Annotated in this window: 26 protein-coding genes, 1 tRNA gene and 3 pseudogenes; 19 read left to right on the top strand and 11 right to left on the bottom strand. The window is 38.8% G+C overall.

Annotated elements, in window-relative coordinates:
• Window positions 1-696: 696 nt before the first annotated feature.
• The 4 genes from cbiZ to PLL47_RS06750 all read right to left on the bottom strand — a co-directional run bounded on the left by cbiZ (window position 697) and on the right by PLL47_RS06750 (window position 4,887).
• A complete protein-coding gene (gene cbiZ, locus PLL47_RS06735) occupies window positions 697-1,299 on the bottom strand; it encodes an adenosylcobinamide amidohydrolase (RefSeq protein WP_324445428.1) in 603 nt (200 codons plus the stop codon).
• A 141-nt stretch (window positions 1,300-1,440) separates the two neighbouring features.
• Window positions 1,441-2,499 (bottom strand): COG1361 S-layer family protein, encoded by a 1,059-nt coding sequence (locus tag PLL47_RS06740; protein WP_324445429.1) that lies wholly within the window; start codon window positions 2,497-2,499, stop codon window positions 1,441-1,443.
• The gene (locus tag PLL47_RS06745; RefSeq protein WP_324445430.1) at window positions 2,492-3,631 is read right to left on the bottom strand and encodes a COG1361 S-layer family protein; all 1,140 of its coding nucleotides are present in this window, start codon (window positions 3,629-3,631) and stop codon (window positions 2,492-2,494) included. The genes PLL47_RS06740 and PLL47_RS06745 overlap by 8 nt, the downstream gene beginning before the upstream one ends.
• Complete coding sequence (locus tag PLL47_RS06750; RefSeq protein ID WP_324445431.1) at window positions 3,628-4,887, bottom strand: hydrophobe/amphiphile efflux-3 (HAE3) family transporter; 1,260 nt, start codon at window positions 4,885-4,887, stop codon at window positions 3,628-3,630. Before PLL47_RS06750 ends, PLL47_RS06745 begins: the two co-directional genes overlap by 4 nt.
• Here PLL47_RS06750 and PLL47_RS06755 point away from each other — a divergent pair.
• Both PLL47_RS06755 and PLL47_RS06760 read left to right on the top strand, forming a co-directional pair.
• Window positions 4,877-5,125, top strand: a pseudogene (locus tag PLL47_RS06755) (IS66 family transposase); the annotation flags it as partial. The gene PLL47_RS06750 and the pseudogene PLL47_RS06755 overlap by 11 nt on opposite strands.
• Before the next feature lie 390 nt (window positions 5,126-5,515).
• The gene (locus PLL47_RS06760) at window positions 5,516-5,665 is read left to right on the top strand and encodes a hypothetical protein (RefSeq protein WP_324445432.1); all 150 of its coding nucleotides are present in this window, start codon (window positions 5,516-5,518) and stop codon (window positions 5,663-5,665) included.
• Between the two features lie 321 nt (window positions 5,666-5,986).
• Here PLL47_RS06760 and PLL47_RS06765 read toward each other — a convergent pair whose 3' ends face one another.
• Window positions 5,987-7,435, bottom strand: a complete 1,449-nt coding sequence (locus tag PLL47_RS06765) for a saccharopine dehydrogenase NADP-binding domain-containing protein (RefSeq protein WP_324445433.1) — start codon at window positions 7,433-7,435, stop codon at window positions 5,987-5,989.
• Window positions 7,436-8,034: 599 nt separating this feature from the next.
• Here PLL47_RS06765 and PLL47_RS06770 point away from each other — a divergent pair.
• Together PLL47_RS06770 and brxC are read left to right on the top strand one after the other, a co-directional pair.
• The gene (locus PLL47_RS06770; protein ID WP_324445434.1) at window positions 8,035-8,607 is read left to right on the top strand and encodes a DUF1788 domain-containing protein; all 573 of its coding nucleotides are present in this window, start codon (window positions 8,035-8,037) and stop codon (window positions 8,605-8,607) included.
• Window positions 8,608-8,724: 117 nt separating this feature from the next.
• A complete protein-coding gene (brxC, locus tag PLL47_RS06775) occupies window positions 8,725-12,363 on the top strand; it encodes a BREX system P-loop protein BrxC (RefSeq protein WP_324445435.1) in 3,639 nt (1,212 codons plus the stop codon).
• Between the two features lie 59 nt (window positions 12,364-12,422).
• On the opposite strand, the gene PLL47_RS06780 is transcribed toward brxC, so the two are convergent.
• Entirely contained in the window at window positions 12,423-14,762 is a 2,340-nt protein-coding gene (locus PLL47_RS06780; RefSeq protein ID WP_324445436.1) for a tetratricopeptide repeat protein, read from the bottom strand.
• Between the two features lie 234 nt (window positions 14,763-14,996).
• Between PLL47_RS06780 and pglX (PLL47_RS06785) the strand changes: the two genes are divergently transcribed.
• From pglX (PLL47_RS06785) to PLL47_RS06820, 8 genes and pseudogenes are all read left to right on the top strand, one after another.
• Complete coding sequence (gene pglX, locus PLL47_RS06785) at window positions 14,997-16,859, top strand: BREX-1 system adenine-specific DNA-methyltransferase PglX (protein WP_324445437.1); 1,863 nt, start codon at window positions 14,997-14,999, stop codon at window positions 16,857-16,859.
• Window positions 16,856-18,043, top strand: coding sequence for a PDDEXK nuclease domain-containing protein (locus PLL47_RS06790; protein WP_324445438.1), 1,188 nt, complete (start codon window positions 16,856-16,858; stop codon window positions 18,041-18,043). The genes pglX (PLL47_RS06785) and PLL47_RS06790 overlap by 4 nt, the downstream gene beginning before the upstream one ends.
• Window positions 17,943-19,751, top strand: a complete 1,809-nt coding sequence (gene pglX / locus PLL47_RS06795; RefSeq protein WP_324445439.1) for a BREX-1 system adenine-specific DNA-methyltransferase PglX — start codon at window positions 17,943-17,945, stop codon at window positions 19,749-19,751. The genes PLL47_RS06790 and pglX (PLL47_RS06795) overlap by 101 nt, the downstream gene beginning before the upstream one ends.
• Window positions 19,748-21,124 (top strand): RNA-binding domain-containing protein, encoded by a 1,377-nt coding sequence (locus tag PLL47_RS06800; RefSeq protein WP_324445440.1) that lies wholly within the window; start codon window positions 19,748-19,750, stop codon window positions 21,122-21,124. The genes pglX (PLL47_RS06795) and PLL47_RS06800 overlap by 4 nt, the downstream gene beginning before the upstream one ends.
• Before the next feature lie 222 nt (window positions 21,125-21,346).
• Complete coding sequence (gene pglZ / locus PLL47_RS06805; RefSeq protein WP_324445441.1) at window positions 21,347-24,046, top strand: BREX-1 system phosphatase PglZ type A; 2,700 nt, start codon at window positions 21,347-21,349, stop codon at window positions 24,044-24,046.
• Window positions 24,047-24,119: 73 nt separating this feature from the next.
• Window positions 24,120-26,168: a protease Lon-related BREX system protein BrxL gene (gene brxL / locus PLL47_RS06810; protein ID WP_324445442.1), complete on the top strand. Its 2,049-nt coding sequence runs from the start codon at window positions 24,120-24,122 to the stop codon at window positions 26,166-26,168.
• Between the two features lie 479 nt (window positions 26,169-26,647).
• Window positions 26,648-27,361, top strand: a pseudogene (locus PLL47_RS06815) (IS1 family transposase); the annotation flags it as partial.
• A 239-nt stretch (window positions 27,362-27,600) separates the two neighbouring features.
• A complete protein-coding gene (locus tag PLL47_RS06820; RefSeq protein ID WP_324445443.1) occupies window positions 27,601-28,854 on the top strand; it encodes an acyltransferase family protein in 1,254 nt (417 codons plus the stop codon).
• A gap of 494 nt (window positions 28,855-29,348) precedes the next feature.
• Here PLL47_RS06820 and PLL47_RS06825 read toward each other — a convergent pair.
• Together PLL47_RS06825 and PLL47_RS06830 are read right to left on the bottom strand one after the other, a co-directional pair.
• A tRNA-Ser gene (locus PLL47_RS06825) sits at window positions 29,349-29,433 on the bottom strand.
• A 149-nt stretch (window positions 29,434-29,582) separates the two neighbouring features.
• The gene (locus tag PLL47_RS06830) at window positions 29,583-30,314 is read right to left on the bottom strand and encodes a peptidylprolyl isomerase (RefSeq protein ID WP_324445444.1); all 732 of its coding nucleotides are present in this window, start codon (window positions 30,312-30,314) and stop codon (window positions 29,583-29,585) included.
• A 695-nt stretch (window positions 30,315-31,009) separates the two neighbouring features.
• On the opposite strand from PLL47_RS06830, the gene nikR reads away from it, so the two are divergent.
• The 4 genes from nikR to PLL47_RS06850 all read left to right on the top strand — a co-directional run bounded on the left by nikR (window position 31,010) and on the right by PLL47_RS06850 (window position 34,381).
• Window positions 31,010-31,432 (top strand): nickel-responsive transcriptional regulator NikR, encoded by a 423-nt coding sequence (gene nikR, locus PLL47_RS06835; protein WP_324445445.1) that lies wholly within the window; start codon window positions 31,010-31,012, stop codon window positions 31,430-31,432.
• Window positions 31,433-31,713: 281 nt separating this feature from the next.
• Complete coding sequence (locus tag PLL47_RS06840; protein ID WP_324445446.1) at window positions 31,714-32,199, top strand: GNAT family N-acetyltransferase; 486 nt, start codon at window positions 31,714-31,716, stop codon at window positions 32,197-32,199.
• Window positions 32,200-32,472: 273 nt separating this feature from the next.
• Window positions 32,473-33,024, top strand: coding sequence for a GNAT family N-acetyltransferase (locus PLL47_RS06845; protein ID WP_324445447.1), 552 nt, complete (start codon window positions 32,473-32,475; stop codon window positions 33,022-33,024).
• A 142-nt stretch (window positions 33,025-33,166) separates the two neighbouring features.
• Window positions 33,167-34,381 (top strand): calcium/sodium antiporter, encoded by a 1,215-nt coding sequence (locus tag PLL47_RS06850; protein ID WP_324445448.1) that lies wholly within the window; start codon window positions 33,167-33,169, stop codon window positions 34,379-34,381.
• Window positions 34,382-34,910: 529 nt separating this feature from the next.
• Here the strand turns inward: PLL47_RS06850 and PLL47_RS06855 are convergent.
• Entirely contained in the window at window positions 34,911-36,059 is a 1,149-nt protein-coding gene (locus tag PLL47_RS06855; protein ID WP_324445449.1) for a hypothetical protein, read from the bottom strand.
• A gap of 1,668 nt (window positions 36,060-37,727) precedes the next feature.
• Here PLL47_RS06855 and PLL47_RS06860 point away from each other — a divergent pair.
• The 3 genes and pseudogenes from PLL47_RS06860 to PLL47_RS06870 form a co-directional block, all read left to right on the top strand.
• Window positions 37,728-38,393: pseudogene (locus PLL47_RS06860) on the top strand (sensor histidine kinase); the annotation flags it as partial.
• Between the two features lie 423 nt (window positions 38,394-38,816).
• Entirely contained in the window at window positions 38,817-39,065 is a 249-nt protein-coding gene (locus PLL47_RS06865; RefSeq protein WP_324445450.1) for a hypothetical protein, read from the top strand.
• Window positions 39,066-39,145: 80 nt separating this feature from the next.
• Window positions 39,146-39,331 carry a hypothetical protein gene (locus PLL47_RS06870; protein WP_324445451.1) on the top strand — a complete coding sequence of 62 codons (186 nt, stop codon included), beginning with the start codon at window positions 39,146-39,148 and terminating at the stop codon, window positions 39,329-39,331.
• A 225-nt stretch (window positions 39,332-39,556) separates the two neighbouring features.
• Here the strand turns inward: PLL47_RS06870 and PLL47_RS06875 are convergent, their stop codons facing one another.
• Together PLL47_RS06875 and PLL47_RS06880 are read right to left on the bottom strand one after the other, a co-directional pair.
• Entirely contained in the window at window positions 39,557-40,258 is a 702-nt protein-coding gene (locus PLL47_RS06875) for a hypothetical protein (RefSeq protein ID WP_324445452.1), read from the bottom strand.
• Window positions 40,259-40,518: 260 nt separating this feature from the next.
• Window positions 40,519-41,289 carry a hypothetical protein gene (locus PLL47_RS06880; protein ID WP_324445453.1) on the bottom strand — a complete coding sequence of 257 codons (771 nt, stop codon included), beginning with the start codon at window positions 41,287-41,289 and terminating at the stop codon, window positions 40,519-40,521.
• Between the last annotated feature and the right edge of the window lie 1,719 nt (window positions 41,290-43,008).

A 43,008-nucleotide genomic window follows, 5' to 3' on the forward strand; every position in this document is an offset into this window, starting at 1 on the left:
TTCTGATGTTCTTCAAGAATCGTTAGTTCTAAGTTCTATTTTCTATGCTTTTTTTAATTTAGTCCTCTTGAGCGCAGCGAAAAGGACCTCGTGCTTCCGACGCGAAACTCGGAAAGGACCTCGTGCTTCCGACGCGAAACTCGGAAAGGACTGCGTACTCCCGAGGCGAAACTCGGGAAGCGAAACACTGGATCCTTCTTTCGGCAGGTCGACATTTCTTTTTTAACAATTTTTGATGATGATGATTTTGAAATAATACTAATAATTGTATGTAACTTTTGGGTTTACATATGATCAATTAATAATATCTCATGCTGAACTTCAATGAAAAAATGGTTCAGTGTTTATATTGTGGTGATAGTTGAGCTACACATTAACCAGCTTTAGATCTTATCTCCAGCTAAGTGATACCATAAAGCAGTATCAAGAAAAATGTTCTGATTTTAAATGTCGACTTGTTGAATGTAGCTTAGATGTCAAAAATCGTAATACTGGGGGGTTTTCAGGACTCGGCCAAATTTATAATGGCGAAATTAAGAAGGGATTTCTGTTCATTTTCGTCCAGCTAATAAACGTTCTTTTATTCTTTGTCCTTATCGGATTTATTACCTATCCAATAACCTGGGTCTATGGAATCTATGAAGCTTTCGATAAACTTCCTATATAATTGCAGCAGCACAGGGGAATTACTTCCTTTTATTCTCCTCTCAGATCAAGTCCTGCCTTAACCCCTTTTATAACAGCTTCAGTAACCTTTTTTCCAAACTCTGTACTTGAACCTGCATAGGGAATTTCCTGCTCGTTCTCATTTTCCAAACCAGGCTCTGAATCCGTTTCATATGCAACAATAACTGCGTCCGTATTCGTTCCTAAAAACGTATACCCTTTTTCAAGAAGAGCAAGCCCTTTAGCTTCGGTTGCTGTAATTATCGCACCAAGAAGGGCTGTTTCTGATAGTCTTGTCTTTGAGACCAGAATTATGTTTATGGTACCTATTTTTGCCCTGAATTCTGAGCCGTTGCTCACGCCAGCAGTTATGAAAACTGTCAGGTAGTCGTCTTCGATGACCTGGAGGAATTCCATATTCACGGCTGTCAGAAGGCCGAAATTAGCTGCTTCAAGTCCAAGTTTCAGGGCTTCTTTCCTTATGAACTTCTGAGGACTGGGGGGATTAAAGGTTCTTGGCACCTGTTTATTGAAAAGGTATTTTACCCGTGCACGGCCGCCGTTTAAGCCCGTGCTTACGGCTTCGAAATCGCCTTTTATGACGAGGGTGCTGTCTTTTACATAGTATTGCATACAAAGGCTCCGTTTTTACAGAGAATGTGTAATTCAATATAGATGGCGGTCTGTGAGATAACACTTTCCAGATGAAAGCAACACTATTTTCTTTATAGAATAGCACTCATAAAGAGACTACTTTCAGATTATCTTTTAACTTCAATTCCGTTTATTCTGTCTTATCAAGATAAACCATGCTGCAAGAGCCATTAATGCAATGCCTGTTACAAGCTGGTATCCGGGAAGCTTCTTTTCAGAAGGCAGGACTTCTGTGTTGATCTTAATGCTGTCAGAGATCTGGTCGTGCCCGTCAGAATCTTCGTAAAGGATTTCGCTGTTCAAAGAATAGGGTTTTGGAGTTGCAGTTTCGTCAACATCCATATCAAAAACAGCGACAGCTTCTTCTCCCGTATTCAGGGTACCGAGATAAGCCTGGTCATCGGTGGTGCTGAAAGGATCAGATGCACTGAGTCTAACGGTTGCATCTTTTGCAGGTTCTTCTCCGGTATTTTTATATGTGACGCGAAGTATTCCGCCTTCATCAGGGTAAAGGTTACCTGTTACGTTTGCAACTTCAAAGAAAGGTTCCTTTTTGACTTCTACATATATGGTTTGAGTCTGAGTCTTGTTTTCATACCAGATACCGACTTCCTTATTTGTCACAAGGCCTGTAGAAGTATCATATTCGTCTCCACCTACCTGAACATTGTTCTGGTACCTGTATGCAAGTTCAAGAGTCAGCGGATACGTACCTGCGGAAGCGTTTTTATTAATCTCTACAATGAACTTTGTCGGACCTGAGCTCTGTTTACCCTGTTTGAGAGTACCTGCTTCCTGAGAGCCTGATTTGACCTTTACATCAGGATTATCGGATTTAAGGGTTGCAAGGATGCCTACTGCCGTTGTAGCCTGTGCCTCGTACTCCATTTCTGATTTCTGAAGCATCAAATCCACTTCGTCCCCAAAATCTACATCATTTTCAGACTCGAAACCTGTGATTTCGCCCTTATTCATTATTTCTATATTAAGGGTTACAGTATCCCCTCTGGAATACTCACTGTCCCCAATGAGCGTTGCATTAAGGTCAGGCCCTCCGTACACTGTATAGTAGTTGTCATCCAGATCAAAATTTTCGGGCATGGCTGCTTCTACAGGCATTACTGCAAGTAACATCATAAAGAAGATTGCAATTGCAAATATGCTTCTCTTTTTAATCATTCTCATCACCTGAAGCATTTTCACTTTTTCTTTTCCTTTTACGAAGTAACTTTATAATCTGATAGACAAGAATAAGAGCGAGTAATATCCCAGTTATCAAAATTGTGCTTATTTTTGATTCAGCCGGCTCAACTGGCACTTCTACTTTCATATTATCGGAAAGTTCGTTTTCTCCTTCGTTATCAATATACCTTATCTCACTGTCAATACTGTAATTTTTTATCAGAGCCTCAGAATCTGCCAAAATTTCAAGTGATGCCACTCCACTTTCTCCCGGATATATTGTTCCGAGCCTGACAATCGTATTTCTGATGCTCAAAGGTCTCATGGTCACAAACCTGACCTCGGCATCCTCAGCTGCAACCTCACCTGTGTTCGTGTAAGTGACATTTATGGTATTTGCTGAACCCTGTGTTAAACTGCCTGAAATATTGCTTATCTCAAACATCGGCTCTTCTTTTATCGATATGTGAATGGGGAGGGTAATATTTTGTATAGAGTATTCCCGTATGTATTCTGCGTCAGTAATTCCGAGATTTATCACATCTGAAGTTTCTGTCAGGGTATTATTCTGGTATTCGTAAGTCACTGGAAGCTTCAGTTCATACACTCCACCTGGAGCAGTGCTATCAATACTTATAGTGAAGTTGAGAGTTCTTGTATTTCCAGTTTCAAGTTTATCCACTGTCTGGAGACCTGTTGTGGGTTCTATATCAATGTAGTCAGATTCTGATGTCAGGTTTGCTTTGATGCCTTTTGCAGTCGTACAATTCTTTTCTGCCTCCATCTCGGCAAAGGCAATTGATTCCTCTCTGGAGTCAGGGATATTTTTCTGGTTTGCATACAGTCGCTTAAAACCCTCAATTGTGCCTTTGTTTGCAATTTTTATTTGAATAACTGCTTCTTCTCCCCTTTCGAATTCTGTGTCTCCAGTGATAGAAGCCTTAATTATGGGTTCTCCATAGCTTTCATAGTAGTCCACTGCGTATCCTCTGCCTGGAATCAGGAATTCTTCCTCATCATCGTTTCCTGAAGCTGGAGATAAGGTTATCAAGAGAACTAAAAGAAAAACTGCAGTTGCAGTGAATGTATTTACTATTCTCCGGAATGTGTTTTGTTGGTTTTTCTTCACTGGGCATCGGCCTCCCAGGCGTTATCTATTTTTGTCTGTGGAAACTGTATCCCTTTCCTCTTTTCCTTCCATGTGTCCATCAGTACAATAAAGGGGGGAAATACCAGGAAGGTTGCAACCAATACTAATAAAATATCAATAACTGTAACTTTCCCAAAATCGCTTATTATGGGGAAAGGAGATATTATCAGAGCTCCAAACCCACCAATAGATGTCGATCCAGAGGCGAGGAGTGCGGCCCCGATACTCTTACTGGTTCTGCGTATGGCTTCAAGGGGTTCGGCTCCGTGACCCTTTTCTTCAAAATATCTTTCCGTCATAAGAACTGAATACTCACAACCTACTCCAATGATTAATGCTCCCATAGTTGCAGTCATAGGGGTGTAATCAATTCCCAGAAACTTCATTACCAGCCCTGCCCAGCCGGTCACTATGAACATTGGAACTATGGCGACCAGAGCTTTTAGCCAGTCTCTGTAAACCACCAGAAGTCCGATAAGTACCAGGAAAAGCCCAAGATAGGTCATTAGAATTCTTCCGCCTGTAAGCGCGCTCAGAACTTCAATATAGAGCACTGAGTTTCCGGTAATCGTAACGGCGATGCCTGGGGGAGCCCGCATCCACTGTATATCCTTCTGTACGATACTGGTTAATTCTTCAATCCCTTCAGTCTTTATATCGGAAACGGCATTTCCAATGTTAAAATCCAGAAGAAGCATATTTTTGCCGTACATATACCGGTCTTTCTGGGACTCCGGAATTTCATCGTATATTGCCTCGATTTCTTCATGAGTTTCCGGAATCGTACCTCCGTTATACTCCTTTACAAGAGGCACAATGCTTGAAGCGCTGTAAATGTATCGTCTTTGAGTTTCATGTTCGCTGAATCTGTCGACCCAGTTCAGAACTTCAGGGTCAGCGTTATCCTCAACTTTTATTATGAGGTTAAGTTTATCTGTCCCCCCAATAATGTCCTTCATATGGTCCAGGTCCAGAAGAGCTGGCATTGTCTGGGGAACAAAGGTGTATATATCGGTCTCGACACCTACAGACGTATCGGTATACATACCTCCTATACAAAGCAGAGTTGCAGTCCCGAGTAACAGTACACGGTTATTTATTGAAAAGTCATTGATCTTTTCAAGAAGCTGTTCCACCAAACCGGGTTTTGGTTTATCGGAAGAAACATGATCTGCATTTTTTTCTGTCGATTTCGATTCTTTTTTTCCTTTCTTCGGCTGAGTTATGGAACACAAAAAAGAGATTCTGAGATTCCTGACTGATTTGAAAGTTCCGTTTGAGAATAATCAGGCAGAAAGAGATATCAGGATGATGAAACTACAGCAGAAAATATCGGGAACTTTCAGAACCATACGAGGAGCGGAAGCTTTCTGCAGAATTAGAGCTTATATTTCTACAGGAAAAAAGAATAATTTGCCTGTTTTAGAGGGAATTCGTGCGGTGCTTATAGGAGCGCCGTTAACTATACTCTGAACAGTTACAAAGAAATTATAAAAAAGAGACAATGCAAAGTTTAGTTTAGATATTCAAACTGGCCTCCTTCCTGACAGTTTTTCTACTTCTCATGGCTTTCAGGCATGTTCAGTGAAGACTCTTGCTCCCTCCGGTTCTACTTCTGGCATGGGCAGGAAATTCTGTTCTCTTTCATTTGGAATGATACTAAGAAGTAAAATAACAAAGAACAGGAAGAGAAATTGAGAAAAAGCTTTAACATGTTCTGGCTGAAAAACAAGAACAGTTTAATCGGTTGTTGAAAACGATGAGGCTTTTACAACCAGTAAAGAATTAAACGAGAAGAAATAACGATAAAACGCAATAAAATAATAGTCGAAACTTAGATATATCAATCTATCATTATTATATATGGCAATTTGCATGTCTGAACTGGGGGCAGTTCTGGGAAGAATTGACCCGATCATTCTCAACCTTTTGATTCTTTTGTTTTTTGTAATGCTGGGGCTGATGGTGGTTGAGTTGATTCTCAAAAGTTTGATGATTTTTAGCCCTTTTTGAAAGTTCTCGGCTTTTCATTTATTCTTCTTATTTTTCTCTTATTTTTCTCTCCTATTCTGCTTTTTCCTTTTTTCTGACCCAGCTTTACCTTCCATACTATACAGCTCTTTGATGTGCTAAATGAAAAAATGGGCACTTAAAATGCCATGCCTATTTTGAAAAGAAGGCAATTTTGTGTGTTCTTTACGGATCTGAAAGCGTCAATCACATTTATGATTTCAGTATTGTTCCTGCTGATTGGTATTTAAAAAAGAGGAACTGTGGAAAGACTCTCCTCCAGGACAGATACCAGTCTGCCCTGAAGAGGTAGTTTCCCCGGGATTAACCTACGAAGAGAAAATTCTCGAATTGCCATGGATCTGGATTGTGTTTCACAGCCGGATTTTCTTTGAAAAATATTTTGCGATTTTTAAGTGGTGTCCAGTCCGATGGCGTGGATATTAATTTCCCAAGATACGGTCTGGCAATATCCAGGACAAAATCATGAGGCAGGTCCTCAGGTGTTTTAATACCTTCCCGCGGGTTTTCAAGCATCCAGAGTATAGCAGCAACAATGCCTGCGGCTACCTGAAGAGTAGTAGCATTCTGGCCGGGAGCAAGGGATCTGGCCTCATCAATGCTCAATGCACTCCCGGTCCACCAGGAATTATAAGAGTGACCCATCAAGAGCGCCCCCATTATATCCTCTCCAGATACGATTTCATTTGTCATAATCCTGAGTCTGGGCTGAAGCTCATAATTCCTGCCTCGCAATTCGCAAAGAGAGGACAGTGTATCCTGGCAGGGCATATAAGCATAATGTACTGTAGGCCGATAGACTGCCTTGCCGTCTTCCCAAACAGTTAACATTTTTGAAAGGCCGTATGTTTCTCCGTGACGGATCGCCATGCCTACAATTTCTTCATCCGGTATCCACGACCTGACCCAGGTGTTAATGCCCATCCGGGGCAGGAAAATCGTATTTTTCGGTCCGTAAGGAGGTATATGCGCCAGGGGAGGCAGTTTGCTCTCATGCGTTCCCCAGGCTATTTCAACAGGAGCCGTTCCTTCTTCCCTCAAACCTTCAATGCTCCACGTTCCCACAAATTCATTGACCTCCTTTGGACGGCTGGCAATTTGAGTATCCCGCTCGCTGCAGTGGATCACTTTGACTCCCAGTTTCTTGGCAAGGCGGGCAAAATCCCTGTTTTTTGCAAGGAAGGCAATTTCCTGTTCATCTTCTGGAGAGACTTTTTTATCAGCACAGGTGCGGGCGGCAATATCCAGCAGGCCCTGCTTTACAAAGTGGGTAATCAGGCCAGGATTTGCACCGTGGTCAACAACAGCAGTCGGTGCATCTTTCCAGTCACGGGAAAGTTCATGCAATCTCATTTGCCGTAAATAAAGCGATTTTTCCAATAAACTTCTGGTCAAAAATCCTTCTTCAGGATCCCACACTTCAACTGAAGTGTTAACGTACAATACATCGTGGTCGTGGCACCACTGAATGATTTCATTGGCATCGATATTCCATGAAAGGTCAATTATCATGCCTTCGTTTTCCATGTATTGTGACAAAACCTGATTCAAATTTTCCCGGGTAATTTTTTCACAGACAAATCTTAATCCCTGGTTAGTATATTTTTTAAGGGCTTTTGATTTGTCTTCAAAGTCAATCAAGGTGATGTTTTCTAGCGGAACATCGAGTTTGTCCAGTAAAAGGGGTAGGGTGCACTGAGAAACTGATCCATAACCTATAATAAGGATTTTATTGGAAAATCTTTTTTTCATGGTTTCGTAAACGCAAGACTTTGATATAACTTTTCGCATATACTTTTCGCAATAATTTAACTTGATTCTTCCAGGTCTGAGTGCAAGTATATGAGAATAAAGAAAATCATCTTTCATATTCTCTAAAGAATCTGAATAATTTTCCTCAGATCAAAACACATTTCGCTAAAGTTCTGAATCAAAAAAGATATGATCCAGGTGATGGGAATGAATCATCAAGAAAAGGAATGGTAACAGGCCGACAAATGGGAGTTTTAGTAGGGGTTTTTGTGATAAACAATTTGATTTAAGGAGGTAATTTTTTTCATGTCTGAAATGGAACTGTCGACCTGCGGGAATTACATAAGAGGTATAGTATAAAAAACTATTGATAATTATTGTTCAGTATATATCTTACTGATTGCCCTGATAGGTTGACATCTTGATTACTCCTGCATTTATCCATAATCAAAGTTAGCAGTTTACATATATAGAATTTTTTTGAGAAAAAGTTTTGTGAGAACATTTATAATTATTCGGTGTAGTTCCAGGTCATTCAGCTGTCAGTTTGTTTTTTGAAAATAATAACCGATTTATAGATAGTGCTGTATTCTAAAATTATGAAACTTGAAGAGCGTCTGGAACTCTTTAAAGAAAAGATAAAAACAAAGGATTTTCTGGAATGTAAGGGGCTGGGAAATGAGATCCCATACTGGATATTTGATTATGAGCCTGAAAAAGAGCTTCTCGTCAGAGATACAATTGAAAAGATGGTTACAAGCTTTGAGACCAAATATTCTCTTAAAATAATTGAGATTAACCTGTACTATCTGTGTCTCAAAATACTGAGTCAGAAGCTTACGGATGAAAAAGTTATCCATTTTGAAAAGAAAAAGGGTTCGGATGCCTTGCTGGAGAAGATAAGACTGATTCTTAACCAGGATGTCACAAAAAAAGAAATTTCCGAGATACTTCATGGAAACTATGATATTATTTTCCTGACAGGAGTGGGAAATGCATGGCCAATGGTCAGAGCTCATTCCGTCCTTAACAACCTTCATTCCGTTACAGGCAAAAAGCCTCTCGTGATGTTTTATCCTGGAAAATTCAGCGGGCTTGATCTGAGCTTATTTGGAGAATTCAAAAGCAAGAACTACTACAGAGCTTTCCGCTTGATGCCAGAGGCAATGTAATTTAAAAAATTCTCTCGGATTACTCTATGGGGAGTTTCAGGTTTTCAGATAACAACCTGAATCTAAATTTAACTCACAAAAAACTCAATTCATTAATATTTATTCAGAGTGCTAAATATGACAGCCACAGAAATAAAAATCGAAGATTTATTCGAAAAAGATATCCGAAGGGATATTAACGGAGTAATAAAGGTTGATCAGGAAGATGAAAGGAGCGTCTATACTGAACTTGATGAGTATGTGGTAACAGGCGAGTCTCTAAAGCATTTTGATACATTTTTCAGGAATTATGCTGCAGCACTTGAAGAACCCACAGACAGAATAGGAGTCTGGATCTCAGGGTTCTTCGGTTCAGGAAAATCACATTTCCTCAAAATTTTGTCATATTTACTGGCGAATAGAGAAGTCCAGGGAAAGACAGCACTCGAGTTTTTCAGGGAGAAAATTACGGACCCTGCTATTTTTGCCAATATAGAGAAAGCCGTTACCACGGGAACTAAAGATATTATTCTCTTCAATATTGATTCCAAAGCAAACACCGCAAATAAGGGAGACGAACAGATTGTAAACATCTTCATGAGGGCTTTCAATGATATGAGAGGGTATCTGGGGGATGTTTTCTGGATCGCAGACCTTGAAGAAGATCTTGAAGAGAAAGGGCTTTATGAAGCATTTAAAACCAAATTCGAGCTCATAAACGGAGATCCATGGGAAGAGAGAAGAGTTACCTATGGTTTTGAGCAGGACGATATCATAGAAGCCCTTGAAAACTGCGGCCACATGAGTAAGGAAGCTGCTACCAGGCTGTTTGAAAACGATGGGGCAGGATATACTTTTAGCGTTGAGAAATTTGCAAAGAAACTCGATAAGTACTGCAAATCAAAGGGGAAAGACCATCAGGTAATTTTCCTGGTGGACGAGGTGGGGCAATATATAGGAGAAAACAGCGAGCTGATGCTCAACCTCCAGACCATTGTGGAAGAGCTCGGGACCAAACTCCGGGGAAAAGCCTGGGTTGCAGTCACTTCACAGGCTGATATTGACACTGTTACAAAGGAACACGTGAAAGGTTACGACTTTTCCAAAATTCAGGGACGTTTTAACACCAGGCTTGGACTTACCAGCGCTAACGTGGACGAGGTTATCAAGAAAAGGATACTGCATAAGAAAGAGGAATACAGGGACGTTCTCGCTTCTTACTATGCTGAAAAACAGACAATACTCAGGAATCTGCTCGCTTTTTCAAATCGGGCTGAAATAAAGGTCTACAGAAACGAAGATGACTTTGTAAATGTGTATCCCTTTGTCCCTTACCAGTTCAACCTTGTGCAGAAGGTCTTTGACAGGATTAGAGAAACCGGGTTTACAGGCAAACACCTGGCAAAAGGAGAAAGGTCGATGCTCAGCGCCTTTAAGGAGTCGACTGAGAACTACTGCGAGAATAATGTAGGGATGCTGATTCCTTTCCATGCCTTCTATGAGACTATTGAAGGCTTCCTTGACCCAATTATCGCAAGAACAATCTCCCAGGCCCGAAAAAATGATTATCTTAATGACAAAGACTGCGAACTTCTGGAAATCCTGTTTATGATCAGGAGTATTCCGGAAATTGAGCCTAACCTCGACAACCTTATAGTGCTCTCCATTTCCTCAGTTGATGAAAATAAGCTCAAACTGAAAGAAAGAATCATTGAATCCCTGCGAAAACTCGAAGACCAGACTCTGATAAACAAGTCTGAAGACAAGTACTATTTCCTGACAAATGAGGAGCAGGAGATTAACAAGGACATCAAAAGAGTAGAAATCGAGGAGTATCAGGTCCTTGAAGAAATCCATACGATGCTCTATGATCAGAAACAGGGGATCTGCCCGGCTTCTCATAAGGACTACAGGTTTAACAAAGCGATTGATGACAGGGTAAAGACCGTCACGGGTGCAGACCTCACAATCAAGTTCCTGACACCTCTTTCAGACCAGTATAACAGTAAAAAAGGCAACCAGCAGTCCCTGAGCGGCGAGAATTTAAGCAATATCGATTCAACAGACACTCTGCTTTTCATACTTCCGGAAGACGAATTAATCGACCAGATAAGATCCTATCTGAAAATAGAGAAGTATCTCAAGCAAAACTCCTCAAACCGGAACAATGTGGAAATCCAGAATATTCTTTCCACAAAACAGCAGAGTGCTAACAGTGCAAGAGCAAAAGCACTGGAACTGGTCCAGAAAGGAGTTTCGGATTCAAGGGTTTTTGTTGACAACAAGGAAGTAATCCCTGATAAGTCCAGCCCGAAAGAGCGCATAAAGGAAGGGCTCGACCTTCTTATACAGAACGTCTACAACAAAGCCGGATATGTTACAAAGGACTATGAAAGCGATAGCGAAGTGCTCAGAGTCCTGCGCTCGGATGATCTTGAGAGGTTCGGAGTTGAAGGCAGCGACATAAACAGGCTGGCTTTAAAGGAGATGCTTGACTACATCCAGCTGAAGTCCGGGAGAAGCGGAAGGGTACTGTTAAGTGACTTAAAGGAACGCTTCACGAAAAAGCCCTACGGCTGGAAAGATATGACGATTTCAGGGCTTGTGGCAATTCTTTACCTCAGAGAAGAAATCAAACTCCGCTACCAGTCCGAGTACCTGTTTAACGATGCGAGTGCTACGGCAAAGCACCTGACAAGAAAGGATGAAGCTGACAAAGTGGTCATAGAAATCAGGGAGAAGACCGGAGAAGAGGACCTCAAAGCCGTAAAGAAGATCCTTAACGACCTTTTTGAAAAACTGAGCCTGCCAGAAAAAGAAGGGGAACTCTACGAAATTGCAGAGAAAATATTCAGGGAAGAGCTTTCAGCCCTGCAGGTAATCGAGGGAAGATATGAAGAAGAAGGAAGCTTCCCAGGAAGAGCCCGGATTGAAGCCTACAGGAAATTCCTGAAAGAACTGACAGAAAACTCTGATCCTTCAGCCTTTTTCAGAGCCGTAGCCTCCCGAAAAAACGAATTTGAAGAGCTGCATGCTGATGCAGAGCCTGTGAAGAACTTCTTTAACGGCTCCCAGGTTGAGATATTCAGAAGACTTGCCCACAAGTACAGGGATTATTCCAGAAATATCCAGTTTCTCAGTAAAGAAACAAAAGCAGATATTGAGGAAGTAAATAAAATTTTGAACCTGGAAGAACCCTATACCCAGATAAGTAAGCTTCCCATACTGGAAAGGAGGATAGAAGCTTCAATTCAGGAGGCCCTTGCTGCCCGGAAAAAAGAGATCAGAGAAAACCTTGATACGGTTACGAAAGAGCTTGAGAGGGAACTTTCAGACGAGATCTTTTCCGATGATTTCAAGGAAACAGTGCTCAGGCTCTTCAATGTGATAGAAAGGACGATAGAAGACGCTGAGGACTGCGCTCTTGTCCAGAGCCAGGTTCAGATTATAAATTCCCAGAGGGTAGACGCTTACAGGCAGATAGACCTGAAAAGGCAGACCATTCATGAAGAGCAACAAAAGAACGCCTACAAGAAAAGCTTTGAGGATAGGGAAAACTCAGGAACTCCAGAAATAAAACCTGTAGACGGTGGAAAGGAAGTAGAAACAAAAATTGTTCCTCCGGCAGCCCCTCAGAGAACTACTGAAGTTATCAGCAATATAGCATTTTTTAGATGCGAAAAAATGATGGAAACCGAAGAAGATGTTGAGGAATATATTACACATCTTCGAGAAAAATTGATGGAGATTCTCAAGGAAAAGAACATAAGGGTGTGAATTACACCCTTTTTTAATTTTATTGAACCTTTTTTATTGAAACATGCGTTCACTGAATCTCAGAGAGCTTTTTTGTCTTCATCCGCTATTGTGGATTCATCAAACCTAAATTTTTTCATTATCTTTTCCTTTATCTCGTCTGCTTTTGCAGCATATTTTTCTGCTTCTTTTTTCATGCCCATGCTTGTGAGTAACTTTGAATATTCTGTAAATGCTACTGCCATATCTCCCATGTGTAAGACATTTTCAGGTTTTTCATCAAGCAGTTTTGCTTTAAGGGGTATACTTTTTTCAAAGGCTTCTTTTGATTTATCGTACTCGTCTGCCAGATGATACGCAATGCCCAGCTGGGTATATAATATACCGATCATTGACTGGTAATCAGGGTTATAGGGATCGGATCCAAGGTGCTTATTCAGGACATAGATGACTGATTTGTAGATCTGGATAGCTGCGCCATAATTTCCCATGGATTTATGCAAAATCCCGCAAAGTGTCCTAATTTCACAGACGGCTTTCCAGTTTTCAGGTTTTTCGGGGTCTTTTTTGTACAGCTCTTCATGGTAATCGCGGAGAAGGGCCAGGTATTCTTTTGCAAGACCATAATTCTTTTCATGGATGAGTATAGTTGCTTGCTTCTGGAGGTCCAGAGCAAGAAAGCCTTTATTGAGATCTTCTTCGTTTTCATCCTGCAGGACCTGCCTGAAGACGTCGGCTGATTTTGAATACTGCTGTTTTGCAAGTTCATGTTTTTCTGCTTTTTCATAAAGCAGCCCCATGTGTTTGAAGGAAAGGGCAAGTTCTTTTTTGTAATCCAGGTTTTCGGGGTTTTCGCTGGCAAGCTGGCGGCTCAATTCCGTGATGCGCTCACGGTACAGGACTGCATTTTCATATTGTTTTTGTCCTGAAGCCAGGGATTCAAGGTCTTCGAGGGTCTGGATGAGATCTTCTTTGTAAACTGGAACGTCCGGGAACGTTTGTACCACATCTTCAAGGATGCTGAGAGCTTTTTTGTAGTATTTCAGAGCGGTTTCTGGCTCAGTGTCCGCATACTGTTTCCCTATGTAACCGAGGGTATTTGCAATTCCTACTTCGTGGTCAATATCTTCGGGATAGGATTCAGACAGCTTTTCATAGGCTTCAAGGCCCTGTTTATAGTACTGTTTTGCAGTTTCCGTTTCTCCTCCCTCTGCATAGAGGTGCCCGAGCTGGTCGAGGGTGGCGGCTATATTTGCTGCACTTAGCTCGTCTTCGGGGTCTCTTTCTTGAATATTCCTGTAGATTTTGATTTCCTGCATATGGCACTCTTTTGCACGTTCTATGTCCCCTATGTCTTCAAACAGTTTTCCAAGCTCGTTAAAGTTGTTGGAAATCTCATACTGATAGTGCAGGTTTTCCGGCTTTTTTCCGGCCAATTCTTTGAGTATCCCGAGGTTTTTTTCAGCGTATTGAGCTGCTTTTTCGGAGTTCCCTTCTTCATAAAAGGCCCTGCCGAGCATCCGGTAAACTTCTCCCTGCTGCAGGACGTAAGTAGTATTTCCCGGAATTGCCCGCTGTTTTTCTGCCAGGTAGTCAATGGCCCGGAGGTAGCTTTCTTCGGCTTTTTCGATTTTCCCAAGTTTTGCGTACAGGTCTGCGGAGGTTTCGTACAAGAAAAGAAGATGAGCGGAGACGAGCATGTGTCCCGGTTCTTTTTTGAGGATTCTTTTATAGATTTCTTCGATCTGCCCAAAGACCCTGTTTGCGTCCTCGAAGTTCCTGGATAATAAACAAGAATTTTTAAATTGTTCGGTCAGCAGTTGCAGTTTCTTAAACAATTCCAGGTTTCTGGGGACCAGTTCAAATAATCTCCCGTAATTTTGCACGATTTTTTCGACAAGCACGGGCTCATCTTCAAGCCTCTGCGCATCCAGGTGATAGGTCATGATATTTTCCAGGACTTTCAGGTAATTTTCTATGTACTCAGGGTTGTCCGGGACCCGGGCAATGAGCTCGTCATAAGCGGCAAAAATTTTGTCGAAATATTTTTTATTTCTGTAAAAATACTCCTCTATTTTAGAAACACTGTCTATCTCGAAGAGAGCTTTTATGGTAAAACCAAACGAATTGTAGACATAGTACTGATGGACAGGGTTTTCCGGAGCATCCAGAAAGAGAGGCACGGCAAATTCCATTAGCTTCTGGAATTCCTCGAGGGCTTCTTCATTCCTTTGTTCGGCAAGAAAAGCTCTCCCTCTCAACATGAGTATCGAGCACCGGTAGTCCGGCCTATTTGTTTTTTCAGAAAGTTTTTCGGCTTTTGCAAGGCTCTCAAACGCCTTTTTTGTTTTCCCCGTGTTAATCTGCACCAGAGAGGTTTCAAGAATCCGATTTATTGTATCCGCAAGCTGCCTGGACATACACGTAGATTACAATTCAGGTAATAAAAGATATCGTCCAGCCCGACGACTTCCAAAAAAATAAGCATAAAGCCCGTTTCCATCAAAAAAAGAACTTTGATTCGAATTTCCGGCACATCAATTAAAATGAAGAGCCCGAAAAGGTCAAAACTCAAAAAACTTATAAACCCATCAAATATTATAAGTCATATAAATTTCTCAACCAGTTGAAAAATGAAATCGGGTTCTGGAAATATGGACAAAGCAAAAGTTATCGAATTCTCAAACAAGGTTAGGGACAAGTTAAACGCAGAAGTAAGAAGCCAGGCAGCCTATTACGGAATTTTACCTGAAGAAATCCATGCCGTGGAAGAACATGCCGATTCAGTTATCATTAACGGCAAAGTCTTTAATTCAAGAATCAAAAACCAGCGCTCTCAGCTTGTAAAACAGATCAGGGAAAAGGGCTACGAACAGGTTATGGAAGAAGTAACCTATACATGGTTCAACCGCCTTGTAGCCCTCAAGTTCATGGAGATGAACGGCTGCCTTCCAGACCAGATAAAAGTTTTCACTTCAACTGACCCGAACAAACCCGAACCCGACCTTCTCACAAATGCTCTGAAACTTGACTTCCTGAACCTTAACCAAGATTTTGTGCTTGACCTTAAAGCCGAAAACAAAGACGAAGAGCTTTACAAATATCTGATTCTCAAGCTATGCAATTACCTGAACAAAATAATGCCTTTCCTCTTCGAGAAAATCGAAGACTATACCGAACTCCTTTTCCCTGAAAAGCTCCTGCATACCGGTTCTGTCCTGCATGACCTGAATTCAATTATTCCGGAAGAAGACTGGCAGGAAGTTGAAATCATAGGCTGGATCTATCAGGACTATATTGCCCCGAAGAAGGACAAAGTCTTTGCCGACCTGAAGAAGAATATCAAGATCAGCAAGGAAAATATCCCTGCTGTTACCCAGCTTTTCACCCCTCACTGGATTGTCCGTTATCTTGTGGAAAACTCCCTGGGCCGCCTGTGGATGCTCAACCGCCCGGAATCCAGTCTTGTTGACCGGATGGAGTATTATATAAAGCCGGAACAGCAGGAAACCGATTTTCTGAAAATCAATTCTCCTGAAGAGATCAGGATATGCGATCCTGCCTGTGGTTCTGGGCACATGCTTGTCTATGCTTTTGACCTGCTGTATGCGATTTACGAAGAAGAAGGCTACACTCCTTCCGAGATTCCTGAATTGATCCTGAAGAACAACCTTTTCGGGATCGAGATCGATAAGCGTGCAGGCGAACTTGCAGGTTTTGCGCTTACAATGAAGGCGAGAGGCAAAGACCGCCGCTTTTTCAATAAACAGGTTCAGCCCAATATCTGTATGCTGGAAAACGTTTCTTTTGAGCAGGGAGAACTCGATGCTTACCTAGATGCAGTCGGAAGTGAGCTTTTCACTAACGCTCATAGAGCTACTCTGTCCCAGTTTTCCGAGGCTGATAATTTCGGTTCTCTTATAAGGCCGGCTGCAAAGGATGTATCAGGTCTCTTAAGCCTGCTGGAATCGAAAAACCTTTCCGGCAACCTCTCCCAGCTTTCAACTCATCAGAATGTTATGAAGGCTCTGAAGCAGGCGGATTACCTCAGCCCAAAATACCATGTGGTTATTGCCAACCCGCCGTATATGGGGGGTAAAGGCATGAATAATAGGCTGAGAACATTCTCTCAGGATAATTATCCAGACAGCAAGTCTGACCTCTTTGCCATGTTTATGGAGAGAAATCTGAGTCTTGCTGTGCAAAAAGGCATGGTTTCGATGATTACCATGCAGAGCTGGATGTTCCTTTCGTCCTTTGAAAAACTCCGTGAAAGCATCCTGAACAACGCTACCATTTTAACTATGGCTCATTTTGGAGCACGGGCTTTTGACAGCATAGGAGGGGAGGTAGTTTCAACAACGGCATTTGTTATCGAAAATGCTCATCACAGCGAGTATAAGGGAGCTTATATCAGGCTTGTTGACGGAAGTTGTGAAGCTGAAAAAGATGTACGGCTGCGTGAAGCAATAAGGCAGTCCAGAATCAGGAGCGTCGGCTGCAGGGAGGGAAAATGAAAACAGAGAAGAATAAGGGTACAAAAGGTAAAGCGGCAGGAGTCCAGCCTCAAGACCGCACTCTGTTTGACCGGGTGGCTTCAATTCTCGACCAGGCAAGAGCGAATGCTGTCAGGTCAATCAATAACCAGATGATAATAGCCTACTGGCTGATAGGACGTGAAATCGTTCAGGAACTGCAGAGAGGGGACGAGCGGGCAGAATATGGAAGAAAAGTGCTTGACGATCTCTCTACCATGCTTACTGCGAGGTACGGAAAAGGCTTTTCCGTTACAAACCTGCGTTATTTCAGGTTATTTTATCAGACATATGCTGACAGGGTACCTGAGATTCATCACATGGCGTGTGATGAATTGGACAGCTCAGATGGGAATAAGCAAATTCATCACACGACGTGTGATGAATTGGAAGTCATGAGCCATTCCATTGAAAACAGTGAATGTACCCGGGGATTTTCACCATTCCTGAGCTGGTCGCACTACCGGACATTGACTAAAGTCGAAAACAAGAGTGAACGCCTTTTTTACGAACTTGAAGCCGAGAAAGAAGGCTGGAGCGTTGTAGACCTGCAGCGGCAGATCAATACATTCCTCTTCGCTCGCCTGCTTAAAAGCAGGGACAGGGCGGGCCTTATGGAGTTAACCCGAAAAGGCAACAGCCCGAAGACTCCGGTAGACACGATTAAAGATCCGTACATCCTTGACTTCCTGGCTTTGCCCGACTCCCCTGTCCTTCACGAATCAAGTATAGAAAAAGCCATTATCAGCAACCTTCAGTCCTTCCTTCTCGAATTAGGCAAAGGTTTTGCCTTCATAGGCCGCCAGAAACGCCTTCAGTTCGAAGACGATTTCTTTTACATCGACCTGGTATTTTACAACTGCATTTTGAAATGCTACCTCCTTATTGACCTGAAAATAGGCGAACTAACCCATCAGGACATCGGTCAGATGGACAGCTACGTCCGCATGTTCGACGACAAATACATTACAGAAGGCGACAACCCCACTATCGGCTTAATCCTCTGTTCCAGAAAAAACGAGACCATCGTAAAGTATTCAGTCCTCAACAACAGCAAGCAGCTCTTTGCCTCAAAATACATGCTCTACCTGCCCACAGAAGAAGAACTCAAACGCGAAATCGAACATCACCGCCAGCTACTCGAAGAGAGGGCAAATTATGACTAACGAAAATACATCAAACAACCCCGTGCCTAATTTTTACCTCGCCTCCGCCGCCGACTTCAAGAAGATTCCGGGAAGTCCGATTGCGTATTGGGCACATAGTTCAATACATGATATCTTTGCGAATTCTCATAAACTTGAAGAGTTTGCTGAACCACGACATGGTATGTCTACTGGAAATAACGATGAAATGCTACGATTGTGGTATGAAGTGAGCATAAAAGAAATTGGTTTTAATTACGATGACCATTCTGACTTTTTAAAGAGTTCATGTAAATGGACACCATATAATAAGGGAGGAAGCAAGCGTAAATGGTATGGAAACAACGATTATATCCTTCGATATGATGCGTATGGAGTTGGTAAGCTAAAAACATTTTCAGGGTTTAGGATAGATAGCAAACAATATTTCTTCCAGCCTGGTATAACATGGAGTTCTTTAACAAGTAGCCATTTTCATGCAAGAGCTTTTGAAAAAGGATTTGTGTTTGATGCGAAAGGTCAATCTTGTTTCCTTAATGAAGAATATAGAGATGAAAGATACAATTTATTGGGTTATCTTAATTCATCTCTTTCAAACTACTTATTAGGACTTTTATCACCTACTTTGGACTATAATTCTGGAATTATTCGAAAGCTTCCAATAAAATCTAAAATCCTAAATTATCCAGAAATAAGAAATCTTGTGTTCAATATGGTTCAATTGTCTATTGAAGAATGGGACTCCCGAGAAACCAGCTGGGACTTCATAACCAGTGAACTTTTAAAACACAAGACTTCAAACAAAATAGAAGATGCATACAATAAATATTGTAACTATTGGAAGAATAAATTCTTTGAACTTCACGAAAATGAAGAAAAACTAAACAAAATTTTCATCGATATATATAATCTTGAAAATGAGCTTAGTCCAAAGGTATCACTTGAAGAAATTACCCTACTTAGTGATGAAACCGAAATTAAAAACAAAGAAATATTCTTCAAAAAGGATGTCATCATAAAGCAATTAATTTCTTACGCTGTCGGCTGCATGTTCGGAAGATATTCGCCTGAAAAAGAAGGGCTGATCCTTGCAAATCAGGGAGAAAAGCTGGCTGATTTTAAAGAAAAAGTTCCTGAAGCTTCTTTCCTGCCGGACGAAGACAATATCATCCCGATTCTTGATGATGAGTATTACACTGATGACATTGTCGGCAGGTTCAAGGAGTTCTTGAAGTTCACTTTTGGAGCGGAGACTCTTTCAGAAAATCTGGACTTTATTGCAGGGGCGCTTTCAAAGAAGAATGAAGCTCCTGAAAAGGTTATCCGGAATTATTTCCTGAGGGATTTCTACAGCGATCATGTGAAAATGTATAAGAAGAGACCGATTTACTGGCTCTTTACTTCAGGGAAAGATAAGGTGTTCAATGCGCTCGTTTACATGCACAGGTACGATAAAACTACTCTGGCGAAGATGAGAATTGATTATCTGCTGGACTTTGAATCGAAGCTGGATGCTCAGAGGTCGCTTCTGGAAAAAGAAATTGCTGAGAATTCCAAGAATAGTGGAAAAGCCGAGTCAGAACTTGCTAAACTTAATAAAAAGATCAATGAGCTCGTTAAGTATGATGAACTTTTAAAGAATAAAGCGGATCAGATGATTGAGATTGATCTGGATGATGGGGTTGTGGTGAATTATAAGAAGTTTGAGGGGCTGGTGGGGAAGATATGAACCTTCAAACCCTTATCAAATCCGGCGAATCCGAAACTCTTGAATTCAAAGAAAAATTCGATGACAGAACCGTAGAATCAGCCGTAGCTTTTGCCAATGCAAAAGGTGGAATGATCCTTATAGGGGTTTCTGATAAAGGAAACATCACCGGAGTAGATATTGGAAAAGAGACTTTGGCTAAATGGGCAAACCAGATCTCAGACAAAACCGAACCACAGCTTATCCCTGAAATCGAGGTGATCGAATTTGAGGGAAAGAAGGTTGTAGTGGTAAATGTCCCTGAATACCCTATAAAACCCGTATCTGTCCGGGGAAGGTGTTTCAAACGGGTAAATAACAGCAACCGGAGTATGAATTCGCAGGAAATTGCAGAAATGCACCTGCAATCTACCGGAATGAGCTGGGATAGGTTTCCAGCGGCTGGAAAGTCTCTTGAAGATCTTGACCTTGAAAAGGTCAGGAGATATATCCGAAAGGCAAAAGCTTCTGGAAGAAAAGGATTTGGAGAAGAGGAAGACCCTATCCAGGTGCTCGAAAAAATGGAACTTGTAACAGATGGGAAGCCTACCTGGGCTGCAGGACTCCTGTTCTGCAAGGATGGAAGACGTTTTCTTTCCCAGGCTGTAATCCACTGTGGACGGTTCAAGGACCAGACTCTCGTGATTGATGACCGGCTGATTGAAGGTACGCTCTTTGAACAGGTCGAAGAAGCCATGGGTTTTGTCAGGAAGAATACCAGCGTTAAATTCGTAATGACTGGAAAGCCAGAGAGAGAAGAGGTATGGGACTACCCGTTAGAAGCTATCAGGGAAGCAGTTGTAAATGCGGTTTGCCACAGGGACTATACGGCTCTGGCTCATATTGAGATCCGGATCTATGAGAATGAACTGATTGTATGGAGCCCCGGAGGTCTGCCTCTCGGCCTTACAATGGAAGACCTTTTCAAGTCTCATGCCTCGAAACTGAGGAACAAAGGAATAGCAGAAGTATTCTTTGATACCAGAATAATCGAGCAGTGGGGCAGCGGAATAGAGAAGATGCAAAATTACTGCAGAGAAGCAGGGCTTCCTGAGCCGGTTTTTGAAGAGTATCAGGGTTTCAGAGTAACCTTCAAGAAAGAAGTTCTCAATGAAGAGTATCTCAGAGGACTCGGGCTAAACGAGAGACAAATCAAGGCTGTGCTCTACGTAAAAGAGAAAGGAAAGATTACAAATAAAGAATATCAGGAAATATCAAACACAATTAAGAGAACGGCTTCTCGGGACCTTGCAGAATTAGTTTCCTTAAAAATACTTGAACAAATCGGCACTACAGGAAAAGGAACAGAATATGTTTTATCGGGAGCCTTAAGTGAAAAAGGGGATATCATCTAAAGGGGACAAAGGGGACATAAAGGGGACATAAAGGGGACAAACACGCCATAATTAAGCAATAATCACGTCAAACAAGCCATAATCAAAGACATAAAAAACCACTATCAAGCCAGCTAAATCATAAACAAAGCCGTACAAAGCCTCAGAAATGCTGCATTAAAGCCGCAAAAAAGTTAATTTCCTCAATAATTCAAAGCAAATAATCATAGGATCTGGATTTTCATGGTCAACGTAGAAAAAACCAGTAACAGTATACTCAAAAAATTTTCCCCTTCAGAACTGAAAGACTATGAGAAAAGAAAAATAGTATTCTGGTACGACAGAGATAAAACTGCCTGGGATCAGGAGAAGAATGCTCCCGGAGAAGAGCTTGAAGAAATAATACAGATCCTGAAAGAAAACAATATCAAATTCCATATCCTTGACAACAACTATTTTGAGACCAAAAAACTCCTTGAAATTGAAGATCCTGAGTCAAATTATTTAATCTACTGCCCGGATAAAGAGAGAGCACACGAATCTAACTGGCTTTTTGATATTCAGCTCTATTCGTCCAGATTCGAAAACAGCCGGATTTCGGACATCAAGAGCGAGTTTGAGATTGACGGACATGAACTGGACGACTTCTTCACTAAATATGAGAAATTCTTTGGCAACCAGAAAGAAAGAGTTCAGCCTTTAAAGAAGCTCCACCAGAAAGACTGGCGCGAAAAAGAGTTTATTCTGGGAATGCTGGCTGTTTTTTCAAAAACGCAGGCTCCTGAATTCAAACAGATTGTAAGGGATATCATGCTCAAATCCCTGGATGAGTCTGAAAACCCGGCGTGGGAGAATATCTCAAAGTTCGGGCTGGAGGAAAACTTCTGGGAACTTGCAGAAGAAAACTTTGGATTTTCGGCAAAAAATCCTACTCTGAAAAAGCTTTTCCTTAGCTTCCTGATCACACACATGAAGCGGTATTCAGGGATTTCCCTTTCAGGCTACGACCAGTATTTGAACAGAAAAGAAAACGAGTGCCAGATCTTCCTCAAGCACTGGATGGACAGCTCACGGGATTCCAAAATATTTGAGAAATTTACAAGAGACATCCTTGAAGAAAATGGTCAGGACCTGGAAAAGAACCTGCAGACAGCGCTTGATAAAAGAGATGTAAAGACTTATCTTGAAGCCGAAGCTGTTGAGACATTTGATAAAGCATTAATTGTTCACATACTCAAATCCCTGAACAGTCCTGTAGATCCAACAGAAGAAGACTTCAAAAACTATCTTTCCTGGATCGATAGCCGCCGGACAAAGCACTGGTTTTCCGAATATGAGAATATCTACAACGCGCTGGAACATGCAATTAAGCTCTTCCAGTTTGCTCGGGAACACTATGATAATCCAAAAGCAGCTGATGCGCTTGAAAATACACGCAGTTTATATGAGTTATTCAAAGCTTATGCTGAAACTTACTACCAGATCGATTACCTCTATAGAAAATTCTACTTTTACTATGATAAAGAGCAGGAAAAGGATATCCTGAAAAAGAATCTCAGGCCTCAGGTTGAAGACCTTTATGCCAACAAGCTTCTCGGAAAACTGTTGTTAAAATGGAGCAGCCTTATCGAATTAGATCTCAAGGGGCAGTGGAAAATTGAGCTTGCAGAAAGCCAGAATGACTTCTACAAACAGCATGTAAACAGGATCTTGCAAAAAGATGACAGAAGCAAAGTTGCAGTTATTATTTCTGATGCACTGCGTTATGAAGCTGCTGTCGAGCTCTTTGAAAACCTGAACAAAGACACATGGGGACTCATTGATCTTGATTTCATGGCAGGCGTTTTACCTTCATATACTAAGCTGGGAATGGCAAGTTTGCTGCCACATAATACTCTGGAATATAAAGGGAGAGAAATTTTTGTAGACGGTATAAGTTCTGAAGGGCTTGAAAAAAGGAATAAAATCCTGCAGAGTAAATATGAAGATTCACTTGCATTTAATTATGAAGACTTCATGAGGTACAGCCGGGAAGAAGCCAGAGAACTCATCAAAGGAAAAAGAGTCCTTTACATATACCACAATAAAATAGATTCAACTGGGGATAAACAGTCCTCAGAGAATAGCGTTTTCAGTGCTGTAGAAGAAACAATTGTTGAAATTAAGAAACTTGTCAAGCACTTGAGTGATACTTTAAACACCACAAATATCATTGTCACAGCAGATCACGGTTTCCTGTATAGAAGAGACGATATGGAAAGTGCAGATAAAGTGGATACCTCATTATTTGACAAATCCCGCATAATTGACACAACAAAGAGATTTATCCTGAGTGACCAGGAACTTGCACTGGGTAATTCACTGGATAACATACACGGATTTGACATGCGCTATATGCTCGGGCAGGACCATTCCCCTCTTTTTGCCTATGTCCCTAAAGCAGACCTCAGGTTCAAACTTCAGGGCGGTGGGCTCAATTTCGTGCACGGAGGAGCTTCCCCTCAGGAGATTGTAATTCCAGTTCTGACATATAACCATAGGCGGAATGAAAAGGCTATTGATAAGAGGGGTATCAAGCACGGTAAGGTCAATGTCTCGGTAATAAACGACCGGAGAAAGATCACAAGCAGCAAGTTTAAAGTAAAGATTTTCCAGACTGAAAAAGTAACCGATAAAATGAAACCCCGCACCATCAAAGTTTCTCTATGGGATATTGATGGTGGGCAGGAAAAAATGGTCAGTGACGAAAAAATAATTATTGTCAATAACGAATCCGATGAGCCAGAAGAAAGGCAGTATAATATCATTCTCACCCTCGGAAACAATCTTGAAAACAAAACGTATTACCTCAGGCTGATTGACGAAGACCTGGCTGAAATAAAAGATATTGCACGGATTCCATTCGAACTTGACCTTCTGATTGGCGACTTTGATGACTTTTAATTGAAAAGTAAATTATGCTCAAAAATTCGGGATAAAAAGAGTGTAGGGATATTGTAATAGGGACAGGATAAAAATGACCGAAGAATCTCTTGAGACAGCAAGCCTCGAAACCGACAGAAAATTAGTCAAGTATTTCCCTGGCAGAGTTGTACGAAAAGACCTTACAAAATTGCTGAAAGTAGGGCACAATGTCCCTGTCTACGTGCTGGAATACCTGCTTGGCTCTTACTGTGCCGATGATGACGAAGAAGTGATTCAGGAAGGCATCCAGATAGTCAAAAATATCCTGTCCCAGAACTATGTCCGGCCAGATGAAGCCGAAAAGATCAAGTCAAGGATCCGTGAGACGGGCTACTATACGGTTATTGACAAAATCACAGTCACACTCAATGAAAGGAGAGACATATACGAAGCTACTTTCTCCAATCTCGGGCTCAAAAGCATTGAGATCGACTCTGACTATGTCATAAAATACGACAAGCTTCTCGGCGGCGGCATCTGGTGCATGATCAAGATGGAATACTCCACAGAATCAGCTTCTTCGCCATTCATTATCTCCAGTTTAAAACCCATCCAGATCCCGAATGTGAACATCCAGGAGATCCTGGTTGAAAGAAAGAACTTCACTAAAGATGAATGGATCGATGTCCTGATGAGGAGCATCGGGATGGAGCCTACCCAGCTCGAAACTTCCACAAAATGGCATATGCTCGAAAGGCTTGTTCCTCTTGTTGAAAATAACTATAACCTCTGTGAGCTCGGCCCGAAAAGCACAGGAAAATCTCACGTTTATAAGGAAATATCCCCAAACACCATCCTGATGTCCGGAGGACAGACTACAGTTGCAAATCTTTTCTACAACATGGGAACCCGACAGATAGGGCTTGTTGGGTTCTGGGACGTTGTGGCATTTGATGAAGTTGCAGGAATCCGTTTCAAAGACAAGGATGGAATACAGATCCTTAAAGACTACATGGCTTCAGGCTCTTTTGCAAGGGGAAAAGAGCAAAAGAATGCGAATGCTTCCATTGTTTTTGTTGGAAATGTCAACCAGAGTATTGAATCCTTATTAAAGACCTCAAACCTGTTCTCTCCCTTCCCGGAAGCCATGAACAGTGATACCGCCTTTTTCGACAGGATGCACTATTACATCCCTGGCTGGGAAATCCCTAAGTTCAGACCTGAACACTTTACGGACAGGTATGGATTCATAGTTGACTATATTGCAGAATTCTTCAGGGAAATGAGGAAGAGGTCCTACGCCGACAACATAAACAGGTTCTTTAAGCTGGGGAACAACCTGAATCAGCGTGATGTGATTGCTGTTAAAAAGACCTTCTCAGGCCTTATGAAACTTATTTACCCGGATGAGAATATCACCAGAGAACAGGCGCAGGAGATCCTTGAGTATGCTCTTGTTGGAAGGAGGCGTGTGAAAGAGCAGCTTAAAAAAATAGGAGGGATCGAGTTCTTCGATGTCAATTTCTCCTATATTGACAATGAGAACCTGAAAGAATCATTCGTGTCCGTACCAGAAAGCGGTGGAAACAAGATCATTCCTGCAGGCATTACAAAACCTGGAGAAGCCTATGCTGTTGCAGCTACCGAATCCGGCAAGATAGGCATCTACAAATTTGAAGTCCAAGTAGTTGCAGGCTCGGGAAAATACGAAAAATCAGGTACAGGCTCAAATACTCAGACCAAGGAATCTATAAAAACAGCATTCAATTACTTCAAAGCCAATGCAAAATCCATAAGCCAGAGCATATCTGTAAAAGAAAAAGACTACTTTTTGCACGTCCAGGACCTCTACGGAGTTGGCATGTCAGAAGAACTTGCCCTTCCAGCTTTCATCAGCCTTTGCTCCGGAGCACTGGAAAGGTCGCTTCAGGAACAGACTGCAATTCTAGGGAGTATGACAATCGGAGGATCTGTAGGTGTACTTGAAAATCTTGCTGGTCTTTTGCAGGTTTGCCTCGATGCCGGTGCAAAAAGAGTAATGATTCCGATTTCTTCTGCAGGCAAGATTGCGACAGTGCCACCAGATCTTTTCAGCAAATTCCAGATTTCGTTTTATGAGGACCCTATTGACGCGGTTTATAAATCGATGGCTTTGATTTAATTTATTGAATTAAACTGCAGAAGACTGCAGGCACAAATTAACTCTACTTGTTTCACAAATATAGGAGACTTACTCATTTTTCTAAACGGCAGTAGGAGTTTAAACTTACACACTTGAAATGAAAAACCAGGTTCAATAGACTTTATGTTTTAAATCATTATTTTGCATAGTTAAAGGTTTAAAGCTATTGTTTCTCAGTTCCATTTTATAAATCCTAACAGATTAAGATTAGGAAAAAGTTTTGTGAGAACATTTCTTAGATCTTTTCTGAACTCAGACCACTCCTTTTCATTTGTCAAGTCGTATGATAGCTTTATCGATGTAATATAAAGCGGTACACTTCTTTTTCCTTCATTTTCCAGGTTATAATAAAAAGTTCTTGGCTCTCTCAATTCAGTATCTGGATAAAGGAGCATTGAACTAATAGCATCTTTCTTTGTCACATAGGCATACATTTGATACATATCAGCCTGTGACACAATGTGGAAGTGTCAAGGGTAGAAATGGATGAACTATGGGTAATAATCAAAAAAATATTCCCACGAATGAAAAATTATGAAGATGATGGGCCCTGGATATGGGTAGCTTTTGCACCAGGTTGCAGCTTAATACTTGATTTCGTAATAGGGCCAAGAAAACAGTATGTTGCAGACAAACTGGTTGAGTTAACTATTAAGCATCTGTCTGATAAAATCCCTCTTTTTGTTACAGATGGACTGAAATTTTATAGAGAATCTCTTTTAAAACAATTTGGAATTATGAAAGAGTTTCCCTAATACTGGGAAAAAAGGAAAACTAAAGAAACCAAAAGTAGTTCCTAACGACGATTTAAGGTATGCGCAGGTAGTTAAAATAAGAAAAAATGGAGTACTTGAAAAAGTAGAGAAGAAGGTCATCTTTGGAAAAGACATTGAACAAAGCGAAATCTCAACAACTTTAATTGAAAGACAAAACCTGACTTTTAGACAGGATAACAACAGAGTGTCAAGGAAAACGATAGGGTTTTCAAAAATCAAAGAATGGTTAGAGAAACAGATGAAGCTATATTGCACACATTTTAACTTCTGTAGAGGGCATGGAGGGCTAAGGTAGAGTGCAAAAACACTCCAGCAAGAGAAGCAGGGATTATAGACTCAAAATGGACTTTTAAAGAATTGATGAGATTCAGGTGTTTTAAAACACCAGTCGAATAAAGATGGACCATCAACAGCTCAATACCAATGGATATTGAAACCCGCTTAAAATCATATTGCGGAATAGTAACTTTTTCGCTGATTTTGAAGTTCTAACATTTCGCAATTTATATATATTGTAATTGTAATTATGTGCCGTAATGTGAGCTCAAAACCGTTATCTGATATTGGAATTAGCTCCTTCTCTTTATTAAATTGACTTCTGGGTTTATTAAACATATATATAGGGTAGGATATCAATGAAAAATAAAATAATTGCATTTGACTTTTTAAGGGCGTTAGCGATAATTATGATTATTCCGGCGCATTTGAGTAACTTTCTGTTTTCAACTTATGGCAAGTTAATGCTTTATGCCTTTGACCCTTACTTTGCGAATATGGGTCTGGGGCTTTTCATATTTATGAGTGGATACCTGTTATATTACAACAATCACTCGATAAACTCGCTTGAAAATGTATTTGATTTCTACAAAAAAAGGCTTCTTAGAATCTATCCCCTCTATTGGGCTGCACTTTTCGTATTTGTAATGGTATTTTTTATATTTGCTCCCAGACTGGATTCAGGTTTTGTATTTCCTGATTCGGAAAATGTGTTCAGTCTCTACAATGTACTTGTACACGTCCTGGGGCTGCAAATTCTGCTTGCTCCGGCTTATGCCACTCCAATGTTAACTCTTTATTTTGTGGGCTTGATTGTTATTTTCTATGCCATTTATCCGTTTATTATCATGTACTCAAAGAATACAAAACAGATCCTGATCTCCTCATTTTTCGTATACGCTGGTTTCTTTTTAATCTCAAAAACTTTCGGTATTATTGATCACCGTTTCTTCATGTTTTTCCTTATTTTTGTGTTTGGAGTCCTTGCATGCAGGGAAAAGCTGTTCGAAAAAGTCGAAAGAATACCTGGGAAGATGCCTTTTGTTCAGATCCTGCTTTCAGTTCTTCCGGTTATCTTCGTGCTGGTAATTGTTCTGGGTCTGAGAAGTTCAATGTTTCTGGATCCGAAAATCTCCGTTACCATTGAAACCGGCAGCGGGATTATCGGCTCTTCTACGGTAAGATCCATAATGGACAGTATAGCGGGCTTCCTGGGTGTCAATTCTCTTCTTATACAATTTATTATGGAAACGGCACTGCTCAATTTTTTTATGATAATTTTCTGTGCTTTTGAGTATTCGCTTGCCATGAGCTTTGTCAATGATAAATTTTCAGGTTCTTTAAATTCGTTCTTTACGAACATTGCTGCATCTTCTTACTGTGTTTATTTATTCCACAGACCGTTTTTTGCTCTCTGGAACTCGGGAACAAATTTCATAAGTTCTCCAATTTTACGTGATATTATTATGCTGTTTGTGGCTATTCCCCTTTTATTTTTCATTTCATACCATATCCAGAAAATCGAATTAAACCTGAAGGGCAATTTCTCGCCAAGGAGATTCCACAGAAAGAAATTGCCTCACTCAGGATTTATTGTGCATTCAGGTAAATGAGAATAATAAAGGGAATAGAGAAAATCGGCTAATCATAGAAGAGACAAACCATAAAAGGTCTTATTAAAATAAGAGTATAAAATAAGAGTACAAAAAGCGTCTATTCACTTTACTAGAAAATTTTAAATATTATAAAAATAATTAAGAAATTACAAGTTATATATAACTTGGAAAAACGGAAAAACGGTTTTTAGATTACAGGATGTCCAGATATTGGGCAAAAGTCCTGGCTCTTATTTCTTATTTTTTCGGGTTTTTATTAAGTATGTTTAATGCATCTGTAAACTGGATAAATATATTTTTAATTAATAGCTTCGGTTCTTAGAAATAATCTTCATACCTGAAGTACCAATTAAATAGCAGGTCCTGAAGATCAGAATTACATCCTGGTCTTAATCAGTAATTATCAGGTGTTCTAAACTGAAATTAAATTGACGTCGTCTGCATCAAAGAATAAAAAACAGTTAATTTCTGAAGATGACGACAAAAATATACGCTGAGGGGGAGATTCGAACTCCCGTAGCGCGTAGCGCTACCGGTTTTCAAGACCGGCGCCGTGGTCCGCTGGGCTACCTCAGCATGTTGAAAGCATGAATTCTTCTGGCTTTCCGGATAAATCTGGCAGGTTGCCCTGACATTCCGGGGAGCGTATACAGAGAACCTGATTATTATATATAAAATTTGCGAAGAGAAAGAACTCTTCGCTTTTCTGTAAAGTACAGATAGATTTATTCCTGGGATTCTGAAGGCTCTTCTTCAGCTTCGACTTCAGGCTCTTCAGGTGCAGGAACTTCGGATTCGGCTGTGAGCTTTTCGATGAGCTGAACCTCCTTGAGTCCAGCATACTTGAAGAGCTCGGATGCAAATCTATTCTTTGCCATGAGCCAGCGCTGGTTGAAGGTCAGGTTGGTGGGAATATAAATTTTTGCGGCGCCATCAGCTATTTCAACTTCCAAGTCACGCATACCTATATAGAGGCCGAGAAGACCCTGTATTTTCTCTACATCATCTTCAAGAAGTTTTTCAATGGTGTACTCGTAGGTAACGGTCTTACCTGCAAGAGGGCTGTTAAAGTCTATAGTGACCCTGCGGCCTATTACCCTGCTGACAACTCCTCTCCTGCCGTCAATCTCTACAGGCATGCCTGGATGAACATTTCTGTTCTGAAGCTTTGTTATGGAAACGGTCTCGATGAGCTTGGGATTAATGGGACCGAATGCCTTTTCTGGGGGAATTAATATTGTACCGGAATAACCGACTTCCTTTCCTTCAAGATCCTCGTCAAGACCCTCAATGGTGTGGCCGGCGCCGGCAATAACGACATCTCCGCCGTAAAGCCCGCGGGGGTTAAATATCTCTTCCTTTTTGGCAAGTTCTTCATCTGTTGTATCGAAAATCCTGCCGTCTTCAAACTTACCTGTATAGTTTAACTTTATGAAATCGCCTTTCTGGATTGCCATAATTCTCAACTCTTTTATTTAATTAATTCTCTTTTATTTAATTAATTATATTTGATAAGCAAGGAATTATCCTTTATAGCTAAATTCAGGATTATTCAAAGTAAACGCGTTCCACGCTATAGAACTCTGGCTTTAATAAGCTTTTTGGGAATCAACAGAGTTAATCGAAACTTCACAGTTTATTGCAAAAATCTTTGCCTGTAAAAAATTGCATCAAAACCAATATCTATCGACATTAAATTTAACATAGAAAATAAATTTATTGTGCAGAAGAAAGGAAAAATCGTTTTCACTTTTGCTTTTGAAAGTTACCTTTTTGGAAAGAGCCGCTTTTCTGTCATTACTGCAAGGCAGGGATGAGGGTTGTGCAGGAGGGATTTTTCTCCTGGCAGGCAGGATTATCTCCCAAATTAAATTTTTTTATCAATCCTTTATCACTCTCATTCCTGAACAAAAATCCATTTCAGAGTCTATTTATCTCATCTATTTATCTTCGTCCTTTTATACTCATTCTCTTCATTTTTATGTATCTAAATACAATAAAATGTTAAATATACCCAGGGATATTATATTTACTGGGGTCAGGAAACATATAATGGATTTTATCTGTTTGGTCAGATTGTTTTTTTAATTCAGCTGGATCGCTGACGTCATTAAAACCTGACAGAAAGGATTTTCACTTTCAGGAGGGGTACATGGAAAAGAGACTTATGAGAATAGGAATTTCTCTTCCAGGGGAGCTTCTTGATAAATTTGATAAAACTCTTATGAAGAGAGGATATTCCTCTCGTTCGGAAGGAATAAGGGATGCTATAAGGACATATAACCAGCACTATGAATGGATGCAGCAGATAAAAGGTTCAAGGGCTGCAACAATTTCTATCGTATACGATTGTTCCAAAAAAGGCGTAACAAACACCCTGGCAGAGATACAGCATGAGTACATGGATATGATAGACTCCTCCGTCCATTTCCATATGGAGGACAATCTCTGTTTTGAAGTTATAATAATGAAGGGGGAAGGAGAGAAAATTGTAGAACTTGCCCAGAGAATCCTGAGTATAAAAGGAGTCAAGCATTCAAGGCTGACGACCGTACCTGAAGAGAAAAATGAATAATTGATATCTAGAATAGGGATTATCTGGCTGTACAGGTGGTTTAATTCCATCTACTGTTACTTTTATGATACGGATTTTTGATTAAAAAGCAAAAAAGGGGTTTTCAGTTCTGATATCCGGTTTATGCGACTTTTACAGTACGCGACTTATTTAATTATTTCAGACTCGATAACTCGGAGAAAGATATGGGTCTCACAAATATTCATGTAAAACCCTGTATATTTTTCAGAACTATAAGTAACGTACTAAGTAACGTAGTTCACGACACAGCAGGGGCTTATATGTTGAATGGCTGGAAGCAAATAGAAAAAGAAAATATCGAGATTGTTAATGATACCATGCTTCCAGAAATCCTTAGAATTCAGGCAGAAGGATTCAGGGACAATAGAGGGAGAGATATTGTAAGAAATTCTAAGAAATTCAGAGAGATTTTTTATGTAATCAGGAGTCAGGATAAAATAATCGGCTACTGCGCATACTACCTGAAACCGAATTTTTCAATTATGGGGATCGGCAAAAAATCCGTAATTTATTCAATCGCAGTTGATAGGGAATTCAGAAACAGGGGGTTTGGCAGGAGGCTTCTGGAAGAGAGCATAAAGGAAATGAAGCTAAACGGTGTGTCAGCTATTCTCCTGTATGTGAGTGTAAATAATATCCCTGCTATAAGAATATATGAAAAAGCAGGTTTTTCGGTAGTCAAAGAAGTAAATAACATATGTGGGCAAGAAGAGAAATGCTATAAAATGGAACTGAAACTTATTTGATTCATTTTCGTATTTTTCCTGAGTCTGACCTTCCCAGCACAACATTTCAATACTAATTTATATGTGAAAATGTTTCATATGATAACTTTTTTATGGTAGTGATTTTTAGGTATTGTACGGTATATTTTCTTACAGTTATTATTCTATCATTTTAAAAATTCAAAGATTACGTTTAAAATCAAAATTTGTTTACTTTCAGTTAAAAGGTGACTCAATATAAAATTTGTTTACTTTCCGCTTAAAGGTGATTCTATATATCCGATAACGATTTATATGAAATTTGTTTCGTTCCTGGAAGGTTTCAAGAAACTGCTGCGTGATACTGTCGGGTCTCATCTACTAAAAAAATGGAAGATTATTGAGAAAGAAAATATTGTTCCTGTAGATGATAATATGCTTCCGGAGGTTCTTAGAATTCATTCAGAGGCATTTGATAGTAAGAACCAGAAAAATTTTATAAAATACTCAAAGAAGCTAAGGGAAATCTTTTACGTATATAAGATCCAAGATGAAATTGCAGGCTACTGCGCATATTACCTGAAACCGGAACTTTCATTCAATGGTCTGAGAATAAAATCTGTAATTTATTCAATTGCAACCGACAATAAATTCCGGGGAAAAGGGTACGGAAGGAAGCTTCTTGAAGAAAGCATAAAGGAAATGAAACTGAACGGAATATACTCTATTCTGCTGTATGTTAATGTAAAGAATACCCCTGCCATAAATTTGTACGAAAAAATGGGTTTTCAGATAATCGAAAAAATAGATAACATATGCGGCCAGAATGAGAAGTGCTATATTATGGAGTTAAAACTTGTCCATTAATTCTCCTGCTATTTTTTAACTATTTCCCGGCAGGTATTTTTGCCTTCTTATGTTGACCAGGTCTTTATCCTGTTCTCAGTTTCGCTTTATATGCTTATATATTGAGGATATGTTTAAATAAAACTCTAACTCACATTTCAATGTGTACTTAATTGATGTCCTTATTTTTGTTGGAGGATTACTACTGCTCGTAAAAGGGGCAGACCTCTTTGTGACGTCATCGTCCTTGATTGCTAAAAGGTTTGGAGTCTCAGAGTTTATAATAGGGTTAACTCTGGTCTCAATAGGGACATCCGTACCCGAGCTTGCCTCTTCCCTTGCCGCATCCTTCGAACATGCAAACGGGATAGTCATAGGCAGTATACTTGGGTCAAATATCGCAAACATAGGGCTTATAGCTAGTACTGCTGCCCTTCTGTCCAGTGTGAAAACTGAGAAATTAATGCTTAAAAGAGACGGCTATATAATGTTATTTTCCGCCATCCTTTTTTCTCTGTTTGTTCTGGACTTCAGAATCTCAAGAACAGAAGCCATTATTTTTCTTTTGCTATATTTCGTTTATCTTCTGTTTCTGCTCGACAAGGTCAGAAAACACGAAGAGGACATCTATTTTAAAGGTTTTATGATTTATTTTCTTAAGTTTGAGTATATTTTCGATTTAAACGCAAGAATTAAAACTGGTTTTAGAGGACGAGTTGAAGAGAACAAAATAAATAGAGCCATAAAAGAGATTTATGAAGAAACAGAAGAGAAGTCTGGAAAAGAGGTGCTGGTTCGTTCAGAGAATCGTTCAGAGAATCGTTCAGAGAATCGATCAGAGAATCGTTCAGAGGATAATACTTACTCTGAGATTAAAACCGGATATGAAACTGAAATTAAAAATGAAACTGAAAGTCTTTCTGAGAGCAGCCTCTTAATAGAGTTTATCAAACTGATTGCAAGCGGAGTTGCCATAATAATCGGGGCAAAGTACTTCATAGAGCAGTCAATTTTTTTCGCTCAGCTTCTGGAGATTCCAGAAACTCTTATCGGTATAAGCCTTGTAGCAGTCGGGACTTCCCTGCCAGAGCTCATGGTAACGGTTTCTGCAGCCCGCAGTGGATATGCCGGCATGGCTCTCGGAAATGTCCTTGGGTCAAATATTACGAATACGCTTTTGATTATGGGATGTTCTGGACTTGTTCACCCTCTTACGGTAACTGGAAATACTGTTTATTACATAACCCCTTTCATGCTGTTTATCAGTCTTCTGCTCCTTCTATTTATCCGGACGGGCTGGAGAATTAAAAGGTATGAAGCACTTATTCTTTTCCTTGTCTATTCTGGATTCATGATTTTTATCTTCAGCCGTGGATAACGTCTTTGGATAAGGGACTATACTTACTCAGATTCATGAAACGCAGGATTATAAGGGTTGATAAGATCTAAAAATACTCTTTCACACATTTTTTTCTTCATTTTCAAATCTCTTCTTTCTTCTCATTCTGCTTTATAATTTTCCCGGTGAACTCAGGTTTTTCTTATTTCATATCCTTCTGTTGATAGGGCTTTTACTGCATTCTCCCGATTTATCTCTCTGACCAGAATATAATCGGTATTATCCTATGTACATCCATAATATAGTTTTTTTAGTTGGGGCTATGGGTTTTAAAATTTAAATAACTTTGCAGAATCAAAAAATTGATCAATTAGATATACGAACATATGTTCATTCGTTCAGATATTGTAATTATGTATTCTATTTTCTATACAGTTCTGTAGAAAACGTGAATTTTATTGTTATACATTAAATACATAATTGTGTATAATATATACAACAAACTTTATATATTACTTCCTAGAGTAACAACCTCAAATAACGAGTCTTTTTATTCTTTGTATATACTTTAATTTGTTTTAGCAAACTTCAATGTTGATGGTTTAATTTTTTTCACTTTATTATAATCGGTCACGCTAATGGTTGTAATTTCTTTTTGGTATGCAATGATTTTTCCATTCATTCGGGCATAATAGAACACTATTTCATCCCCCTGTCTTTCGGATCTAATTATCATATTATTTCCAAAAAAGTTTCTATTCAGGTAATCAAAATCTAAAACAGTTGCATCTTCGTTATTTCGGTATTTTCCGGCAATTGATTCTGATTCAAGACGTAATTCTCTTTTATTTTGAATATAAATAAATCTAAAGGGTATTTCTTCGTAAATAGAACGTGTTACGATTTGATTTTCTCCATTAACCAAATATTCATAATAATTCCTTAAACCAACTGGTTTTGAAGGGTTATATTGCTTTTGAATGATTATAGAACCTTTGTTTGAATTAATGGCTTCCTGAAAAGCATCAAGCAATAATTCTTTCTTTTGTTCATCCGATAATGAATTATCAAGAATGCCGTCAACCAATGCTGATAATTTGTCTTCGTTGACGTTCTTGAAAAAATCTGCTGTGAATATTTGGCTTTGAAGTTTTTCCTGTAGTTTTGAGCCTATGTCATTTGGAGAATATTGACTTCCACTACTTCCACCTGACACCATATTTCCAGCAGAGAATGGCGAATTTTGAGTTCCATGAATAGATTCATATATATTTTTGAAAACCTCCGGCTCGTCTTCAATAATTTCCTTCAATTTATGTAATTGGAATTCTCTATAACGTTTTATCCCTTCTTCTCTTGCAAGGTAGGGGGTTTTGATATGTTGGTATCCAATTTCTGTAACTTGATATAGGAAAGGTTTCTTATCATTCACTTTTTTAACATATTTGTATCTTTGATATTGATTCAACATACCTCTAAAAGTTGTATGTTTAGCATCATATCCTTGAGATTTTAATAATTCCCATAATTCTTTACTTGAAATAGGATTAATGCAATTTTTGAGATACAATTGCTTAATCCTGCAATCTTTCTCATTATAATTTACTCTATGGACTTCATCACCCATCAATTCATTAATTGATTTTCCAGTTAATGCACTTAACATTTTGTAATTCTCAAGCTGCTTTTCTTTTTGCTCGGATTCATCAAGCTTCATACTATCACCAATTATATTTTTACAACCTTATATATTCATTTGAATATAAAGATTTGGAGTGAAATGTAATGTTTGCATATATGCCTACAAACACGCTTTTTTATTAAAATTTCAGACAACAGAAAACGATCAATTCAAATTATTAAAAAAAGGAATCCAACCGCCCCTTGCCTTCAACCCTGGGCACTGACTGGCATAGGTGGCGTCAGTGGCGTGACTGGAATGACTGGCGTGACTGGCGTGATTGGCGTAAGTGGCGTGGGTAGCAATAGTGGCATGACTGGTGTGGTTGGCGTGGCTAGTGTAGCTTGTGTGGCCTAAGTGGTCTAAGTGATCTTAGTAACGTAGATGGTTTAGATGGTGTAAGTGGTATAGATGACATAGATAGCATAGGTGGTGTGTCTGGCATGACAAGCGTGGCTGGAATGGCTAACCTAAGTGACCTAATTGGCCTAAATGGCCTAAATGGCCTAAATGGCCTAAATAGCATAACTGGTGTAGATGGCGTGGCTTAACTAAGGAGTGGTAAAAATATAATTTCAAATATTTACTTTAGGAATTGCTTCATAGCCATTGCTGAAGACAATATCAAGAACAAAAATCATGAAATTGTATTTTCTTTATTCCTAAAAGAAGAAATCTAAATATCTGAGAGCCTATCCTAAAAGTCATAAATGGCATACTAATGGCAAAATCGGTCATAGTTTTAATATAATTAGGTTCTGTATATGAGTGTTTATTACATTGTTTTGTGAGCTTCCAATTAATAAGTACCAAAAACAAAACAATTTTTCCAAAAATAGATTTAACGTTAAATAAAAAACCTATAATTTAAATAAAGCAAATATGCTGGATAATAGCTTTTTCACTTCATACTAATATCGGAAAAGAACATGATAGTAGGATTAGGATCTCCGGTATTGGTGGCATTGGGGATATTCTATGGGGAATACATTTTATGAAAGATATGCAACGAGCCGTTTCCCGATTGCACAAAATCCGTTGGGATGATGATAAATGAACGCCTTTGGAAAAGTCCGGAAATGGCTGACATTCGGATTGAATGCGGATCAAGAAGACAGTTTCAGAAAAACTCAATTTTTTGCGGACGTCACTCAAGCCCGAATTTTCATGTTTCTGATCATTCTGCCCTTTGCAATCCTTATAGTCAACGACCACAGATTTTTTGGATTTTCATCGAGATTCTATGTGCTTTTTGCACTTAGACTTGTTATTGTTGCATGCACTATCCTTTTCCTCGAAATCCTGCCAAAAATTAGGAACTACCATTCTTATGATAGAGCTGAATTCGTTTGGGGTCTTATTTTTGCTCTCACCCAAATCACATTGAATGCAATACGACCTAGTGATTTCATTGCCCACACTATTGCCATAGTTCTCTCTATCTTTGTAATGGTTCTTGCTATTCCAAATAAGTTCACCAACCAGCTTATTTTGTCTTTAGTGTACACCATCGGTCAGACATTGGTTATTATGCCCAGTATGTTGACATTACCAGAAGCTTCCTTTACGGTTTTTCTCAACCTATTTATTGCAAGTGCCGTTGCCATTGCATCCAGTTGGCTGCTCCATTTCTGGCGTAGGCAGGAATTTTTGACACGTGAGGAAATACAAAAAGCAAAGGTGGAGACTGAAATGCAGCTCATTGAGCGTATGAAAGCTGAAGAAGCCCTCACAAAAATCGAAATTGCCCGCCAAAAGGAAATTCATCACCGCATCAAGAATAATCTGCAAGTTATCTCTTCCCTTCTGGATCTTGAGGCTGATAAATTCAATAGTAAAGAATGTATAAACAAATTAGAAGTTATTGAAGCCTTCAGGGAAAGTAAGGATAGAGTGATATCAATTGCATTGATTCATGAGGAATTACACGAAGGTGAGGAAACTAATACCCTTAACTTTTCATTGTACTTGCAGAGGCTAGTTAAGAATCTTTTTCAGATTTATAGGCTTGGAAATGCCAATATCGACTTAAACATGGATCTCAATGAAAATGTTTTCTTTGATATGGATATTGCAGTCCCTTTGGGTATAGTTGTTAACGAACTTGTTTCTAATTCTCTTAAATATGCATTTTCAGACAGAGATAAAGGGATTATTCAAGTTAAACTGTTTAATGAAGAGAATAGATATACCCTAATAGTTTCAGATAACGGAGCTGGCATTCAAGAAAATATTGACTTAGAAAATCCAGATACACTTGGTCTTCAACTCGTTAGTATCCTTGTCGACCAGTTAGATGGTGAAATTGAATTAAAGAGGGATAATGGTACTGAATTCACTATCCGGTTTAGTATAAAGAAAGGATATTAAGAATCTGCTTACTCTCTAATTCCTGCTTCTCTACAGCTTCTTCAACAGGCTCATCCCTGTTATCCTTACAATCCTCCAGATCGGTCTCTGAGCCATGTGCCTGCAATGTCCATTCAGAGACCTGCAATCAGACAGTCCGCCAAGGTGCCCGCCAGGAAGTCCAGGTTATAATTGACCAGAGCCATCAAATCTTTTGTTTTGGGGACGAAAGACAATGGATTTGATATATTTATCCTGCAAGTCAAGACTGACCTCAGAGTATGACCTGCTGACCTACCGTTAATAGTATATCCTAAGTGCGGAATTCTTGTCCTAATCTTGAGAGTAATAGCATCATAAAAGAAATTGTGAAGATGAAAGACATAGAAGAAACCTAAACTTTACACAAATAAGAAAAAACTTCAGAGGGAGGAGGAAAAAACCATGACAGAAATGACTCTAATCGAAGCACTGAAAAAACTTGCACTAATCACGAAAAAAGGAATAGATACACTGATCCAGGTACCGGATAGTACAAGTGAACCTATTACAATAATTAAGGCAATTAAAGAGCTAGAAGATCACGCTTCTGACATCTCCGAAACTGATGATTTCATCATAAGTAGTGACGGTATTCAGAAAATAGGGAAAGATGGAAGTGAGATTGTTTATCAGGTTAAAGAAAGTACGTGACAGCCTTCATCCCATTCTAAACTAATAGCTTCGGTGCCACAATGCAGAAGACTTTTAGGAAATTTAACGGTAAAACCTACATGCTCGACGAATTGAGTTATTTCGGGCTTGATAAATCCGATGCCGAGAAAAGAAAATCCATGATAAAAAAGAGTGGGCTTGGAGCCAGATGCGTAAAGAAAGCAAATGGTAAATACGTAATTTATCGTGAGTACGTTGGGGATATAAACAAAGAAAATGGCTCTTCATTGTTTAGGGTGGGTTAAGAGCCGCTACTCAGCCGCACATTTTGATTAACCAGCAGCACATCAAATTTTTCGTTTTTGGGACGTTTATCAGTAGATGGGATATTTATTGCAATATCAAAATTGCTTTATTTTATGCAGGGTCCAAGGTCCCAGGCTGTCTAGGGTCGAAGGTTTGGAGATATTGCCAAGTCGAGGACAGAAAAAAAGTTTACTGTTAAATTTTATTTTTATTTCATTATCATTTTAATATCCTTCTTTATTTCCACATTTTAAACAAATTGTTCCTGAATGTGTACAATCGGTTTTACAACCGTTCCAATCACTACACAAATGACATTCTTCTTTATTATGAAGTTCTTTGATTAATCCAGTATTTTGATAGTAATCCCCTTTATCTTCTAAACTTTCAGCACCACATACTTTACATATTTTATTTATAATTGGATATGATCCACTAAATTTATCAAAACCGTGACCTACTATAATTTCTTTAAATCGTGCTTTTGCTTCCCTTTCTTCTTGTCTCTTTTTTTCTTCTCTTTCGTATTTTTCTTTTCTTTCTTTATATTCTTGAGTATCTTCGTAAGCAATTAAATTTTCAACATTATCATCAAGGTTATTTTTATTTAAATGACATGGATTAACATGATAAGACTTGGTTTTTCCGAATGCTGAAGCAATCCAACAATCTATCTGAAAATATGAGTTTCTTATTTTAATATAATTTCTTGAATTCATATCTGTAGATATTTTAACATTTTTTAATTGAAGACTGTTATACTTACCTGGTTTAGAAGAACAAGTTGGGTGAAGCAAGTTATGACAGCTATAATTTATTGGTATTTTTTCTGTAATCTTACCATTGATTTTTACATTTCCAAAATTAGAAACTTCAAGTTTATTTTTATAATATGAAAAATCACACTGTCTCCATACTTCTTCCAATGTTATTTATCTCCTTTATTTTTTATATACCAAATTATTTTTGTTAAAATTACCGTAAATATTTAAAAAAGTTAAGGTTTCCCTTAACATTTAATTTCTTTCACTGGACTGTATTTAAGAATTCCATTATCATTTTCGAACATAAAAACGGTTTCTGCTGTGATTTGAAGATTGTTAACAACTTCCTTCGGGATGGTGACCCCAAGACTTCCATACTGATTTAGTTTTCTAGCAGTAATTAGTTTCATTTTTCATCTTCCTTAATATGTATGACTTCTGGTTTCTTTTTTTGTTCCATCAGGTAATATCCAATAAGAACATATATCTGCATTACATTCTTCTGATGGATCATTACAATCTTCAACCCATTGGGATATTAGTTGTGGTTCACCTGTTTCCATTGCTATTTTTAATAAATTATTAATTTTATCTTCTTCCTGTTTTTCATATTCTATTTCTTTTTGAGATTCTCTATCGAGTATTTTTGTTATTTTTTCTCTAATTATTTTATTCGGTATTAATTTATTTTTATAATTTTTTTCTAATTCTATATCATGTGCAAGTTCTCTTGCTATTTCTTCTTCTGATAATATAATATATTTTGGATAATTTTCTTTCAATTCGTCAACTATATCTTTAATCATAATTGAATGAATATGGTCAATGTAATCAATTTCTATATCTTGTGTAAGATTTTTTTGTTTAATTTTGTTTTCTATATCTTTTTCAACATTAAAACATTCTAATATAATTTCTTCAGGTATTGGTATTAATACTTCAATTTTATTAAATTTTCTTGCCATTTCTGTGTATTTACAGAAAAATATTGAATATGGTTTATTATTTTTATAGATAATTTGATGTGTTTCAAAAACACTATCTAATTTGATTGGTTTTTCAAGTTTCAACATAAATTTTGTTTTCATATATTCTAATTTATTAAAAAATTCTACTTTTCCTTTGTAATTTTCAATTTCAAATTCTGTATTTTTCATTTCAATATCTGTATTTTTATATTCGATACGTATCATAATCACCTTTTATTTTATTTAATTTTAAAAATATTATCCTGTATGCCATATACAATATAAAATCTTATATATATAGATTTCTATATATAGATAAATATAGTTAAAATTTGAATACTAATAAGATAAATATCATAACATCAAAATAAAAAGATAAATTAGACTTTTAAGAGTCTGGATGTTCTGTAGTCTATCCTACAACCAGTCAAATTTTGCGACTTGGAGACTTTTTCCACCATGTATGATATATTTATTCAACAAGACCAAAATTACTTATTTTGGATTTTATTTTGTGCAGGGTCCCAAGGCCTGTAGAGTGCAGGGTATGGAGCAGGAGCCAAGTCCAAGTTCAGGTTCAGGTCCGGTTACATTTCACAGAGACAGAGTAAAGGTAAGGTGCCGGTCAGAAAAATAGTGAGTGCGGAGCTATAGATTATGGCTAGCCAACTATAGATTTTCACATTACATCAAAAAAGGTGTAATTCTTCAACATGCACTAAAATGTCGTCAAAGTCAAATATTTACCACGTTCAAGCCTATTTTATGATCACTCTCAGGAATGAATTAAAGCTTGAAATGAAGGAGATATTTCAATCTGAAACATTTTGTCAAGCTTTTTATTTTTTGCTCTAAAACGTGATATATGACGTGTTAACAGCTATTATAGAGGGTGTCCTGGAAGGCATATCTTCAGGTTGAACTTAAAGATTCTCTACTATAGAGGATGTCCTGAAAATAGTTCTGAGCAATTCCCATTATAATATTATAATGCAAAAAAATTCGATAGCACATGCGATTGTGACAAAAAAATTTTTTGCTGAGAAGAGATACTTTCAAACCTCCCGATGGTGAGGAGTAAAGTGTCAAAAATGCGATTTTATTTTGAACGTTTTTTCGATAGCAAGAGAATCCAAAAAAAAACGCAAGCATCGGTTGTCACTCCTCACCATCGTTTGTCACTCCTCGATATCGGGGGGCACGTTTTTTTCGCTTTTTTTAAGCGTTTTCCAGTGGAAATGAAGGTCAAAAGTGAAAAATAATGACAAATCGTGATAGATTATGAAAGAAAAAAGAGAATAGTGAAGTTATTCTTCTTCACAATAAGTCATTTCTTCTTTGAGCTTAGAAGGAATATTATTTCCAAACCAATGAATTGTTACATCATGTAATAATAATCTGCTTCGGTGGACGGAATCATAAACGTTGTCTTCAAAGTCTTGTTGATAATATTTGAATAATACAGGATCAATTGGAACGTTTCTTCCTGCAACTTGAACATTATCATAGGTTGAAGGTATGTATTCAGGGTTGTATCTTTGAAGTTTTTCATCGTAATAATTTTCAGGTGGAAGGTGAGTTCCAATGACTATAAGTGTATCATAATCTTGAAATTCATTGACTCCATGACAGCCGCCAAACCAAATTGCAGGACAACCCCAAAATGTACCGTATTTTTCTCCTTCTTTTATTGTTATGAGTTTCTTATATGTCAGGATGAAAACTTTGTGTTTTTTTCTATTTTTTTCATTATCAATTATTTTCTTTATCTGTTTTTCATATTCTTTTAATGTTAATTCTATAGTTTCATAATTCTTTCCTTTATAAAATCCGTTATTGCCATGTTTTATGAGTTTTGATGTTTTTCTTGTTTTATCGGAATAACTAATATTGTCAAGGCCGGTGAATAATTCCTCATTTTAGCCGGATTAAAATTCCCTGATT

Origin of the sequence: Methanosarcina sp. (genome assembly GCF_035390745.1) — an archaeon.
In the GTDB taxonomy this organism is placed as follows: domain Archaea; phylum Halobacteriota; class Methanosarcinia; order Methanosarcinales; family Methanosarcinaceae; genus Methanosarcina.

What these genes read in the sequence shown, in the direction of transcription:
- cbiZ (WP_324445428.1), bottom strand. Translation starts at nt 1,299, where the DNA reads ATGCAATACTATGTAAAAGACAGCACCCTCGTCATAAAAGGCGATTTC.
- PLL47_RS06740 (WP_324445429.1), bottom strand. Translation starts at nt 2,499, where the DNA reads ATGATTAAAAAGAGAAGCATATTTGCAATTGCAATCTTCTTTATGATG.
- PLL47_RS06760 (WP_324445432.1), top strand. Translation starts at nt 5,516, where the DNA reads ATGGCAATTTGCATGTCTGAACTGGGGGCAGTTCTGGGAAGAATTGAC.
- PLL47_RS06765 (WP_324445433.1), bottom strand. Translation starts at nt 7,435, where the DNA reads ATGAAAAAAAGATTTTCCAATAAAATCCTTATTATAGGTTATGGATCA.
- PLL47_RS06770 (WP_324445434.1), top strand. Translation starts at nt 8,035, where the DNA reads ATGAAACTTGAAGAGCGTCTGGAACTCTTTAAAGAAAAGATAAAAACA.
- brxC (WP_324445435.1), top strand. Translation starts at nt 8,725, where the DNA reads ATGACAGCCACAGAAATAAAAATCGAAGATTTATTCGAAAAAGATATC.
- PLL47_RS06780 (WP_324445436.1), bottom strand. Translation starts at nt 14,762, where the DNA reads ATGTCCAGGCAGCTTGCGGATACAATAAATCGGATTCTTGAAACCTCT.
- pglX (WP_324445437.1), top strand. Translation starts at nt 14,997, where the DNA reads ATGGACAAAGCAAAAGTTATCGAATTCTCAAACAAGGTTAGGGACAAG.
- PLL47_RS06790 (WP_324445438.1), top strand. Translation starts at nt 16,856, where the DNA reads ATGAAAACAGAGAAGAATAAGGGTACAAAAGGTAAAGCGGCAGGAGTC.
- PLL47_RS06800 (WP_324445440.1), top strand. Translation starts at nt 19,748, where the DNA reads ATGAACCTTCAAACCCTTATCAAATCCGGCGAATCCGAAACTCTTGAA.
- pglZ (WP_324445441.1), top strand. Translation starts at nt 21,347, where the DNA reads ATGGTCAACGTAGAAAAAACCAGTAACAGTATACTCAAAAAATTTTCC.
- brxL (WP_324445442.1), top strand. Translation starts at nt 24,120, where the DNA reads ATGACCGAAGAATCTCTTGAGACAGCAAGCCTCGAAACCGACAGAAAA.
- PLL47_RS06820 (WP_324445443.1), top strand. Translation starts at nt 27,601, where the DNA reads ATGAAAAATAAAATAATTGCATTTGACTTTTTAAGGGCGTTAGCGATA.
- PLL47_RS06830 (WP_324445444.1), bottom strand. Translation starts at nt 30,314, where the DNA reads ATGGCAATCCAGAAAGGCGATTTCATAAAGTTAAACTATACAGGTAAG.
- nikR (WP_324445445.1), top strand. Translation starts at nt 31,010, where the DNA reads ATGGAAAAGAGACTTATGAGAATAGGAATTTCTCTTCCAGGGGAGCTT.
- PLL47_RS06840 (WP_324445446.1), top strand. Translation starts at nt 31,714, where the DNA reads ATGTTGAATGGCTGGAAGCAAATAGAAAAAGAAAATATCGAGATTGTT.
- PLL47_RS06845 (WP_324445447.1), top strand. Translation starts at nt 32,473, where the DNA reads ATGAAATTTGTTTCGTTCCTGGAAGGTTTCAAGAAACTGCTGCGTGAT.
- PLL47_RS06855 (WP_324445449.1), bottom strand. Translation starts at nt 36,059, where the DNA reads ATGAAGCTTGATGAATCCGAGCAAAAAGAAAAGCAGCTTGAGAATTAC.
- PLL47_RS06865 (WP_324445450.1), top strand. Translation starts at nt 38,817, where the DNA reads ATGACAGAAATGACTCTAATCGAAGCACTGAAAAAACTTGCACTAATC.
- PLL47_RS06870 (WP_324445451.1), top strand. Translation starts at nt 39,146, where the DNA reads ATGCTCGACGAATTGAGTTATTTCGGGCTTGATAAATCCGATGCCGAG.
- PLL47_RS06880 (WP_324445453.1), bottom strand. Translation starts at nt 41,289, where the DNA reads ATGATACGTATCGAATATAAAAATACAGATATTGAAATGAAAAATACA.